Source organism: Pseudarthrobacter sp. CC12 (genome assembly GCF_039907755.1).
GTDB lineage: Bacteria > Actinomycetota > Actinomycetes > Actinomycetales > Micrococcaceae > Arthrobacter > Arthrobacter niigatensis.
The window spans coordinates 1-57,671 of record NZ_JARDJH010000005.1 but is presented as its reverse complement, the minus strand read 5'-3'; the positions used below and the strand labels follow the sequence as shown (position 1 = coordinate 57,671).

General features: G+C 63.9%; 52 protein-coding genes and 3 tRNA genes (1 of these 55 running past the window's edge). 28 read left to right on the top strand and 27 right to left on the bottom strand.

From position 1 onward, the window contains the following. On the bottom strand, positions 1–1,005 hold the 5' portion of the coding sequence (locus tag PV772_RS05855) for a CCA tRNA nucleotidyltransferase (RefSeq protein WP_347885609.1). 504 nt of this gene lie to the left of the window's left edge; the window shows 1,005 of its 1,509 coding nt (coding positions 1–1,005); it begins with the start codon at positions 1,003–1,005; its stop codon lies off the left edge, out of view. A gap of 208 nt (positions 1,006–1,213) precedes the next feature. Here PV772_RS05855 and PV772_RS05850 point away from each other — a divergent pair, with 208 nt between their 5' ends. The 5 genes from PV772_RS05850 to trxA all read left to right on the top strand — a co-directional run bounded on the left by PV772_RS05850 (position 1,214) and on the right by trxA (position 7,213). Beyond that, positions 1,214–1,714 (top strand): NUDIX hydrolase, encoded by a 501-nt coding sequence (locus tag PV772_RS05850; protein WP_141158815.1) that lies wholly within the window; start codon positions 1,214–1,216, stop codon positions 1,712–1,714. Between the two features lie 60 nt (positions 1,715–1,774). Then, on the top strand, positions 1,775–3,913 hold the full coding sequence (gene murJ, locus PV772_RS05845; RefSeq protein ID WP_347885608.1) for a murein biosynthesis integral membrane protein MurJ: 2,139 nt from the start codon (positions 1,775–1,777) through the stop codon (positions 3,911–3,913). 166 nt (positions 3,914–4,079) lie between these two features. Next, complete coding sequence (locus tag PV772_RS05840) at positions 4,080–5,735, top strand: discoidin domain-containing protein (RefSeq protein WP_141182852.1); 1,656 nt, start codon at positions 4,080–4,082, stop codon at positions 5,733–5,735. A 158-nt stretch (positions 5,736–5,893) separates the two neighbouring features. Continuing rightward, a complete protein-coding gene (trxB, locus tag PV772_RS05835; protein ID WP_347885607.1) occupies positions 5,894–6,850 on the top strand; it encodes a thioredoxin-disulfide reductase in 957 nt (318 codons plus the stop codon). Positions 6,851–6,886: 36 nt separating this feature from the next. Continuing rightward, positions 6,887–7,213: a thioredoxin gene (gene trxA / locus PV772_RS05830; protein ID WP_141158811.1), complete on the top strand. Its 327-nt coding sequence runs from the start codon at positions 6,887–6,889 to the stop codon at positions 7,211–7,213. Between the two features lie 4,144 nt (positions 7,214–11,357). Here the strand turns inward: trxA and PV772_RS05825 are convergent. The 8 genes from PV772_RS05825 to rpmH form a co-directional block, all read right to left on the bottom strand. Then, a complete protein-coding gene (locus tag PV772_RS05825) occupies positions 11,358–12,671 on the bottom strand; it encodes a ParB/RepB/Spo0J family partition protein (protein WP_347885606.1) in 1,314 nt (437 codons plus the stop codon). 65 nt (positions 12,672–12,736) lie between these two features. Then, positions 12,737–13,819 carry a ParA family protein gene (locus tag PV772_RS05820; RefSeq protein WP_347885605.1) on the bottom strand — a complete coding sequence of 361 codons (1,083 nt, stop codon included), beginning with the start codon at positions 13,817–13,819 and terminating at the stop codon, positions 12,737–12,739. Positions 13,820–13,908: 89 nt separating this feature from the next. Then, on the bottom strand, positions 13,909–14,559 hold the full coding sequence (gene rsmG, locus PV772_RS05815) for a 16S rRNA (guanine(527)-N(7))-methyltransferase RsmG (protein WP_347885604.1): 651 nt from the start codon (positions 14,557–14,559) through the stop codon (positions 13,909–13,911). Positions 14,560–14,579: 20 nt separating this feature from the next. Then, positions 14,580–15,143 (bottom strand): R3H domain-containing nucleic acid-binding protein, encoded by a 564-nt coding sequence (locus tag PV772_RS05810; RefSeq protein ID WP_141158807.1) that lies wholly within the window; start codon positions 15,141–15,143, stop codon positions 14,580–14,582. After that, positions 15,143–16,114, bottom strand: coding sequence for a membrane protein insertase YidC (yidC, locus tag PV772_RS05805; protein WP_307362225.1), 972 nt, complete (start codon positions 16,112–16,114; stop codon positions 15,143–15,145). The genes PV772_RS05810 and yidC overlap by 1 nt, the downstream gene beginning before the upstream one ends. 15 nt (positions 16,115–16,129) lie before the next feature. Then, positions 16,130–16,522, bottom strand: a complete 393-nt coding sequence (gene yidD, locus PV772_RS05800; RefSeq protein WP_347885603.1) for a membrane protein insertion efficiency factor YidD — start codon at positions 16,520–16,522, stop codon at positions 16,130–16,132. Beyond that, entirely contained in the window at positions 16,515–16,925 is a 411-nt protein-coding gene (gene rnpA / locus PV772_RS05795) for a ribonuclease P protein component (protein WP_347885602.1), read from the bottom strand. Before rnpA ends, yidD begins: the two co-directional genes overlap by 8 nt. A gap of 40 nt (positions 16,926–16,965) precedes the next feature. After that, positions 16,966–17,103, bottom strand: coding sequence for a 50S ribosomal protein L34 (gene rpmH, locus PV772_RS05790; protein WP_003800212.1), 138 nt, complete (start codon positions 17,101–17,103; stop codon positions 16,966–16,968). Between the two features lie 469 nt (positions 17,104–17,572). Between rpmH and dnaA the strand changes: the two genes are divergently transcribed. From dnaA to PV772_RS05730, 12 genes are all read left to right on the top strand, one after another. Then, entirely contained in the window at positions 17,573–18,994 is a 1,422-nt protein-coding gene (dnaA, locus tag PV772_RS05785) for a chromosomal replication initiator protein DnaA (RefSeq protein WP_141158803.1), read from the top strand. A 535-nt stretch (positions 18,995–19,529) separates the two neighbouring features. Next, positions 19,530–20,654, top strand: coding sequence for a DNA polymerase III subunit beta (gene dnaN / locus PV772_RS05780; RefSeq protein ID WP_141158802.1), 1,125 nt, complete (start codon positions 19,530–19,532; stop codon positions 20,652–20,654). 83 nt (positions 20,655–20,737) lie between these two features. Continuing rightward, on the top strand, positions 20,738–21,622 hold the full coding sequence (gnd, locus tag PV772_RS05775) for a phosphogluconate dehydrogenase (NAD(+)-dependent, decarboxylating) (RefSeq protein ID WP_141182857.1): 885 nt from the start codon (positions 20,738–20,740) through the stop codon (positions 21,620–21,622). 45 nt (positions 21,623–21,667) lie between these two features. After that, positions 21,668–22,873, top strand: coding sequence for a DNA replication/repair protein RecF (gene recF / locus PV772_RS05770; protein ID WP_347885601.1), 1,206 nt, complete (start codon positions 21,668–21,670; stop codon positions 22,871–22,873). Then, positions 22,863–23,417: a DciA family protein gene (locus PV772_RS05765; protein ID WP_141158799.1), complete on the top strand. Its 555-nt coding sequence runs from the start codon at positions 22,863–22,865 to the stop codon at positions 23,415–23,417. Before recF ends, PV772_RS05765 begins: the two co-directional genes overlap by 11 nt. Positions 23,418–23,792: 375 nt before the next feature. Then, positions 23,793–25,880 carry a DNA topoisomerase (ATP-hydrolyzing) subunit B gene (gene gyrB / locus PV772_RS05760; protein ID WP_141158798.1) on the top strand — a complete coding sequence of 696 codons (2,088 nt, stop codon included), beginning with the start codon at positions 23,793–23,795 and terminating at the stop codon, positions 25,878–25,880. Positions 25,881–25,935: 55 nt separating this feature from the next. Further along, positions 25,936–28,614 (top strand): DNA gyrase subunit A, encoded by a 2,679-nt coding sequence (gyrA, locus tag PV772_RS05755; protein ID WP_347885600.1) that lies wholly within the window; start codon positions 25,936–25,938, stop codon positions 28,612–28,614. After that, positions 28,607–29,278, top strand: coding sequence for a DUF3566 domain-containing protein (locus PV772_RS05750; RefSeq protein ID WP_307362207.1), 672 nt, complete (start codon positions 28,607–28,609; stop codon positions 29,276–29,278). The genes gyrA and PV772_RS05750 overlap by 8 nt, the downstream gene beginning before the upstream one ends. Before the next feature lie 97 nt (positions 29,279–29,375). Beyond that, a tRNA-Ile gene (locus tag PV772_RS05745) sits at positions 29,376–29,449 on the top strand. A 71-nt stretch (positions 29,450–29,520) separates the two neighbouring features. Next, a complete protein-coding gene (locus PV772_RS05740; protein WP_210411329.1) occupies positions 29,521–29,637 on the top strand; it encodes a DLW-39 family protein in 117 nt (38 codons plus the stop codon). 72 nt (positions 29,638–29,709) lie between these two features. Then, a tRNA-Ala gene (locus PV772_RS05735) sits at positions 29,710–29,785 on the top strand. 83 nt (positions 29,786–29,868) lie between these two features. After that, positions 29,869–30,825: a DMT family transporter gene (locus PV772_RS05730; RefSeq protein WP_141158795.1), complete on the top strand. Its 957-nt coding sequence runs from the start codon at positions 29,869–29,871 to the stop codon at positions 30,823–30,825. Between the two features lie 3 nt (positions 30,826–30,828). Here PV772_RS05730 and PV772_RS05725 read toward each other — a convergent pair whose 3' ends face one another. Both PV772_RS05725 and PV772_RS05720 read right to left on the bottom strand, forming a co-directional pair. Next, positions 30,829–31,704, bottom strand: a complete 876-nt coding sequence (locus PV772_RS05725) for a glycosyltransferase family 2 protein (protein ID WP_141158794.1) — start codon at positions 31,702–31,704, stop codon at positions 30,829–30,831. 102 nt (positions 31,705–31,806) lie between these two features. Beyond that, positions 31,807–32,742: a hypothetical protein gene (locus PV772_RS05720; RefSeq protein WP_347885599.1), complete on the bottom strand. Its 936-nt coding sequence runs from the start codon at positions 32,740–32,742 to the stop codon at positions 31,807–31,809. A 154-nt stretch (positions 32,743–32,896) separates the two neighbouring features. Between PV772_RS05720 and PV772_RS05715 the strand changes: the two genes are divergently transcribed. The 3 genes from PV772_RS05715 to PV772_RS05705 all read left to right on the top strand — a co-directional run bounded on the left by PV772_RS05715 (position 32,897) and on the right by PV772_RS05705 (position 35,341). Beyond that, a complete protein-coding gene (locus tag PV772_RS05715; protein WP_141158792.1) occupies positions 32,897–33,442 on the top strand; it encodes a peptidylprolyl isomerase in 546 nt (181 codons plus the stop codon). 9 nt (positions 33,443–33,451) lie between these two features. Next, complete coding sequence (locus tag PV772_RS05710) at positions 33,452–34,330, top strand: rhomboid family intramembrane serine protease (RefSeq protein ID WP_141158791.1); 879 nt, start codon at positions 33,452–33,454, stop codon at positions 34,328–34,330. Positions 34,331–34,873: 543 nt separating this feature from the next. Further along, positions 34,874–35,341 (top strand): carboxymuconolactone decarboxylase family protein, encoded by a 468-nt coding sequence (locus PV772_RS05705; protein ID WP_141158790.1) that lies wholly within the window; start codon positions 34,874–34,876, stop codon positions 35,339–35,341. A 205-nt stretch (positions 35,342–35,546) separates the two neighbouring features. Here the strand turns inward: PV772_RS05705 and PV772_RS05700 are convergent, their stop codons facing one another. Both PV772_RS05700 and PV772_RS05695 read right to left on the bottom strand, forming a co-directional pair. Continuing rightward, a complete protein-coding gene (locus PV772_RS05700) occupies positions 35,547–36,158 on the bottom strand; it encodes a DNA-3-methyladenine glycosylase I (RefSeq protein ID WP_347885703.1) in 612 nt (203 codons plus the stop codon). A gap of 34 nt (positions 36,159–36,192) precedes the next feature. After that, positions 36,193–36,444 carry a cell division protein CrgA gene (locus tag PV772_RS05695; RefSeq protein ID WP_141158788.1) on the bottom strand — a complete coding sequence of 84 codons (252 nt, stop codon included), beginning with the start codon at positions 36,442–36,444 and terminating at the stop codon, positions 36,193–36,195. Positions 36,445–36,617: 173 nt separating this feature from the next. Here PV772_RS05695 and PV772_RS05690 point away from each other — a divergent pair, with 173 nt between their 5' ends. Genes PV772_RS05690 through PV772_RS05680 form a run of 3 tightly spaced genes read left to right on the top strand, consistent with a single transcriptional unit; the run spans position 36,618 to position 38,223 of the window. Further along, positions 36,618–37,412 (top strand): class E sortase, encoded by a 795-nt coding sequence (locus tag PV772_RS05690; RefSeq protein WP_141182862.1) that lies wholly within the window; start codon positions 36,618–36,620, stop codon positions 37,410–37,412. A 2-nt stretch (positions 37,413–37,414) separates the two neighbouring features. After that, a complete protein-coding gene (locus PV772_RS05685) occupies positions 37,415–37,585 on the top strand; it encodes a hypothetical protein (RefSeq protein ID WP_347885598.1) in 171 nt (56 codons plus the stop codon). Continuing rightward, complete coding sequence (locus PV772_RS05680; RefSeq protein WP_141158786.1) at positions 37,582–38,223, top strand: aminodeoxychorismate/anthranilate synthase component II; 642 nt, start codon at positions 37,582–37,584, stop codon at positions 38,221–38,223. Before PV772_RS05685 ends, PV772_RS05680 begins: the two co-directional genes overlap by 4 nt. Before the next feature lie 28 nt (positions 38,224–38,251). Here the strand turns inward: PV772_RS05680 and pknB are convergent, their stop codons facing one another. The 7 genes from pknB to PV772_RS05645 all read right to left on the bottom strand — a co-directional run bounded on the left by pknB (position 38,252) and on the right by PV772_RS05645 (position 47,723). After that, positions 38,252–40,177 (bottom strand): Stk1 family PASTA domain-containing Ser/Thr kinase, encoded by a 1,926-nt coding sequence (pknB, locus tag PV772_RS05675; protein ID WP_347885597.1) that lies wholly within the window; start codon positions 40,175–40,177, stop codon positions 38,252–38,254. 63 nt (positions 40,178–40,240) lie between these two features. Further along, the gene (locus tag PV772_RS05670; protein WP_347885596.1) at positions 40,241–41,971 is read right to left on the bottom strand and encodes a protein kinase; all 1,731 of its coding nucleotides are present in this window, start codon (positions 41,969–41,971) and stop codon (positions 40,241–40,243) included. After that, complete coding sequence (locus tag PV772_RS05665) at positions 41,968–43,428, bottom strand: penicillin-binding protein 2 (RefSeq protein ID WP_141158783.1); 1,461 nt, start codon at positions 43,426–43,428, stop codon at positions 41,968–41,970. The genes PV772_RS05670 and PV772_RS05665 overlap by 4 nt, the downstream gene beginning before the upstream one ends. Then, positions 43,425–44,813 carry an FtsW/RodA/SpoVE family cell cycle protein gene (locus tag PV772_RS05660; protein ID WP_141158782.1) on the bottom strand — a complete coding sequence of 463 codons (1,389 nt, stop codon included), beginning with the start codon at positions 44,811–44,813 and terminating at the stop codon, positions 43,425–43,427. The genes PV772_RS05665 and PV772_RS05660 overlap by 4 nt, the downstream gene beginning before the upstream one ends. Then, positions 44,810–46,501 carry a PP2C family serine/threonine-protein phosphatase gene (locus PV772_RS05655; RefSeq protein ID WP_347885595.1) on the bottom strand — a complete coding sequence of 564 codons (1,692 nt, stop codon included), beginning with the start codon at positions 46,499–46,501 and terminating at the stop codon, positions 44,810–44,812. The genes PV772_RS05660 and PV772_RS05655 overlap by 4 nt, the downstream gene beginning before the upstream one ends. A gap of 2 nt (positions 46,502–46,503) precedes the next feature. Further along, positions 46,504–46,986: an FHA domain-containing protein gene (locus PV772_RS05650; RefSeq protein ID WP_141158780.1), complete on the bottom strand. Its 483-nt coding sequence runs from the start codon at positions 46,984–46,986 to the stop codon at positions 46,504–46,506. Then, positions 46,983–47,723, bottom strand: a complete 741-nt coding sequence (locus PV772_RS05645) for a DUF3662 and FHA domain-containing protein (protein ID WP_347885594.1) — start codon at positions 47,721–47,723, stop codon at positions 46,983–46,985. The genes PV772_RS05650 and PV772_RS05645 overlap by 4 nt, the downstream gene beginning before the upstream one ends. 395 nt (positions 47,724–48,118) lie before the next feature. On the opposite strand from PV772_RS05645, the gene PV772_RS05640 reads away from it, so the two are divergent. Beyond that, a tRNA-Leu gene (locus PV772_RS05640) sits at positions 48,119–48,201 on the top strand. A 108-nt stretch (positions 48,202–48,309) separates the two neighbouring features. On the opposite strand, the gene PV772_RS05635 is transcribed toward PV772_RS05640, so the two are convergent. The 4 genes from PV772_RS05635 to PV772_RS05620 form a co-directional block, all read right to left on the bottom strand. Further along, positions 48,310–49,041 carry a FadR/GntR family transcriptional regulator gene (locus PV772_RS05635; protein ID WP_347885593.1) on the bottom strand — a complete coding sequence of 244 codons (732 nt, stop codon included), beginning with the start codon at positions 49,039–49,041 and terminating at the stop codon, positions 48,310–48,312. A 23-nt stretch (positions 49,042–49,064) separates the two neighbouring features. Then, positions 49,065–50,192: a mandelate racemase/muconate lactonizing enzyme family protein gene (locus PV772_RS05630; RefSeq protein ID WP_347885592.1), complete on the bottom strand. Its 1,128-nt coding sequence runs from the start codon at positions 50,190–50,192 to the stop codon at positions 49,065–49,067. Positions 50,193–50,285: 93 nt separating this feature from the next. After that, positions 50,286–51,509: an MFS transporter gene (locus PV772_RS05625; RefSeq protein ID WP_347885591.1), complete on the bottom strand. Its 1,224-nt coding sequence runs from the start codon at positions 51,507–51,509 to the stop codon at positions 50,286–50,288. 111 nt (positions 51,510–51,620) lie between these two features. After that, positions 51,621–52,349, bottom strand: a complete 729-nt coding sequence (locus PV772_RS05620; RefSeq protein WP_347885590.1) for a TetR/AcrR family transcriptional regulator C-terminal domain-containing protein — start codon at positions 52,347–52,349, stop codon at positions 51,621–51,623. Between the two features lie 137 nt (positions 52,350–52,486). Here PV772_RS05620 and PV772_RS05615 point away from each other — a divergent pair, with 137 nt between their 5' ends. Together PV772_RS05615 and PV772_RS05610 are read left to right on the top strand one after the other, a co-directional pair. Then, positions 52,487–53,878 carry an NAD(P)/FAD-dependent oxidoreductase gene (locus PV772_RS05615; RefSeq protein ID WP_347885702.1) on the top strand — a complete coding sequence of 464 codons (1,392 nt, stop codon included), beginning with the start codon at positions 52,487–52,489 and terminating at the stop codon, positions 53,876–53,878. Between the two features lie 66 nt (positions 53,879–53,944). Next, a complete protein-coding gene (locus PV772_RS05610) occupies positions 53,945–54,427 on the top strand; it encodes a pyridoxamine 5'-phosphate oxidase family protein (protein WP_141158775.1) in 483 nt (160 codons plus the stop codon). Positions 54,428–54,453: 26 nt separating this feature from the next. On the opposite strand, the gene PV772_RS05605 is transcribed toward PV772_RS05610, so the two are convergent. Both PV772_RS05605 and PV772_RS05600 read right to left on the bottom strand, forming a co-directional pair. After that, entirely contained in the window at positions 54,454–55,062 is a 609-nt protein-coding gene (locus PV772_RS05605) for a hypothetical protein (protein WP_347885589.1), read from the bottom strand. Between the two features lie 60 nt (positions 55,063–55,122). Beyond that, the gene (locus PV772_RS05600) at positions 55,123–55,749 is read right to left on the bottom strand and encodes a hypothetical protein (RefSeq protein ID WP_347885588.1); all 627 of its coding nucleotides are present in this window, start codon (positions 55,747–55,749) and stop codon (positions 55,123–55,125) included. Positions 55,750–55,910: 161 nt separating this feature from the next. Here PV772_RS05600 and PV772_RS05595 point away from each other — a divergent pair, with 161 nt between their 5' ends. Beyond that, positions 55,911–56,291 carry a VOC family protein gene (locus PV772_RS05595; protein ID WP_141158772.1) on the top strand — a complete coding sequence of 127 codons (381 nt, stop codon included), beginning with the start codon at positions 55,911–55,913 and terminating at the stop codon, positions 56,289–56,291. 11 nt (positions 56,292–56,302) lie between these two features. On the opposite strand, the gene PV772_RS05590 is transcribed toward PV772_RS05595, so the two are convergent. After that, the gene (locus tag PV772_RS05590; RefSeq protein ID WP_141158771.1) at positions 56,303–56,704 is read right to left on the bottom strand and encodes a DUF5997 family protein; all 402 of its coding nucleotides are present in this window, start codon (positions 56,702–56,704) and stop codon (positions 56,303–56,305) included. Between PV772_RS05590 and PV772_RS05585 the strand changes: the two genes are divergently transcribed. Beyond that, a complete protein-coding gene (locus PV772_RS05585) occupies positions 56,667–57,488 on the top strand; it encodes a LysR family substrate-binding domain-containing protein (RefSeq protein WP_347885587.1) in 822 nt (273 codons plus the stop codon). The two genes, PV772_RS05590 and PV772_RS05585, sit on opposite strands and share 38 nt — an antisense overlap. The last annotated feature ends 183 nt before the right edge of the window (positions 57,489–57,671 follow it).

Here is a 57,671-nt window from a genome sequence, read left to right as displayed (position 1 = left end):
GAACCGCAACGCCTTCATCCGCTTGCTGGTGAGTTTGGCACCCACCATGTCGTGGTGGCGGAAGCTCACCGCGCCGCCCGGTTCGAAGCGGCGCGTAACCGGCTTCCCGACGTCGTGCATCAAGGCTGCGAACCGCAGTACGAAGTCCGGCGCGGGCACAGGCCCGTCCGCGTTCGTTTCAAGTTCGGCTGCCTGTTCCAGGACCTGCAGGGAATGCTGGTAGACGTCCTTGTGCCGGTGGTGCTCGTCGGATTCCAGGCGAAGGGCGGAAACCTCGGGCAGCACATGTTCGGCCAGTCCCGTATCCACAAGGATGTCGATCCCGGTCCGCGGCCGGGCCCCGCAAACGAGCTTGACCAGTTCGTCCCGCACGCGTTCCGCGGAAATGATCTTGATCCGGTCGGCCATGCGCGTCATGGCGTCCCGGACGTCGTCGTGGACTGTGACGCCCAGTTGCGCGGCGAACCTGGCCGCCCGCATCATCCGGAGCGGATCATCGGAGAAGGACGCCTCCGGTGCACCGGGGGTTGCCAGGATGGAAGCGTGAAGGTCGCGGACCCCGCCGAAGGGGTCCACCAGTTCCATGGACGGCAGTTTCAACGCCATGGCGTTGATGGTGAAGTCCCGGCGCAGCAGGTCATCGGTGAGGGAGGAACCGAAAGCCACCACGGGCTTGCGGGAGTCGGGATCATAGGCCTCGGCCCGGTAGGTGGTGATTTCGATCTGGAAGCCGGCCTTGCGCATGCCGATGGTGCCGAATGCCCGGCCGATCTCCCAGAAGTTGTCCGCCCACTTCTTGATCAGTGCCACCGTCTGGTCCGGCGTGGCCTCGGTGGTGAAGTCGAGGTCGGGGGAAACCCGGCCAAGGAAGAGGTCGCGCACCGGACCGCCCACCAGGGACAGCTCGTGGCCGGCGTCCACGAAGCGCTGCCCGAGCTCCAGGACCACCGGCGGTACCTTGAAGTCGACAGTGTGGGAATCAATCTTGTGATGTGCGTGCGCCATAGTTCCTTAAGCTTGGCAGAAACCAGCGCCTTGGCAGTCCAAAAAAGCGTCACGATCCGCGCTGATTCGGGTTCCCGTGCGGAAAGTGCGTCATATCCCGTCCATGTTGTTGTCATGTTCCGGTCATCACGGGAGGGCAACAGTCGTTAGAGTGGACTCCATGGCCCATCCAGTACCGAGCGCTCCAGGCAGGAGGACAAACGCACCGTTGCCGTCAGCAATAGGTGCGCACGTTGCCCCTGCCCAGCAGTCGGCACCGGCATCGCTGCCAACGGTTGAGGAAGTGTCGGCCGGCGGCGTGGTGGTGGACACGTCCGACGCCGAACTGAGGGTTGCCATCATCGCCCGCCTTAACAGGGGTGGACGCCTTGAATGGTGCCTGCCCAAGGGGCATCCGGAAGGTAAGGAAAACAACGAAGAGGCCGCGGTCCGGGAAATTGCCGAGGAAACCGGCATCGAGGGAGACATCCTGGCACCTCTGGGCAGCATCGATTACTGGTTCACCGTCAGCGGCCACCGGGTCCATAAGACCGTGCACCATTACCTCCTGCGTGCCACGGGCGGTGAGCTCACCATCGAAAACGATCCCGACCAGGAAGCCGTGGACGTGGCCTGGGTGCCCATCCAGGAGCTGGCACGGAAGCTGTCCTTCCCCAATGAACGCCGCATCGCCGACCTCGCCCGCGAGGTCCTTCCCGGGCACCTTTAAGCCCGGACGCCGCCGTCGTCGTGGCGGTGTTATGCGCCCGCGGGTGAGACGATGAAGTCGATGTCAGCTACCAACTTTCCTTCCGACCGGTCAGGCCGGCCCGATGATGCCGCGCCCGACGGCGTCCCCCCTGAGCCCGCCGCTCCGGACCTTGCGGAGCCTGCTGCGGCAGGCGTCAGCGAGACCCGTTCCAGCGCCATCATGGCTGCCGGGACGCTGGTGTCGCGTTTCCTCGGCTTCGGCAAGACCTGGATGCTGGGTACCGCCCTGGGCCTCGGTTCAACGGTCAATGACACGTTCATCAATGCCAACAACCTGCCCAACCTGATCTTCCTCCTGGTGGCCGGCGGCGTGTTCAACGCCGTGCTGGTCCCGCAGATCATCAAGGCCAGCAAGGCTCCGGACAGGGGAGCGGACTACATCAGCCGGCTGCTGACGCTGGCTGTCCTGCTTCTCTTCGGCCTGACTGCGCTGGTTACCCTGGCGGCCCCGGGGGTCATCGAGCTGACCACGCAGGGGTACTCCCCGCAGCAGAAGGCCCTCGCCGTCACCTTTGCGTTCTGGTGCCTGCCGCAGATCTTCTTCTATGGGCTCTACGCCCTGCTCACCCAGGTCCTGAACGCCAACGGCGCGTTCGGCCCTGCCATGTGGGCACCTATCCTGAACAACGTGGTGGCCATCGCCGGCCTGGGAATGTTCATCTGGATCTTTGGCACGAACGAGTTCAGCCCCCACACACTGGACAACTGGGGTGCCACCCAGACACTGTTGGTGGCCGGGTTCTCCACTATTGGCGTGCTGTCGCAGACGGCGATCCTGCTGGTACCCGTCTTCCGGCTGAAGCTGGGACTTCGGCCCAGGTTCGGCTGGCGCGGCGTAGGACTTGGGCACGCCGCAAAGCTGAGCGTGTGGACGCTGCTGACGGCCGCCGTCGGGCAGCTGGCCTTCCTGTATGTCATGCGCATCGCCACCATCCCCGGCGCGGAGCGCATCCGGCTGCAGGAGGCGGGGGACCCGGCCGCGTCCACCCTGCCCGGCAACGCCGTCCTCGAAGTGGCCAGCCAGCTGTACCTGCTGCCGCACTCGATCATCGCGCTATCCCTGGCCACCGTGCTGTTCAACCGCATGACCCGCGCCTCCCAGGAGGGCAACCGGGCCGAACTGCGGGATGCGCTCTCGCACGGCCTGCGGACCATGGCCGTCGCCACCGTCTTTGGTGCGCTGGCGCTGTTCGCCCTGGCCGGTCCGCTGGGCATGTTCTTCTCGGGCGGCCTGCGCCAGGACGGCGTCATGCTGGCCCAGACACTGACCATACTGGCCCTCAGCACCCCGTTCATGAGCGCCAACTTCATGATGTCCCGCGTGTTCTACGCCAACGAGGACGCCCGCACCCCGTTCTACGTTCAGCTGCTGCTCGCCGTGGTGTACGTCGCGGGTGCGTTCGCCATCCAGTTCCTGCCGGTGGGCCAGATCATCTATGCCATCGCCATCCTGTACATGGTGGGCAACATCCTTTCGGTGGTCATCAGCGCGGTGTTCCTGCGCCGCATGCTGGGGCACCTGGACGGCGCCCGGATCGCCAATTCATACATCAGGATGGGATACGCGGCCCTGGGCTCGGCAATCGCCGGTGCCGGCGCCCTGTGGCTCATGGGCAGCTACAACCCCGACGGTTTCGCCTGGAGCGGCCGCCTCCAGGCACTCGTGACGCTCATTATCGTGGGGCCGGTCATGCTGGCCGTCTACTTCCTGCTCCTCCGTGTGTTCCGTGTGTCCGAGCTCAGCGACATGCTCCGGCCCCTGCTGGGAAGGTTTGGCCGCGGTAACCAAGCCCAAGGGCCGGAAGCGGGGGACTCGCCGTCGTCCTCTCCCTCCGCTGGATCCCCTGCCCGCGGGAACCAGCCTGAGCGCGCCACCACCTCGGTGGACACCGGCCTGATCCCAAGGATTTCCGGCGAGTTCGACGCCGTCTCGTTCCGCGCCGGCCCGGACCCCCAGCGCGCGGGCGGACGCCCGGACACGCACGACGGCGGGGCACGGCAGGCTGCCGACAGCTCCTACCTGCCGGGCGAGGACCAGCCGAGCACCGCCCGCGGCGGCCTGCTCAGCGAGCAGATTCCGCTTCCGGGCCGCAGGACCTACCAGGGCAAGGCCGGTGAGAACCCATTTTTCAGTACCCGCCGCAAGCGCAAAAAGTAAGTTCCGCAGCCTGTGGCGGCCGTCTTCTCCGCGGCCGTCCGGTGCGGATCGGCTAGGATCGAACAGATACAGGGGTAGTTGCATTCAGGCCGGGCCGTGCGCGCGGGCACCTGGAAAGCGGTTGCGTCATTGAGGCCGGCAATCCCGGACAGTCTAGGAGGAACACGTGTCCAACCCGATCGATGTCGGATCAGTACTGGGCGGCCGCTACAAGGTCACCGCCACAGTGTTGGCCTCGCACGACCACGATCTGGTGCTGGATGGTGTGGACCAGGTCCTGAACCGCCCGGTCAGCATCCTGGTTGCCGGACCGGAGAACACTGAGCAGGTTGCCCAGAGCGCCCGCGAGGTGGCTACGGGCGAACGGCCCGGAACGGTGCAGGTGCTGGACCTTGGCGTGACCGAGGACGCAACCTACCTCATCACCAACCACACTTCGGCGGCCGATCTCCTGGACCTGGTGGTGGCGCCCAATCCGCCCTACGTCGAGCCGTTCTTCACAGACACCCTGGGCAGTGAAATCTTCGGACAGGCCCGCTCGCACGAGCCTGAACCTTACGACGAGGAAGACCACGTCGAGGCCGGCTACATCAGCTACGCCGATTCACACCCCAACCCGGTTGATAACTACCGTTCAGCTCCTGAGAGGTCAGCCCCGGAACGTTCAGCTCCCGCCGTTCCGCCCAGGCCGCCGGTGAGGCCCGCTGCCCAGCAGCCCACTTCCCAGGGCCGTTCCGGGGCTGCTGCCGCAGGTGCCGCCGCTGCCGGTGCTGCCGCCGCCGGTGCGGGTGCCGCCAAGTCGGGTGCCTCGCGGATTGATCCGGATGCCACTGCCGCCCAGCCTGTGGCGCACACTGCCGCAACCGAATCGGGGCGTGCCGTCTCAGCTGAGGCGGACACGGGCCCGAACGATACTGCTGCCCCGGCCGGCAGCCCTGCTGGGGAACAGTCTTCGGCTGCTGACCAGAAGCCGAAGGTCTCCTTGTGGTCCAATGATGACTACGCTCAGTCCGGAGGCCACGACGCTTACGAGGACTCCGATGGCGCGGTGGAGGAGCAGCGTCCGGTCAAGGGCAAGGCGGCCCTCTTTGCCCGTGCGGCCGCGCCCGCTGCGGCTGGTGTGTCGTTTGCCGACCGGGATGACGATGACGATGACCGGGACGAATCCGACAATCAGCCCCGCTCAATGCGCTGGTTGGTTGGCGGGCTGTTGGCTGTTGTCCTGATTGCGGGCCTGATCTTCGCGGTTACCAATCTTGGCAGCCTCTTCACATCAGAACCACAGGCCAAACCCACGGCTGCCCCTGTTACCAGCAGTGCTCCACAAAACTCGGCAACGGCAACCCAGGCAGCCCCGTCGGCTCCGCCGGCCGTCCCGCCGGTTATCGAGAGCGTCAGCCGGCAGGGGAATTTCGATTTCGCTGCCACATTCGATGGTGACCTGGTCAAGGCCTATGACGGAAATGCCGCCAGCTACTGGTCCGACATGGAATTTGCGACCGAAAACTGGGGTGGTCTGGCTCCCCAGGGCGTCCCCCTCGTGGTGAAGCTGAAAGGCACTGCAACCATCTCCTCAATCACGCTCTCCCAGCTGGGGGGATCGGGCGGCAACATCACCGTTTACACCAACGACCGGCCCTCCACGGACGGAGCCAAGGCGGTGGGGACGAACAGCTTCACGTCCACTGACTTGAACATGCCCCTTTCGGAACCCGTCCAGGCGCAGTACGTGATCATCTCCATCAATTCCCTCCCCAAGCTTGCAGCGCCGAAGACCCGGTACGGTTACGGTCTGCGGCTCGCCGAGATCAAGGTCCAGTAGCACTCCACCACCACCATCAAGCGGGCTGGTGCTGCCTCTGTGCTGCGGGATGGCCCACGTCGCTCGGGCGCTGGAATATTCAGCAAGCGGACACAGTTGTGCCATGTGGCCGGCCTCCGAGTGGAGGCGAGTCGAAAAAGGAAGAGGTTCACGGTCCAGTGACCATCGAAGAGAAGTCGGCGTCGGACGTTCGCGACGTCATCATTGTGGGCTCGGGCCCAGCGGGCTACACAGCAGCCGTCTACACCGCCAGGGCAAACCTCAAGCCTCTGCTACTGGCTGGATCGGTAACCGCCGGCGGCGAACTGATGAATACCACGGACGTGGAAAACTACCCGGGGTTCCCGGAGGGCATCATGGGACCGGACCTGATGGAGAACTTCGAGAAGCAGGCCGCCCGGTTCGGGACGGAGATCCAGTTCGAGGACGTTACTGACCTTGAACTCGACGGCCCCGTCAAGACGGTCACCATCGCAACGGGGGAGACCTTCAAAGCAAAGGCAGTCATTCTCTCCACCGGCTCCGCCTACCGGGAACTGGGCTTGCCCAACGAAAAGCGGCTCTCAGGACACGGTGTTAGCTGGTGTGCAACCTGTGACGGTTTCTTCTTCAAGGACCAGGACATTGCCGTCATCGGTGGCGGCGACTCGGCCATGGAAGAAGCGCTATTCCTCACCAAGTTTGCGAAATCAGTTACGGTTGTTCACCGCCGTGACTCGCTGAAAGCGTCGAAGATCATGGCAGACCGTGCCCTGGCCCACGAAAAGATCAATTTCGTCTGGAACAGCACCGTTGATGACGTCCTCGGCACGGATAAGGTAACCGGCCTCCGGTTGAAGAACCTTTTGGACGGTTCGCAGTCCGAGCTCGCTGTTACCGGAGTCTTCGTAGCCATTGGTAACGATCCCCGGACGGATCTCGTCAAGGATGTCCTGGACCTGGCTCCGGAAGGGACCATCGCAGTACAGGGGAGGAGTTCCCGGACCAGTCTTCCGGGCGTATTCGCTGCTGGCGATGTTGTCGACCCCACCTACCGGCAGGCCATTACCGCCTCAGGATCGGGCTGTGTTGCGGCTATCGACGTCGAGCACTATCTTGCCGACCTGTCCGCCTAATTTGCGCCACCGTAGTTTGAAAAGAAAGAGAAGGTTATGAGCAACGCAAAAGATGTAACTGACGCAAGTTTCGACACCGATGTCCTCTCTGCCGACAAGCCGGTCATCGTTGATTTCTGGGCCGAATGGTGTGGTCCGTGCCGCAAGCTCGGCCCTATCCTGGACGAGATCGCGGGGGAGTACAGCGAAAAGGTTGACGTTGTCAAAGTAAACGTCGACGACAACCCTGCCATCGCCGCGCAGTACGGGATTACCTCTATTCCGGCTGTCTACCTCTTCCAGGGCGGTGAGGTGAAGAGTACCGTCATCGGTGCCAAGCCGAAGCAGTTCTTTGAGAAGGAATTCGCCGACGTCCTCTCCTGATACGTGAGGTACCTGCAGTAGATGTTGCAGGAAAGACTTAGAAAGGTGGTCACTGCCAGCTGGCGGTGGCCACCTTTCTGCATCCGGCCCTTTAGAAGTGGACCACAGGCACCGGCATCGGGGACAGTGTTTCACGTGAAACACTGTCACGGTGTCCAAGGGGCGGGCCCACCCCGTGCTCTTCTCGCTACTCGACTCGGGCTCTGGTGTTGCAATTGCCAGGCTCCGCAGATCGAGCACCGCCCATCGAGTCGCGGCACACAGCGCAAAATATGGGCTCGTGAAGCGGATCTGCCCGGTCACAGGGTTCTGGCGCGGAACCGCGGGCAGGAAATCGAAGGATGCATGCTGTTTACGGTTACCGGGGGACCATCAGCAGCATGTCCGCTTGCGCCTGGAAACGAGACGACGATGTTGCGCCTAAGCCAACCCATTGAGACGTGGTGGCGTTTCACGTGAAACATCAGGTCAAGCAAAATGGCTCTCGGACTCGGACAATTAGCAGCAACCGACTTATGAATCCGAACTGCCAGGCTTCACAGTTTGTGAATCATCACGGATGACAGAATGACCGGTAGGTCTGCAATTCCCTATGAGTACGACAAAACTGTCTGCTGTTTCCTGCCATCGCTGTGCCGGCACTCCCCGCCCACTGCTCAAGCTGCGCCGAGCGGTAAGTGCTGCCGCTGATCCTGCTGGACTACGCCTGTAGAGTCCGTCAGCAGACGTGTGCACTAATGGAGCCGCGCTCCACGCATACCCAGGGCCCCGTTTCGATTTGCACCAAGCAAAGCAGCCGCCCAACCACGGCACGAAACATCTGACCGCCTAAATGCGATCCCGGCACATCAGCAGGGTCAACCGACGACAGTGGCACCCGCCAGGGCGCCCCAAGTGGCCTTCATCTGCCGTCAAAACGACTAAGGTCCCGGCTCCGCGCCGACGCCGGAGAAGGTATCTGTACATCTCAGTGAACCCAAAGACACTCTATTCGAAGCGATGTGAAGGAGGATCTTGAGCCTCCCGGCTCTGGGCACTGACTTTGGCGATAGATTCTACCGGTGATACCCGCTTTTCGCTGCGGATTGAGCCTGAGGACTTTCCGCTATGCCGACGTACAGGACTTCAGTCGCATCGCAGTCCGTTCTCAACTGTTGCCCCAGAGAGGATTATCGACAATATCGAAGTGCACCTTCCGAAGACCTGCAACTGTTTCGCGTGAAACATTGGCCACGCTTGCATTCGTTTCACGTGAAACATCGGCCGGGCTGCCATTTGTTTCACGTGAAACGGATGCTGCAGCTGCCCAGACTCATTCGGGGATAGCCTGACTGCCGGGGTATTGATTGATGCCTATGCTCCGGATCGTGGCTTCCACTCCAGTGGTGTCTCAGGACGGAGTACGATAGCCGCCATCGTATCGCCCCTGAGTTCCCGCTTAGGAGGAGCCAAGAAGTGTAGATCTGCCCTGGCTTCTTGTTCAAGCTGTGTCGCCAGTAGACGGGGTAGCAGGGTCGATCTTCGCGCCTGGGCATCACCTTCACCACGCGGGCTTAGGACTACTGTCTTAATGGGACAAGACAAGGTACGCGTCCTGGATGGCACCGCGGCAGAGGCGAGCCTCTAAGCAGCCCTTTCGCGGCTGCCCATAAGCGAGTCCGTGCGGCTCCTGAGACGGGCGAGACTTGAAACCTGCGCCATGAAGGAAGCACGGGCCTCCTGAGCGGGGTGGAGTTATCCACAACGTTATCCCCAGTCGCCTCGATGGGAATCAACAGACTTATCCACAGGTAATTGCACAACTGGCTTCGTTCGGAGGCCGGGAGCAACCCCTGACCATATGAACCGTCCACGCAGCGTGCGGGCCCCGCGCGGGCCAGGACAGGGTCCTCATTTGTAGCTTTGCGACGCCTGACTGACGGCCCGAGGAGATTAATTAACCTTCACTGGGTGACGCGACTGGTGATTTCGTCGTGCATGCATCGCTGCGCCCGGTTCCACGTGAAACATCGGCAGCAGCTCGCAGATTCCCAATCAGCAATTCCGGTGACCCCGGGGCAGGAAAGGCGGGAAAGGGGGACAGGAGGCGCGTGGCGACGCATCTGGCTGAACGTCTATATCCACAAAGTTATCCACAGCGATATCCACCGGTTAGGATGTGCCGACTACTTAGGGAAAACCCGGGTCCGGGGAGGAGGCAGCAGCGCCGGTCGAACTGCCGAGGCATGTTAGCCACAACAGACAAGATGGCTCCGGACTGGATACCGTCAGCCCCAGCCATCCTTGGCCACACTGCATCCCATTAGCAGCATCTGTCTCGAGCCCTTGGGCTAGCGTGCCTCGCCCGACGCACAGTGTCAGGAGGCTCAGTTGTTTCCGCCACTTTGGGACACTGGACAGTACGCCCATCCCGATTGAATGCGCCGTCACCAGCGATCCTGTCAACATCGCAGAATCCGCCCACTTGAGCACTCCTAACTACGTCGACCTTTTCTCTGCGGGACTACCAGATCACACCCTCCCACTGACCTTGTCCGGGGCCAGGGGCATTGCAGCGCACAGTTGAACTACGATGAGGCCCATGTTGAGACCTGGGTATTGGCTCATTGGGCGGCCCTTGTTAGCTGACCGCCGCCCGGTCGACTTCGGTTCCTCACGCAGGCCGCCCCGTCTAAGACGATCATCCGTTTGGCTCGACGGTGATTTTGATCCGTCGGGCCCTCTCCTCCGCCGAGGCCTTGAACGCGCACAGCAGACCGAAACGACACGTCTTGCTGGCCCAGTTTGCGTTAGCCCGATACACGGCGCAGCTGCGGTCGTTTCACGTGAAACAGTACAACCGCACTGCGCTAATACTCATAGCCGCTCTCGCCACAGCTATGGCCTTTGAGCTTGCATCGATGCGGTGGACACGTCCGGCCAATCGAAGGACCAGAATGCCACGCAGGGAGCACTTGGCACATGTCCTAGAGGGAGATAAATTCGCTCGCCATGACGCAGATCCACGTCAGCATCGGTCGGGCTCAGCTGTTTCACGTGAAACACTTGTCCTGGCAGTACGGAGCCCTACTTGAACACGCGTTTCACGTGAAACATCCAAGCAGCCGGCTTTCACCGGGCGTAGGTAGAACCAGTGCAGCCAGCCAACTCGACATGGAGTCGATAAGATCCAATGTCGGCGCACCAAATGACTATCCGCTGAGCCGCCTTGAGCCGCCTGTGATGTGATTTCTGCGGGGGATGACTCTTGTCGTGGTGCAACAGCCCAAACGTGACCCTTCGGGAAATTGGAGCTGACGCGCGCGACGATGTCGGGACAACGCAGTGAAGAGGAGACCTCTACGTATCACTCAGCAGTTTGCCAGTCAGGTCCCTTGTTCTCATCAGTGAACTGGAGACACCTCGGCTGACCACTACCGCAGAGTCTCTACCAGTCATCGCTTCATGGAGATTAGCGAATTCGAACCCATCTACTGCGTCTGCGTTCCTTGGTCGCCCGTTATGCCGGCCGCCCCGCCAGTGCCCTAACGTCAGTGGCACGGGTTTCTTCAGTACGGTAGAGAGATTGAAGTAGTGATACGCGTACGACGGTCCACCGGACCCCACGTCCCTCACTGACAAATCTGCTGAGGTGTTTGAGCGAAAAGTCGGTCGTCTTCGCACGGCGCTGAAGGGTCATCCAACAACCTGTGCGTCGTACCTACAGATAATGATAGAAAATGCCATGACAATCCCTGGCCGAACGACTTGTGAGGAGTCCCAGGCGCCTGTTTCACGTGAAACTATCGGACGCTCCATGAAGGTTCTGACCTAAGAGACTACGCAGTTGGCCGGACCTGCTGAACTCGCATGAGCATCTCAAATCGGAAAATACTTACTCAAAGCTGCTAATCTGCCATCGCATCGTAATTGGGAAGTGCCGGAATGACACGGAAACGTTGTCCGCTATTAGTTGGCGCGTTCTTCCGCTTCACTACCCGGACGGTGTCAGGCTATGGGCCCAGTGTTTTCTTTTTTTACGCCAACGGACATACGAAAATTAAGTTGCTTCAGGACACCCGGGCGGTAGAAGCGCCCAGTGGACAAGAAAAGGCCCGATTCTCAAGGAACCGGGCCCTTTCATGTAGGCAGTTATTTGAGCCAGTTAGTTATTTGAGCCAGGAGCTAAAACGTCCATAATGCGGTTCAAATCTTCAACGCTTGCAAACTCAATGCTGACCTTGCCCTTGCGGACTCCCAATGAGATCTTGACGTTGGTGTCCAGACGGTCGGAGAGCGAGGAAGCGAGATAGTCGAGGCGCTCGTGCCTGGCGCCGGGGCGGGGGATGTTGTTCTTGGCCGGCTTTGCAGGATCCTGGTACAGGGTGACTGCTTCTTCCGTCGCCCGGACAGACATGCCTTCGGCAACGATCTTTTGGGCAAGCCGTTCCATTGCCGCCGCGTCAGGCAGGGAAAGCAGCGCCCTGGCATGGCCCGCTGACAGTACACCGGCAGCGACGCGGCGCTGCACCAGCGGCGGAAGCTTCAGGAGCCGCAGGGTGTTGGACACCTGCGGCCGGGAACGCCCAATGCGGTCTGCAAGCTGCTCGTGGGTGGTACCAAAGTCCTCCAGGAGCTGCTGGTACGCCGCCGCCTCTTCCAGGGGGTTCAGCTGGCTGCGGTGGAGGTTCTCCAGCAGTGCGTCACGCAGGAGGTCGTCATCTGTCGTGTCCCGGATGATCGCTGGGATGGTATCGAGGCCTGCCGCCTGCACTGCGCGCCAGCGGCGTTCACCCATGACCAGTTCGTAAGGTTCGCTACCATCTTCGGTTGATGTGCGAACCACGATAGGCTGGAGGACGCCAATCTCGCGTACTGAGTGCACAAGCTCGGCCATGTCATCTTCATCGAAGACGCTGCGTGGCTGCTTCCGGTTGGGGTGAATGTCAGCAACGGAAATTTCCGCGAAGCGGGCGCCGGGAACCTCAACGAGTTCAACCCCCGAGTCCGCTCCGGTGTCCACGGCATTGGGTTTAGCGGCAGAAACCGTTACAGCAGCATCTTCATCCTCCGGGGCGGGCCCGGCAGGCGTTCCAGCCGAAGGGAGGGCAGCGTCTGCAGCCGACTTGGACCCCCCACGGGGAGCCTTCCTGGCCGGCTGCTCTTTCGCGGCCGACGTATCGGTACTGGCATCAGCATTGGTTTCCCCAGCACCACCCTTACCGGCAGGGGACTTCGCGTCCGCTGGTTTAGCCGGCGACCGGCGAGCAGGGGCTGTCGATGCCGTGTCCTTGTCCGCCTTGGCTTCAGCACGTGCTGCGGGCTGGTCCAGGGGTTCGGTCTTTTTCCGACCCTCGGGGAAGAAGAGATCCACCGGCCGGGATACCGCCCCGCCGTTACCGGAAGACCCATTGGCTGCGGCGGAACTAGGAATCAGCGCGCCAAGACCGCGGCCTAGGCCCCGTCGCTTCTCGCTCATGGGTAAATCCCTCCAGTGATAGAGCCGGGACGAGCCTGGCTCCGTGCGTTGCGGTATTGAAGATTCTAGCGTTCGGCGATTTCCGCGGCGGCTTCCAGGTAGGACAGCGCACCACTTGAGGAAGGGTCGTACGTCATGACCGTCTGCTGATAGCTGGGCGCCTCAGAAATCCGCACGGAGCGGGGAACGACGGCCGAGAGGACCTGGTCGGGGAAGTGCTGGCGCACCTCCGCGGCTACCTGGGCGGCCAGATTGGTGCGGCCGTCATACATGGTGAGCAGGATGGTCGAGACAACAAGATCGGCATTGAGGTGCTTCTGGATCATCTCAATGTTCTTGAGGAGTTGGCTGAGGCCTTCCAGGGCGTAGTACTCGCACTGAATAGGAATCAGGACCTCATTGGCTGCACAGAAGGCATTGACCGTCAGCAGGCCCAGGCTCGGCGGGCAGTCAATGAAAACGTAGTCAAGCCGTTCTTCGCCGTTCTTCTCGCGTGCCTTGGCGTAGACGTCGATGGCGCGGCGCAGGCGCTGTTCACGCGCTACAAGGGATACAAGTTCAATTTCGGCGCCGGCAAGGTGGATCGTGGCGGGTGCGCAGATGAGCTTTCCGATGTCCGGGCAGGGGGCCACCACATCAGCCAGCGGGACGTCGTTGATCAGCACGTCGTAGATGCTGTCCACATCCGCGTGGTGCTCGATGCCCAACGCGGTGGAAGCATTGCCCTGCGGATCAATATCGATCACCAGGACATTCAGCCCGGCAGCAGCAAGGGCAGCGGCGATGTTCACCGTCGTGGTGGTCTTGCCTACTCCGCCCTTCTGGTTGGAGACGGTAAAGATCCGCGTCTTTTCCGGGCGGGGGAGCTTCCGGCCCACCAAACGCTCACGCCGTTTGGTTTCATGGGCAAGATCGCGTGCGATGGGACTCGAGTCATCAATGGCATCAATAACGTTGGAACGACCGGCAGAGGTTGTTTCACGTGAAACTGCACTGCTGGAAGCGGACGAAACAACCGGCTTTGGATGATTACCACCACGGCCGGGAGCCATTGCGATGCCCGCAAGCCCTGACCCAGCGACAGAACGTGCCGACCCCAAGGACACAAACGGTGGGATCCGTTGTGCGGAGGCTTCACTACTGGTCACTGGGGCACACTCACTCTCGTTCAGCCAATTTTGCTGCCGTTGTCTAGCCTAACTGCTCCGGCCTGCTGACAGCCGTCAGCGGGCCCGCATTAGGACTTCTTTTGGGACTTGTTCACCACGATGCGCACAACCGTCGTCGGCTCCTCCAGGAGGTTGTCACCTACGGTCAGCACTGACGTCTCAACGCCACCCAGCTTACGGATGGTCTTGGCCGCCTTCTCGATTTCCTCGCCCGCGCTGCGGCCCTTGATGGCCACCACTTCGCCGTGCCCTCCCAGCAGTGGGATTGTCAGACCGGCGAGGTTGGTCAACGCAGATACGGCGCGCGCAGTCACAACGTCAGCCTCCAGATGCCCAACAGCGAGTTCGGCACGGGTGCGCATCACCGTGACATTGCCCAGGCCGAGGTCATCGACAACTTCCTGAAGCCAGATAACCCTGCGCTCCAGCGGTTCGATAAGGGTGAGCTCAAGATCGGGACGCGCAATGGCAAGGCAAAGGCCCGGCAGGCCGGCACCGCTCCCGACGTCGGCCACATGGCTTCCGTGCGCAATCTCGCTTTCGATGACTGCGCAGTTGAGCACGTGGCGGCTCCACAGCCTGGGCACCTCGCGTGGTCCGATTAGGCCCCGCTCGGTACCGGACGTGGCCAGGTGCTCCACGTACCGCTTTGCCAGCTCCAGGCGATCGCCGAAGATCTTCTCAGCAGCGCGCAGCTCTGCCGCCGTGATGTCAACCATAACTATTGGTCCGGCATTCACTAGTCTGCGGAAACGACGATGTGGCGTCCGGCGCCCTCGCCCTCGGACTCGCTGACCAGGCCGAGGTCAGCCACGGCGTCGTGCACGATCTTCCGTTCGTAGGCGCTCATTGGCTCCAGGGCCACCGACTTGCCGGATTCCTTTACGGAAGCTGCTGCGTCCTCGGCGATCTTCTGCAGGTGCCCGGTGCGTTCCTGCCGGTAGCCGTTGATGTCCAGCACAAGCCGTGAACGGTTCTCTGTTGCAGACAGCACTGCCAGGCGGGTGAGTTCCTGCAGGGCTTCCAGGACTTCACCGTCTTCGCCGACCAGGCTTTCGAGCCCTTCGGTCTCCTCTTCGGCAACGATGGAGATGTAGGTCCGTCCATTGCGGACCTCGATGTCGATGTCGCCGTCGATGTCGGCGATATCCAGCAGTTCCTCCAGGTAGTCGGCGGCGACGTCCCCCTCTTCCTCGAGGCGGCTGGCGGCGGAACCCTTGGCGGTGGAATCATCCTGGCCCACGGACTCGTCCTGATCTTCGATCTCTTCAGAAAGGGCGTGCTCGGTGCTCTCGGCTGACATTACTTCTTCTTCCTGTTCTTGCGCTGGGGCTGGACACGCTGTCCCTTGATCTCAACTGCGGCGGCTGCGGCATCGTCGGCTGCCTCATCCCGCTTCCCGCTCAGGACGGACAGAGCCGGCAGGCCCTTGGCGGCACGGCGCTCGGCGAGGGCCTTCGCGGCGGGGGAACCCGGCGTCGGCATCCGGCGGATAACAAAGAACTGCTGGCCCATGGTCCAGAGGTTGGTGGTGGTCCAGTAGATCAGGACGCCGATGGGGAAGTTGATGCCACCCACGCCGAAGACGATAGGCAGGATGTAGAGCATCATCTTCTGCTGCCGCATGAACGGGCTGGCCATGGCTTCTTCGGACATGTTCTTGGCCATGATCTGCTTCTGCGTGATGAACTGCGAAGCCGTCATGGCCAGGATCATCACGATGGAAAGGATCCACACAGAGGCCTGGTTGCCGCTTCCTCCGCCATGCAGCAGGGAGGCAGACAGGGGGGCCCCGAAAATGCTTGAGGCGTCGAATTCCACAACCTGCTCATGGCTCATCGCGCCGATGCCGGCGCCCTGGTCCTTGGCCTGCGAAATGCCGGAGAGCACCTGGAAGAGGGCGAAGAAGAACGGCATCTGGATCAGCATGGGAAGACACGCCGAGAACGGGTTGGTCCCATGCTTCTTGTACATGGCCATCTGTTCCTGGGCCATGGCCTGGCGGGACAGCTGGTCCGTCTTGCCCTTGTACTTGTCCTGCAGCTTCTTCAAGTCCGGCTGCAGCAGCTGCATGCCGCGCTGGGCCTTGATCTGCTTGACGAATACCGGGATCAGGGCTGCACGGATCACCAGCACCAGTCCGATGATGGACAGAGTCCAGGTCCAGCCGTTGGCGGCGGGCATCCCGATGGCGCTCAAGCCGTCGTGGAACCCGATCATGATGATGGAAACCAGCCACTTGAACGGGGCCATGATTGTTCCAAAGAAGTCCATACTTATCCCTATTCGTCAGGCCGCACTGCGGCCTTCTTCATCAGTCCGAGCAACCAGGTACCTGTCCGGATTGTTCAGCACAACAATTGTGGGGGTCTGGCCCGCGGGCCATTCCCGGCCGCCGGCGGGGACATGGTCCACTCCGCCGGCATTCCATGGGTGGCAGTGGCCAAGGCGCCGCGCTGCGAGCCAGCTTCCCTTGACGGCACCGTGGACGGTGACCGCTTCCAGGGCATAGGCGGAACATGACGGGAAGAACCGGCAGACCGGGCCGTACAAGGGAGAAACCACCTTGCGGTAGGCCATCAGCAAAAGAATGAGGATGTTCCGGGGCAGGTTCCAGAGGAACCTGCCGGCAACGGCGACCACGGTGCGGAGACGGGCGACGACGGCGGTGGCGTTAGGCACGCGGTGTCCCCTCCTGTGTTGTACCGGCTGAACCCCTGACGGCAGCCCGCGAAGGACGGCCGGCCAGCCGGTTCAGCGTAGATTCCAGTGCAGCGTTGTAGTCCGACAGCAGCTGGTCCCAGCTGGCCGAGGCGGACGCAGGAAGCGCCCGCACGACGATGGCGAGTCCTGTACCGTGCTCGCGCAACGACGCAGCACCCGCTTCTCTCAGTCTCCTCTTAACGAGGTTCCTGACCACAGCGTTCCCTACACTCTTGGAAACAATGAACCCGATCCGGCTGGGTTCGTCAGCAGCAATGGCTGCCGCATATAACACTACGTTCCGGCGTCCATTGCGGACACCGGAACGTACAGTTGTTGAAAAATCGGTTGGGGTCCTCAAGCGGTTGCGGGCGGCCAGCACCTTAAACTCGCAAGGGAATGTCTACCGACAAGCCAGTTATTTAGGCCGACAGTTCGGTGCGGCCCTTGCCACGACGGGCTGCCAGGATGGCACGGCCGGCACGGGTACGCATACGAAGGCGGAAGCCGTGCTTCTTGGCTCGACGGCGGTTATTCGGCTGAAAAGTCCGCTTGCTCACGTTAGTTACTCCAGTGGATCAAAGGTGCGCCCACCCGATCAGTAAGGGGAAGAACTGGCCGACGCTAAGTTTTGTATATGCACGCTTCCCCCGACTGCCCAGACGCACTGCGCCTGGATGTTCAGATGGGGCCCAAAAAGCGGACACAAAGGACTTCACAACGTTAGGGCAATTTGCAGGCCCGAGTCAAACCGGAGCGGTCCCGTACGGCCGTCCCCAGCTGTTGCTAAGTATCCCCAACAGCCTGTGGATGAAGTGGCTCACAGAGGCACTTCCGGAACCACAACCGTGTAATTATCCACAGCCAGATAGCCAGCTATCTTCTAGGCTTTTCATCACCTAGAGTGTCCCAGTAGCCGATTATCCACGGACTGTGCATAACCCTGTGGATGAAGCTGGGCCAGCACCCTGGTTCCGGACTTGGGGCTGCAGGCAATGCAGGCATAGCAAGTTTTGAGGGAACCGATTGATGACAGTAGACGAAGCCAACCACGCCAATACTGTCGGAAGTTCCTGGCGAAGGGTTGTCAGCCTGCTGGAACAGGACCACCGGGTATCACCGCGCCAGCGTGGCTTTGTCATCCTTGCCCAGGCGCAGGGCCTGATCGGTTCCACGCTCCTGGTGGCCGTCCCCAACGAACTAACCCGCGAAGTGCTTCAGACCCAGGTCAAGGAAGCCCTTGACGATGCGCTCCATAACGTTTTTTCCGAAGACATCCGCTGCGCCATCGACGTGGACACCGATCTGGTGCCCATCCACGAGGAGCCCGAGCCCGCCGTCGAACCTGCTTTCGCGCCGGACCAGGTCATCGAGCAGAAGCCGCAGCCTATGCTCCCCAGCACGTCGCACGAGTTCGGCCGGCTGAACCCCAAGTACGTCTTTGACACCTTCGTGATTGGTTCCTCGAACCGGTTCGCCCACGCCGCCGCCGTCGCTGTTGCCGAAGCGCCCGCCAAGGCCTACAACCCGCTCTTCATCTACGGTGATTCGGGCCTGGGCAAGACCCACCTCCTGCATGCGATCGGCCATTATGCCCGGCGCCTCTACAGCGGGATCCGGGTCCGCTACGTAAATTCGGAAGAATTCACCAACGACTTCATCAACTCGATCCGCGATGACGAGGGCACCAGCTTCAAGACGACGTACCGCAACGTCGACGTCCTGCTGATCGATGACATCCAGTTCCTGGCCGGCAAGGACCGGACGCTGGAGGAGTTCTTCCACACCTTCAACGCCCTGCACAACAACAACAAGCAGGTGGTCATCACCTCTGACCAGCCGCCCAAGCTGTTGGCCGGGTTCGAGGACCGGATGAAGTCCCGCTTCGAGTGGGGCCTGCTGACGGACATCCAGCCGCCGGAACTGGAGACCCGTATCGCCATCCTCCGTAAGAAGGCGCTGAGCGAGGGACTGTCCGCCCCTGACGATGCCTTGGAGTACATCGCCTCGAAGATCTCCAGCAACATCCGAGAACTTGAGGGTGCCCTGATCCGGGTGACCGCGTTCGCCAGCCTGAACCGGCAGCCCGTGGACGTGGCCCTTGCCGAGATGGTCCTGAAGGACCTGATCACGGACGACGGCGCACAGGAGATCACGTCCGCCCAGATCCTCCAGCAGACGGCTGACTACTTCAAGCTCAGTATGGAAGAGCTCTGCAGTAAGTCCCGCACCCGGACCCTGGTGACTGCACGCCAGATCGCCATGTACCTGTGCCGGGAGCTGACGGACATGTCACTGCCCAAGATCGGACAGGAACTTGGCGGCCGCGACCACACAACCGTCATCCACGCAGACCGGAAGATCCGCGAACTCATGGCGGAGCGCCGTGTGATCTACAACCAGGTGACCGAGCTGACTAACCGGATCAAGCAGCAGCAACGCGACTCCTGAATCCACACTGCGTCCGGCACTTTATACCTTATTAACAGCGCCATGTGGATAAGCCTGTGGATACTTAAGGGGACAAGCGCGGTTAATGGGCTTAAAACCCTTAAGCCGTCTGTGGATCGTCAAAAATGGCCGTTTGCGTTGTCCCCATCCACACCCTGTTTAAAACCCACTTAACGCACAGCCGGTGAACAGGGCTTAAGCGCGGAACCATGCGGCAGGACCGGGTTATCCACAGTTTCCACAGCAGTTATTAACACTACTAATCCCAAAAAATTGAAATCCCTCAAACAACAAGAACCTTCCGCTGGCCCTTCAGGGGCCTGCCGGCCCCTGAAGGGCCGGTCCGGTCTTGCGGGGGATGGGTTAATCCCCGATCTTCCGGCTAAGCTGTCAGCAGCGCTCCCATCCCTGGGTTTTCGTGTGGTTTCTGTCTCCGCGGACCATGCACCAGCCGGGTGGCGCCCAACTACTTCCGGAGTTTCCTGCGAAATTCCCGGGTTTACATGGCAGCAGCAATGAAAGGCGGCACCCTTCCGTGAAGTTCAGAGTCGATCGGGACGTCCTGGCAGAAGCCGTCACCTGGACAGCCCGGTCGTTGTCTCCGCGACCTCCAGTGCCTGTCCTGTCCGGCCTCCTGCTGAAGGCTGAAGCCGGAACCGTCAGCCTTTCCAGCTTTGACTACGAAACCTCGGCGCGCCTTGAGATCACAGCCGACATCAGGGATGAAGGCACCATCCTGGTATCCGGACGCCTCTTGGCTGATATCTGCCGCAGCCTGCCGTCGGCCCCGGTGGACGTGGAGACTGACGGCAACAAAGTCACCCTCACCTGCCGCCGGAGCAGCTTCCACCTGGCCACCATGCCGGAAGCTGAATACCCGCCACTTCCGTCCCTGCCGGCCATCAGCGGAACCGTCCCGGGTGATGCCTTTGCCCAGGCTGTCTCCCAGGTGATCATCGCGGCGAGCAAGGACGACACCCTCCCCATCCTCACCGGCGTACGGATGGAGATCGAAGACGACCTGATCACGCTCCTGGCCACCGACCGCTACCGGCTCGCAATGCGCGAAGTACCGTGGAAGCCCGTTACTCCCGGGATCTCCACCAGCGCCCTGGTCAAGGCCAAAACCCTCAACGAAGTAGCCAAAACGCTTGGTAACAGCGGCGACATCAACCTCGCCCTGTCCGACGACGACAGCCGCCTGATCGGTTTCGAGAGCGGCGGCCGAACCACCACTTCATTGCTGGTGGATGGCGACTACCCCAAGATCCGGTCGCTGTTCCCTGAGTCCACCCCGATCCACGCCACGGTGCAGACCCAGGAACTCGTTGAGGCCGTCCGCCGTGTATCCCTGGTGGCCGAGCGCAACACCCCGGTCCGCCTTGCCTTCACCGACGGCCTGCTGAACCTTGATGCCGGGACGGGAGAAGACGCCCAGGCATCGGAAGAGCTGGAGGCGCAGTTGTCCGGCGAGGACATCACGGTTGCCTTCAACCCGCATTACCTGATCGAGGGGCTCAGCGTGATCGAAACCAAGTTCGTCCGGTTCTCCTTCACCACGGCGCCCAAACCTGCCATGATCACGGCACAGGCAGACGCTGACGGCGAAGACCAGGACGACTACCGCTACCTGGTCATGCCGGTGCGGCTTCCCAACTAGTCCCCACCCATCGGCTCCCAGCCTTCCCCAGCTCAGGCCCGCCCCCACCGCCGCCACACACCAGCGCAGAAATGAGATCCACCATGCATATTGGACTGATCGGCCTCGGCAAAATGGGATTCAACATGCGTGAGCGCCTGCGCAAGGGCGGCGTGGAAGTCACCGGTTACGACCGCAACCCGGACGTAACCGATGCCGCCAGCGTCGAGGAGCTGATCGCCACCGTTCCGGCGCCAAGGATCATCTGGGTGATGGTGCCCTCGGGGCCCATCACGGACGCCGTTATCACCGAGCTCAGTGAAAAGCTGGAACCGGGCGACCTGGTTATCGACGGAGGTAACTCCAGGTTTACCGAGGACCAGAAGCATGGCGAGCTCCTTGCCGCCAAAGACATTCGTTTCGCTGACTGCGGTGTCTCGGGCGGAGTCTGGGGCTTGCAGAACGGGTACGGACTGATGGCCGGCGGGGACGCCGCAGACATCGAACGTGCCCTGCCGGTCTTCGACGCATTGCGCCCCGAAGGTGAGCGGGCGGACAGCTTTGTCCACGTCGGCGGCATTGGTGCCGGCCATTACGCCAAGATGGTCCACAACGGGATCGAGTACGGCCTGATGCAGGCGTACGCCGAAGGCTACGAACTGCTTGCAGCCAAGGACATCGTCACCGACCTTCCCGGCACGTTCCGGGCATGGCAAAAAGGCACCGTTGTCCGGTCATGGCTCCTGGACCTCATGGTCAAGGCACTTGACGAGGACCCCGGCCTGGCCTCGATTGACGACTACGTGGAAGACTCCGGTGAAGGTCGTTGGACCGTTGAGGAAGCCATCGCCAACGCAGTTCCCGCTCCGGCTATTACAGCCGCATTGTTCGCCCGGTTTGCCTCCCGGGAGGACACCTCGCCAGCCATGAAGATGGTTTCCGCGCTGCGCCACCAGTTCGGTGGCCACGCTACCCGTCCCGCCAAGTAGCACCCACCGGGAACCAGCAGAGTTCCCAGAATTGCCGAAAACCGCGTGTATCTGGAATACCTTTCACTGACCGACTTCCGCAGTTACGCCCAGGTGGATCTCGCCCTGGAACCCGGCGTCACCGTCCTGGTGGGATACAACGGCATCGGCAAGACCAACCTGATGGAGGCCATCGGTTACCTGGCCACGCTCAGTTCGCACCGGGTCAGCTCCGATGCGCCCCTGCTGAGGTTCGGCACGGAACGCGCATTGGTCCGCGCGCGGCTGGTCCGCGGCACGCAGACGACGGTCCTTGAGCTGGAAATCAACGCCAGCCGGGCAAACCGCGGGCGTATCAACCGCAGTAATCCGGTGCGTGCCCGTGACCTGGTGGGCATCTGCCAGACAGTACTCTTCGCTCCGGAAGATTTGGCGTTGGTGAAGGGAGATCCGTCCAACCGCCGCCGGTTCCTGGACGAGCTGCTGGCGAGCCTCATCCCGCACCACGCGGCCACCCGCAGTGACTACGACCGGGTGCTGAAGCAGCGCAACGCCCTGCTCAAGTCCGCGCGGGCCGGAAGGTTCACCTCCGCGCATGAATCCACGCTCGAGGTGTGGGACCAGCACATGGCCAGGGCCGGAGCGGAATTGCTGCACGCCCGGCTGGAGCTGGTGGAAAGGCTGCGCCCACACCTCGCCCGTGCCTACGCCGAACTTACGGATGCGTCCAAGCCGGCGGACGCCACCTACCGGTCAACGCTGCAGAACCAGATGGACGACGACGGCGTTCCGGCCGGAAGTTCCCAGCGCGCCACGCCGGGAGGTTCTTCAGACGGCCCCGACGATCTCCGCCTTCTCTCCGTGGACCAACTCACGGAACGCTACATCCAGGCATTCGCGGAATCCCGCAAGAAGGAACTGGAACGCGGCATCTCCCTGGTCGGCCCGCACCGTGACGATTTGGAACTGATGCTCGGGCAAGCCCCCGCCAAGGGGTATGCCTCGCATGGTGAAACCTGGTCCATGTGCCTGTCCCTGCGCCTGGCCTCGTACTACGTCATGCTGGACGATGCCCGCACGGGCGGTTCCGCTCCCATCCTCATCCTTGACGACGTCTTTGCCGAACTCGACGTCCAGCGCAGGCGTAAACTGGCCGCAATAGTCTCCGGCGCGGAACAGGTCCTGGTGACCGCCGCCGTCGACGCCGATATTCCGGAAGAGCTGTCCGGACGGCGGGTGAAGGTAGTCCCGGGAGGTATCGATGAACAGTGAGCAGGGCGGCGGGCTGCAGCCCGGCCGGGAGCCTGACGACATCGATGCCCCGCAGGCTGCACTGAACCGGATGCGTGAAGCCGCGGCCGCACGCGGTGAAGTCCGCCGGAAAGTGGCGCGGCCTGGCGCACCGAAAACCAAGGGCAGTATCCGGGACACCCGCGGCTTCAGCCAGTTCCACGCCACCGGGCGGGATCCCCTGGGCCTGGGAAAGGTGGTTGGCCGGCTGGTGGCGGAGCGCGGCTGGACGTCACCTGTGGCCGTTGGTTCGGTCATGGCAGAGTGGGCAACCCTGGTGGGACCGGAAATCTCCTCCCACTGCACTCCGGAGAGTTTTACCGACACCACCCTCCACGTGCGGTGTGATTCCACGGCGTGGGCCACCCAGCTTCGGCTCCTCAGCACCAGCCTGCTTGATAAGTTCCGCCGGGAACTGGGCGAAGGGGTGGTTACCAAAATCCAGGTCCTCGGACCGTCGGCACCAAGCTGGCGCAAGGGTGGACGCAGTGTCCAGGGCCGTGGTCCGCGGGACACTTACGGATAGCCGGGGCGGCAACTCTTGAAACTGCGCGCAAGGGTGTGTAGGGCGCTGTAAGGACCATTGCGTGTATAGGCACCCGGAGGGCGTACCGCTGGGCCGCCCTAGGCGCGGCCAAGAGCCTCGCACAGCCATGTTCACCTGCCCTGAAGGCCCTGGAATGCGGGGATATGAGCCGGTTCACGGTAGAATCGGTGCAGATAACTGGGCGCGGATGAAACGTTGACTTCAGTCCGTTCTCCGCGCGCTCTCCGCGTCCGGGGAACGGAGCACCACTGTCAGCAGGTCACCGGCGCCATAGGTTTGTGCCTGTTGGCGGGTGGCTTTCCCTGGGAGAGGCACCGGCCGGCCATCATCGAGAACAGAGGAGTCGCAGCGCCTGTGGCTAACGACAATACAGATATTCTGGCAGCAGATACAGCAGTCGAGGATGGCCGCACCCCTGACACCCCGGCTGCGGCCACCACGCCGAGGGAATACGGCGCCAGCGACATCACTGTCCTCGAGGGCCTCGAAGCTGTCCGCAAACGTCCGGGCATGTACATCGGATCCACCGGACCCCGTGGCCTCCATCACCTGGTATACGAGGTGGTGGACAACTCCGTGGACGAGGCACTGGCCGGATACTGCAGCCACATCGAGATCGTCCTGCAGGCCGACGGCGGCGTCAAGGTAGTCGATGACGGCCGCGGTATCCCGGTGGATATGCACCCCACGGAACACAAGCCCACCGTCGAGGTGGTCATGACCATCCTGCACGCCGGCGGAAAATTTGGTGGGGGTGGATACGCCGTCTCCGGCGGCCTGCACGGCGTGGGCATCTCTGTGGTCAACGCCCTGTCCAGCCGCGTGGACACCGAAGTGCGCCGCCAAGGACACGTATGGCGGATGTCCTTTGCCGACGGTGGCAAGCCGCAGGGCAGCCTGGTCATGGGCGAAGAGACGGACGCTACCGGAACCACCCAGACGTTCTACCCGGATCCGGAGATCTTCGAGACCACCGAGTTCGATTTCGAGACCTTGCGCGCCCGCTTCCAGCAGATGGCCTTCCTGAACAAGGGCCTGCGTATCACCCTCACGGATGAGCGCGCGCCGGCCGGGGACGATGCCGACGGCGACCTGGACCTTGACGACCTCAGCACCGAGGGCGAAGTCAGCGCAGAACACCGCACCGTGGTGTACCAGTACGACGAAGGCCTCCTGGACTACGTCCGGCATCTGAATTCGGGCAAGAAGGTGGAAGTGGTCCATGAGGACGTCATCGCCTTCGAAACCGAGGACAAGGACCGCAAGATCGCCCTGGAAATGGCCATGCAGTGGACCAGCGCCTATTCCGAAAGCGTCCACACTTACGCCAACACCATCAACACCCATGAGGGTGGCACGCACGAAGAAGGGTTCCGCGCTGCCATGACCTCCCTGGTCAACCGCTATGCCCGGGAAAAAGGCATTATCAAGGAAAAGGACGACAACCTCACGGGCGACGACATCCGTGAAGGCCTCACTGCCGTCATTTCAGTCAAGTTGGCTGAACCGCAGTTCGAGGGCCAGACCAAGACCAAGCTCGGCAACTCCGAGGTCAAAGGCTTCGTCCAGCGCGTGGTCACCGACGGCCTGGGCGACTGGCTCGAGCGCAACCCCGGCCCCGCCCGCGACGTGATCCGCAAGGCGATCTCCGCCGCGCAGGCCAGGATGGCGGCGCGCAAGGCCCGCGACAACGCACGGCGCAAGAGCCCGCTGGAGTCTTTTGGCATGCCCGGCAAGCTGTCGGACTGCTCCTCAAAAGACCCGGAAAAGTGCGAGGTCTACATTGTGGAGGGTGACTCGGCCGGTGGTTCCGCCAAGCGCGGCCGCAATCCTGAGACCCAGGCCATCCTTCCGCTGCGCGGCAAGATCCTGAACGTGGAGCGTGCCCGCCTGGACAAGGCCCTGGGCAACGCCGAAGTCCAGTCCATGATTACCGCATTCGGCACCGGCATTGGTGAGGACTTCGACCTCGCCAAGCTGCGCTACCACAAGATTGTGCTCATGGCAGATGCCGACGTGGACGGCCAGCACATCACCACGCTGCTGATGACCCTGCTTTTCCGGTACATGCGGCCCCTCATCGAGAACGGCTACGTGTACCTGGCCCAGCCGCCGCTGTACCGGATCAAGTGGTCCAATGCCCCGCACGACTACGTGTACAGCGACCGGGAACGCGACGCCAAACTCGTGGCAGGACAGGCAGCCGGACGCCGTATTCCCAAGGACAACGGCATCCAGCGTTACAAGGGCCTCGGCGAGATGGACTACACCGAACTGTGGGACACCACCATGGACCCCGACCACCGCACCCTGCTGCAGGTGACCATGGACGACGCCCTGGCCGCCGACCAAATCTTCTCCGTCCTCATGGGTGAAGACGTGGAATCCCGACGAAACTTCATCCAGCAGAACGCCAAGGACGTCAGGTTCCTGGACATCTAAGGACCCGCTCCAAAGTATTCGGAACCAGACATATACCTGAAACGGAAAATAACTAATGAGCGACGAAATCCCCGAGAACTCCGCCCCTGAGGGCGGAACTCCGGACACCGTTCTTGAAGGCGACGTGCTGATCGACCGGGTGGAACAAGTGGACCTGCAGACGGAAATGCAGCGTTCCTACCTCGACTACGCCATGGCCGTCATTGTGGGCCGCGCCCTCCCCGACGTCCGTGACGGCCTCAAGCCTGTGCACCGGCGTGTGCTGTACGCGATGTTCGACGGCGGCTACCGTCCCGACCGGTCCTTCAACAAGTGTGCCCGCGTGGTGGGCGAGGTCATGGGCCAGTACCACCCCCACGGTGACACCGCGATCTACGATGCCCTGGTACGCCTCATCCAGGACTGGACCATGCGCTACCCGCTGGCGCTGGGGCAGGGTAACTTCGGCTCGCCCGGCAACGACGGTGCCGCCGCACCGCGATACACCGAAACCAAAATGGCACCGCTTGCCATGGAAATGGTCCGGGACATCGACGAGGAGACCGTCGATTTCCAGGACAACTACGACGGCAAGAACCAGGAACCCACCATCCTGCCGGCCAGGTTCCCCAACCTGCTGGTGAACGGTTCCTCCGGTATCGCCGTGGGCATGGCCACCAACATCCCGCCGCATAACCTCCGGGAAGTAGCCGACGGCGTGCAGTGGTACCTCTCCAACCCCGGTGCCACGCGCGAGGAACTCCTCGAGGAATTGCTCGTACGGGTCAAGGGCCCGGACTTCCCCACGGGAGCCACCATCCTTGGCCACAAGGGCATCGAAGACGCCTACCGCACCGGCCGTGGATCGGTCACCATGCGCGCGGTGGTTGCCGTGGAGGAACTGCAGGGGCGGACCTGCCTGGTGGTCACCGAGCTTCCCTACCAGGCCAACCCTGACAACCTGGCCATCAAGATCGCCGAACTGGTCAAGGACGGCAAGATCCAGGGCATCGCCGACCTCCGAGATGAAACATCCGGACGCACGGGCCAGCGCCTGGTGATCGTGCTGAAGCGCGACGCCGTGCCCAAGGTGGTGCTGAACAACCTCTACAAGCACACCGAACTGCAGAGCAACTTCTCCGCCAACATGCTGGCCATCGTGGACGGGGTGCCGCGGACCCTGAGCCTGGATGCGTTCATCCGCCACTGGGTAACGCACCAGATGGACGTCATCGCCCGCCGCACCCGGTACCGGCTGCGCAAGGCGGAGGAAGAAGCCCACATCCTGCGCGCCCTCCTCAAGGCACTGGACATGCTCGATGAGGTCATCGCCCTCATCCGCGCCTCCAGCACCACCGAGGCCGCCCGGGACGGGCTGATGGAGCTGCTGGATATCGATGAGCTGCAGGCGCGGGCCATCCTGGACATGCAGCTGCGCCGCCTCGCCGCCCTGGAACGCCAGCGCATCCAGGAAAAGCACGCAGAACTCGAAGCCCTGATCACCGAATACAAGGAAATCCTGGGTTCGGAGCAGCGCCAGCGCGAGATCATCAGCACCGAGCTCGGCGAGATCGTGGACAAGCATGGCGATGACCGCCGTACCAGGATCCTCATGGGCTACGACGGCGACATGTCCATGGAGGACCTGATCCCCGAAGAGGAGATGGTGGTCACCATCACCCGCGGCGGCTACGTCAAGCGCACCCGCAGCGACAATTACCGGTCGCAGCAGCGCGGCGGCAAGGGCATCAAGGGCGCCCAGCTGCGTGGAGACGACGTGGTGGAGCACTTCTTCGTCACCACCACCCACCACTGGCTGCTGTTCTTCACCAACCTGGGCAGGGTCTACCGCGCCAAGGCCTACGAGCTGATGGAAGCGGGCAGGGACGCCAAGGGACAGCACGTGGCCAACCTGATGGCCTTCCAGCCTGATGAACACATCGCCCAGGTGCTGGATCTCAAGGACTACCAGCAGGCCCCGTACCTGGTCCTCGCCACCAAGAGGGGCCTGGTGAAAAAGACCAGGCTGGAAGACTACGACACCAACCGTTCGGCCGGCGTGATCGCCATCAACCTGCGGGACGGTGACGAACTGGTCTCCGCGCAGCTGGTGTCCGAGACCGATGACCTCTTCCTGGTCTCCCGCAAGGGCCAGTCAATCCGCTTCACCGCCACCGATGACGCCCTGCGCCCCATGGGCCGCGCCACATCCGGCGTTACCGGCATGAAATTCCGCGAGGATGACGAACTGCTTGCTGCAGACGTGGTCACCGACGGTTCATTCGTGTTCATCGTGACCGAAGGCGGCTACGCCAAGCGGACGGGCGTCGAGGAGTACCGGCTGCAGGGCCGCGGCGGCCTGGGCATTAAGGTAGGAAAGTACCAGGAAGAGCGCGGCCACCTGGTGGGCGCACTCATCGTGCAGGAAGAAGACGAAGTCCTGGTGGTCATGGAGGGCGGCAAGGTTGTCCGTTCCTCGGTTGCCGGTGTTCCCGCAAAGGGCCGCGACACCATGGGCGTCATCTTCGCCAAACCGGACAAGAACGACCGGATCATCGAGGTGGCACGCAACAGCGAACGCGGTCTTGAGGACGAGGAATCCGCCGGCGATGACGTAACGTTGGCTGAAGATGGCGGAACCGCTGGGGAATCCGCCGCGCCAGCAATGGCAGGAGAATCACCGGCCGTTGAGTCAGAGGACGCCTCGGGCGACGCTGAGCCGAACGAAGACAACACGGAGGTAACGAGTGAGTAATTCCGACTCATTTCCCAAGCCGAACAGTACTGTTCCCGACGGGAACCGGCCTTCCGCGGCACCCCGCGTGAACGCCCCCGTTCGTCCGCAACAGCGCCCCTCGGCGCCCACCGGCGCGCCAGGCCAGCGGCCTGCCGTCCCGGGCCAGCGTCCCCAGCAGGGAGACCGCCCCGCACAGCCGGGCCAACGCCCCTTCCAGGGCCAGCCCGGCCAGCGCCCGGCACAAACAGGCCAGCGCCCTGCACAGGGAGCCTCCGGCCAGGGAACACCTGGCCTGGTGAAGCCCGCTCCGAAGGCAAAGGTCCGCCGGGCCAGGCTGCTGATCAGCAAAGTGGACCCGTGGTCCGTGCTGAAAATGGCATTCCTGCTGTCCGTGGCACTGGGCATCGTCACCGTGGTGGCCGCCATCGTCCTGTGGACCGTCCTGGACCTGACCGGGATCTTTGACCAGGTGGACAGTCTCCTCGGCACCCTGGCGGGCGCTGAAAGCGGCGGCTTCGAACTGAAGAAGGTTGCTTCGCTGGGCCAGGTGGCATCATTCGCCACCATCATTGCCGTGGTCAACGTCGTCCTGCTGACGGCGCTCTCCATGCTTTCCGCTGTCCTGTACAACATTTCCGCCACCCTGGTGGGCGGCATCGGCGTGACCCTCACCGACGATTAGGACACCATCCCACCGGCTCCGCGCCGGTGGAATGGCCCGATTTGAGATCGGGCCGGGGTGTGCTGTAAAGTCATGTCTCGGCCCGATGAGGGATTGAGGGCGTATAGCTCAGGCGGTTAGAGCGCTTCGCTGATAACGAAGAGGTCCCAGGTTCAAGTCCTGGTACGCCCACGGAACCTGTGCAGGTTTCAAACGGAGGTATGGTGCGGATCCGTCCGGTACCTTGCCGGATTGGGGAGCATGTGAAGAAGTTGCTTGTACTGGCAGCCGCAATCGCAGGCTTCCTGGTTTACCGGAAAGCACAGGAATCCGAAGCCCGGAAAACGGTCTGGAGCAAGTCAACCGACACGGTGGACTAGCCCGGCCGCCCACCCCGGGAGCCGGCCAGAGGCTCCCAGGTTCTAGGGTATGATTGACGGGTTGCTTCTTATGGGGGCATGGCGCAATTGGTAGCGCACCTGCTTTGCAAGCAGGGGGTTCGGGGTTCGAGTCCCCGTGCCTCCACCATAGGAAAGTCCCGGTCAGCGGAAACGCCGGCCGGGACTTTTTGCTTTCCATCTGCGCAAAGGAACCAGCACCAGGGGGCTGCATTGAACTTCTTATTCGCGGCCCTGGGGGTCCTGGGCGTTGCATCCTCCGGACCGCTGATAGCCGCCACGCTTGGTGCCACCAGCGTCAGCGCGCTTGCCATCGCCTTCTGGCGCAATGCCATTGGTGCCGTTGTCATGGCAACTCCCACCCTTGTCCGGGAACCCGGCCAGTTCCGCAGGATCAGCGGCCGGGAGTTCCGCTGGTCCATGCTGGCCGCCATTGCGCTTGCCTTGCACTTCGCCTGCTTCATCACCTCCCTTCAGCTCACGTCCGTAGCAGCTGCCACCGCCCTCGTGTGCCTGCAGTCAGCCTGGATTGCCGTCTTCCAGCTCTTCCGGGGCATCCGCCACCGGTGGCAGGTCCTGGCAGGGCTGGGGATTGCCTTTGGCGGAGTCCTTGCCATCACCGGGTTTGATATGGGCTCCTCTCCGCAGGCCGTTACGGGGGACCTGTTGGCCATGGCCGGTGGAGCGCTGGCCGGCCTATATACGCTCGCCGGCGGTAAGGCCCGGCAAAGTATGACCACCGGGACCTATACAACGCTCTGCTACGGGATGTGCGCCGTCCTCGTGGCAGTAATGGCGCTGCTCTGGGGGCAACCCCTGGCCGGGTTCGAGCCGGCCGGGTGGCTCGGCATCGCGGCCATCACCGTCTGTGCCCAGTTGGTGGGCCATACGGCCTTCAACCACCTGCTGGCCACCATGAGTCCCCTCATTGTCTCCATGATCATCCTGCTGGAAATCCCCGGCGCAGCGCTGCTGGCCGCCGTCTTCCTGCACGAGACCCTGCCGGCGGGCACCTACGCCGGGCTGGGCCTCATCCTGGCGGGACTCGCCGTCGTGGTGCTGGGCCAAAGGAGTGGCCGGGGCCGAGGGAACGCCACGCGCAGGGGCCGCAGAACCGATCCCCAGGAGGAACCGCCGTCGGAATACCTCGCCGGGCTGGGGACCGACTAGGCGCTACTGGCCGCCGCGCCGGACCGGCTGGGCCGTATTGACGGTGTGGATGGCCCTGAGGAGCTTGGCCGGGAAATACACCGAGAAGAACACCACCATGGGGGCCTTCAGCGCCATCTTCCTGACGTTGTGCGCCTTGTAGGTCCGGTCGAACCGGGTGACGTAGTAGCGGTAATCCCGGGGTGAATCCTCAAGCCTCCGGGCAGACATTCCGGACACCATCTGCGGCCAATAACGGACAGGCAGCTCGTGGTCGGCCAGGTGCAGGGACAAATCGATGTCCTCGTGCATCTCATCCTTCTCGTCCCGGCAGGTTTCGGAACGGATGATCTCCCAGGCGCCGGCCCGCAGGGCCATGTTGGAGCCGAACAGGAAATGGTACTGGTGCTTGGCCAGCTTAAGCATGAGCTGGCGCATTTTGTCATCCGCCTTGAGTCCAAAGCGGCGCATTGGCATGTCGTAGTAGACCACGGGGCCGGTTGCGGCCTGGACCGACTGGTCCGCGAAGGCCTTCTGCACCTGCTCAACCCAGTCGGGTTCCACAATGGAGTCGGCGTCGATCCGGCCCAGGATGTCACCGGTGGCACTGTCCAGCCCGAAGTTCCTGGTGGGGATGAGTCCCTGCTCGCGGTCCTGGCTCAGGAGGATGATGGGGCTTTCCGGATACTCGAGCTGCATCTGGCGGACAATGTCAGCGGTCCGGTCCTTCGAAAGGTTGTCCACCACGATGATCTCGTGGGCGGGAACAGACTGGTAGATGGCAGCTATCAGGCACTGCCTGATCACGTTCTCCTCGTTGTACGCCGGGATGACGATTGACACGCGGAGCTGTACGGCTGCGTCGTTCACGGCATCCCCAGAGGATCGATTGGCTGACATCACTTCAAATCTAGCATCCGGGATAGATGCCCCCGCGGACGGGAAAGGACACACAAGGGGGCCCCGCCGTGGAACGGAGCCCCCTTGTGTGTATGGCGGAAATCAGGCCTGGCTGTTGCCCTTGCCTTCATCGGCGACCGTCTCGGCGCCGCCTTCGGTGTCATCGGCAACATGCTTGGCCTTGTCGGCGGCATCCTCTGACTTATCAGCCACAGTCTCAGCTGCGTCACCGGCCTTGTCCGCTGCAGCACCGGCTGCGGCTTCGGACGTGCCCTTGTCGGCGGTGCCGGCAGTGGTTGCCTTGACGTCGCTGACGGTGGTGGCCGGGACGGGTGCCGGGGTCGGGGTGACCGGCGACGGAGTCTTCCAGGGGTCCTCGACCGGCTTGGATGCCTTCCACGCGGCGACGCCGGCTGCGACGGCAGCAGCCACCACGCCGAAGACGAGCCAGCCGCGCTTCTTCGGCTTCTCCGGCTGGGCAAGCTTCACGTCCACTGCGCGGCTGGCTCCTGCTGCGGCCGCCTTCAGCTGCGTGCCGGTGGCCTGTGCCTGCTCCTGGAGGGCGTGGATGATTCCCACGTCCCCGAGCTTCTGCGCAACGGCGTCAACACGGGCCGGGGTGTTTTCCAGGGTGCGGTGGACAGCTCCGGAGGCCACGCCAATCTGGTCGGAGAGCTTGGGCAGGTAATCCACCACCACCCGGTCGCGGGCATTCAGGACAACTGGCGTGGCCTTGTCCAGGGCCTCATGCAGCTTGGGCGATGCGCCTTCCACTACGTCGTTGATCTTGGGAGCCAGGTGGGCCAGTCCGTCCTGGATCCGGGGAGTCACGGTGGCCACGCCGTCGGCCAGGCTGTGGGCCGCCGTCTTCAGGCCTTCCTGGATCTTGGGAGATGCGGTATCCAGGCTCTGCTGGAGGCGGGGAACAGCCCAGTCCACGGCAGCTTCCACCCGGGGGGCCGCCCAATCCTTGGCGTTTTCCACCGCACTGGTGACCGACTGCTCAAGGTCACGGGCAATACGATCCGATTTCTTCACAACTACCTCCCGATTAATGTGACGGTTCTGTCGCTAGCCTACGTGCCCAGATCACCACGGGCTATTCACTCTGCGGATTTTAGGGCGATTTCACCCAGCGCGGAACTGCCCCCGCGGCCATGGCTGCCCGGAACCGGCATGGGAGAATCGACCTATGACTGCAATCGCAACCGCAAAAGCAACCATCCACACCAGCCTCGGCGACATCGTGGTTAACCTCTTCGGCAACCACGCGCCCAAGACGGTCAAGAACTTCGTGGGCCTTTCCACCGGCGAGCAGGCCTGGACCCACCCGGAAACCGGCGAGGACAAGACCGGCACGCCGCTTTACAACGGAACCATCTTCCACCGCATCATCAAGGACTTCATGATCCAGGCCGGCGATCCCCTGGGCCGTGGAACCGGTGGCCCGGGCTACCGTTTTGACGACGAGATCCACCCCGAGCTGAGCTTCAACCAGCCCTACAAGCTGGCCATGGCCAACGCCGGCATCCAGATGGGCAAGGGCACCAACGGTTCACAGTTCTTCATCACCACCATTCCCACGGACTGGCTCCAGGGCAAGCACACCATCTTTGGTGAAGTTGCCGACGAGGAATCCAAGAAGGTTGTCGACGCCATCGAGGGTGTCCGCACCGGCATGGGCGACCGCCCGGTTGAGGATGTCACCATCAACAGCATCGACATCGAACAGCTGTAACGCGGCACCATGAGCTACGGAATTCCGTCGGCCGAGCCGTCCGCCCAGGTCCCGGTCTGCCCACGGCACCCGGACCGGCCGTCCTACGTACGGTGCCAGCGCTGCGGGCGCCCGGCATGCCCGGACTGCCAGCGGGCGGCCGCCGTCGGATTCCAATGCGTTGACTGCGTCAACGAAACAAAACGTACGACGCCGGAGGTGCGGTCGGTCTACGGCGGCGCCGCAGCCACCGGGAAGCCTTTGGTGACGTTCGGCATCATCGCAGCGTGCGTAGCCGTCTACGCCCTGCAAATGCTCATTCCTGGCGACTGGGTCTACAAGCAGTTTGCCTACAACAACATTTTTGTCGCCCCGCAGTACGGCGCCTTCGAGCCATGGCGGATGGTGACGTCAGCCTTCCTCCACTCCCCGGACTCCTTTTTGCACATCCTCCTGAACATGTACACGCTGTGGATCTTTGGGCAGGCACTGGAACCGGTCCTGGGCCGGGCCCGCTTCCTTGCGGTGTACTTGATCTCCGCCCTTGGCGGCTCGGTGGGGTACCTGCTGCTAAACCCTGTGCTGGTTCCCGGCCAGGGCCTGGTGGGGCTGGTCGGCGCTTCAGGTGCCATCTTTGGCCTCTTCGGTGCCATGTTGCTGGTTCAACGCCAGCGGGGCGGCGATACACGGCAGCTCTGGGTCCTGATTGCCATCAACGGCGTCATTGGCTTCCTGATCCCCCACATCGCCTGGCAGGCCCACCTGGGCGGCCTCATTACCGGTGGTCTCTGTGCCGCTGTCCTTGCCTACACGCCGCGGGGACGCCGCCAGGGCCTCCTCCAGGCACTCGGCTTGGCCGCAGTGGTGGTGCTGCTCGTCGCAGTGAGCTGGGCACGGGTGACGCTCTAACCCTTTTCGGCCTGCGGACAAACACTATGCCCCCGTCACCCTCCGGTGACGGGGGCATTCGTGTTTTCCACAGCATTTATCCACAGTGTTGGTAACTTACATAGCTGTAGTTCATTTGCTGATTCGGCTACTCCCGGCGATCCTCGTCCATTACGAGGCGTACCGGGCACCCTTTCTCCACATCTGTGGATAACCTGTGGGGATATTGCTGTGTGTAAGTGGATAAGCCGCCACTTTCGGGCACTCCTGTGGATAAACCGGCGGGAAGGTGGCCGGCAGGAGGCGGTGCACATCCTGTGCGGGACGTTATCGACAGCTGTATCCACACTGTTAATAAGTGACAGCACTGTTGTTTGGGCCGGGATCGAGCCCGCCGGAGTAAGGCTGGAGTCCCCAGGAGAGCCTAGTGTCCACGAAGTTTCCCACATCTGTGGATAACTTGTGGGTATCGCGTTGTTGGTAAGTGGACAACCGTCCCCAGTGCCGGACGGCCGCCAGCCTATGATGGTGGCCTGCCAAGCCGTTCAACCGACAAGGACTCCCGTGAGCGCCACCGAACACCTGTACCTGGACAAACAGCACCCGGCCCTCTGGAGAGCCATCAGCGGGTTGGGACTGAAGGTCCAGGAAGCAGCAGAAGAGGCCGGACTGGGCCGGGGCCTGGTGGAACTCCTGAATGTGCGCATTTCCCAGCTCAACGGCTGCGCGTATTGCCTGGACCTCCATGTTCGGAAGGCCGCCGAGGCCGGTGAAACCCCGCAGCGTCTCGCGGTCCTCCCCGCATGGCGTGAAACGGCACTCTTCACCGACCAGGAGCGCGCCGCCCTGGCCCTGGTGGAAAGCATTACAGAACTCCCGGACGAACGGTCACGGGAGCACGCGGAGGCTTATGCGCGGGAGCGGCTCAGCGCCGCGGAGTTTTCGGCCGTGAGTTGGCTTGCCGTGACCATGAATGCCTTCAACCGGGTGTCCATCACCAGCCACCACCCGGTGCGGCGGGACCGCCCATAGTTCCGGCCAGCGGGCGTCCCTCCACTCGGGCCCTGCACTTTTCCACAGGTATTCCACACTGTTAATAACCACATCTGGCCGGCAGGTTTCCCGGAAAAGGACCTGCAGGGCGGTGCAGCGGAATCAGTTTCGATCGAAGGGGGAGGTTTTCCCCATTGTGGATAACCTTCCCAACAGCTGGGGAAAACAGCCTGTGCCAGTGCCTTTAGGCCTCAATGGGCCACACGCCGGAAGATCCCCGGCGGTGGCTTTGCAGGAGGTGCGTGTCCACCATGCCGACGGCTTCCATCAGGGCGAACATGGTGGTGGGGCCTACGAAGGAGAATCCGCGCTTTCGAAGCGCCTTGGACAGGGCCACCGACTCTTCTGATTGGGTGGGAATATCGGTTATTGCCTGTGGCTTGGGCGTGCTGGCCGGACGGAAGCTCCACACGAAGTCCACCAGTCCGCCGTCGTTCCTGAGCTCCTGGGTTGCTTGGGCGTTCTTCACCGCCGCCAGGATCTTCAGCCTGTTCCGGATGATGCCGGGGTCCTGCATCAGCCGCTCCACCTCCGGGGCGCCAAAAAGCGCCACGGCATCCGGATCAAAGCCGGCGAAGGCCGCGCGGAAGGCCGGCCGCTTTCGCAGGATGGTGGCCCAGGAAAGACCCGCCTGGAAACCCTCAAGGCAAATCCGCTCGTAGAGGCCCTGCTCGTCAGTAACGGGCAGCCCCCATTCCTGGTCGTAATAGTCGCGCATCAGCGGATCCGTGGCAGCCCAGGCAGGCCGCGCCAGGCCATCCTCGCCAACGATCACGCCGGTGGAATCCGGAGCCAGTGGAGTCCTCCTTGGAACAGTTCCGCAGCAGCGGCTAGGAACGCCAGCGGGTGGTCATCAGGAACCCGACGATGGCGATGCCGAAGCCGGCAACGATGTTCCAGGACTGCCAGGCCTGGACCGGGAACCGTCCCTCGCTGATGTAGAACGTGATGATCCAGAAGAGACCGATGATCATGAGGCCGAACATGACCGGCTTGAACCATACGGGGTTGGGCTTGTAGGCCTGCGGTGATGCCGGCTGGGCGGTGCTGGCGGTCTTCCTGCGAGGCTTTGACTCGGGCACTGGCTCTCCTTGGCGGACTGGGCAAGCTCGGCGGCCCGGGCTTGGTATCCTGCAAGAAGGAAATTGCCAGCGGTCTGCGCGATCTTGGTCAAATCTGGATTCTTACTAGCAGCCAATTCTAGCCGCAGTTGATGGGCAGCCGGTGCCCAGGGTAAACGCCCGGAGGAGAACGCGTGGTATTGCAGGAGAAGGCGGGGACCGCCACCGCGCCCGCATCCCGTCGAGCCCTCCTGCCCGGCATTATCTCGGTGCTCGGTGAACTGTTGATCACCGTTGGCGTCATCCTCCTGCTCTTTGTGGCGTGGCAGTTGTGGTGGACCAATGTTGAGTCCGATGCCAAACAGAGCCAGGTCATCAAGGAATTCGCCCAGGACCTGGGCACCGCAGCCCCCGCTCCCTCGGCCTCAGCACCGGCGTCGCCTCCTGCCGCCGGGGAGGACTTTGGAAAGCCCGTGGTGGGCACGGCTCCCGGCCACGCCGGCACCATCGGCATTATGTACATCCCCAGGTTCGGTCCCACCTACACCCGTCCGATCGTCCAGGGGACAAGCCAGGACGTCCTGGACACCCTGGGCCTGGGCCACTACAGCAACACCGCCATGCCTGGCGCCGTCGGCAACTTCGCGGTGGCCGGCCACCGCCAAACACATGGAGCCGTGCTGGACAACATCCACACACTGGTCCCGGGTGACAAGATCTACGTCCAGACCAAAGACGGTTTCTACGTCTACGTCTTCCGGAACAACCAGATCGTGATGCCGTCCCGCACCGATGTCCTGGAACCGGTTCCCACCCAGCCGGGTGCCGCGCCGACTGAAAGCTACCTCACCATGACCAGCTGCAACCCCCGCTTCGGAGCGGAAGAACGCATCATCGCCTACGCCCTGCTGGACAGCTGGCGCCCCCTGGCGGCAGGACCACCGGCCGAGATCGCGGCCCAGGTGGCAGCAGCCACCGGAAGGAGCTGACCGTGTACGCCTGGATCTTCCGCCACCTCCCCGGGCCGCTGTGGCTCAGGATCTTCATCTCGCTGGCACTGATATTCCTTGCCCTGGTCCTGATGGTCCAGTTCCTGTTCCCCTGGATGTCCCATTTCACCCCGTTCACCGACTCAACGATTGGTTCCGCAGACCAGCCATGACCACAACCAAGATCCTTGTAGTGGATAACTACGACAGCTTCGTCTACACCCTGGTGGGCTACCTCCAGGAACTCGGCGCCGAGACCACGGTGGTCCGCAACGACGACGTCACGCTCGCCGAGGCCATCGAACTGGCCAGCACCCGTGACGGCGTCCTCATTTCCCCCGGGCCCGGAAATCCCGCCGAGGCGGGAGTCTGCATCGAGCTGATCAAGTGGTGCGGTGAAAACAGCGTTCCCATGTTCGGCGTGTGCCTGGGCCACCAGGCGCTGGCGGAGGCTTTCGGCGGCAAGGTGACCCATGCCCCTGAACTCATGCACGGCAAAACGTCCAAGGTGGAGCACATCGGCACCAGCGTCTTTGCCGGGCTCCCCTCCCCCGTCACGGCCACCCGCTACCACTCGCTGGCCGCGGTCCGGGAATCCATCCCCGACGTCCTGGAAATCACGGCGCAGACCGCGTCCGGGGTGGTCATGGGGCTGCAGCACCGGACAGCGCCACTGTGCGGGGTACAGTTCCATCCGGAATCGGTCCTCACCGAGGGCGGGTACCAGATGCTCGGCAACTGGCTCGAATCGCTGGGCATGAAGGGCGCCGCTGCCCGGGCAGCGAAACTGAGCCCGCTGATCCAGCAGTAGCCGGAGCTGCCGGACCGGCCAGGACGAGTCAGCCCTTCTTGGTGGGTTTGGGCGTCGGTGTTGGCGTGGGGGTGGCGGTTTCCGTTGGCGCGGGCGGTGGCGGCGGTGGCGGCGGTGCCTTGGCCACCACGACAGTGATGGTCTTCCCCTGCGGTACGGCAGCGTTGGCGGGGTCGCTTTGGTCCGTGACCTTGCCGGGCTCCACCTGGGAGTTTTCCACCTCAACCACCGACGGCACCAGGCCGAGCTCCTTCAGTGCTGCCTCGGCTTCGTCACGCATCAGGCCCCGGAGTTCCGGGACCACTACCTTTCCGGTGGACACGATCAGCTCCACGCTGGTGCCGACACCGACGCTTTGCCCGGGGGCCGGGTTGGAGGTGATGACGATTCCTGCCGGAACCGTGGCGCTGTTGGCGGTGGTGGTCGAGGGGGCGCCCACCAGCCCCACCTGGCGGAGGATGTCCCGCGCCGCTGCCTCGGTCTTGCCGGGGAGGCTGTCAGGGATCTTCACCGAACTGGGGCCGTCCGAAACGTTGAGGATGACCTCAGCTCCAGGATCCAGCGAACCGCCCGCCGCGGGGTCCGTCCCGATCGCGGTTCCCTTGGGCACTGTGTCGTTTGCGGACCGTGCGATCCGCGGCCGCAGGCCGGCGTTGTACAGCTCCTGCAGTGCGGCGGTTTCCGTCATGGACGCCACCGCCGGGATGGACACCTTGGGCGGCGCAGGAGCGGGCCGGTTGACCGTTTGGTACAGCCATAGTCCGCCGCCGGCGAGGATCAGGAGGGTGAAGATCACCAGGGTGGCGATCCAGGCACGACGCCGGGACTTCTGCCGTGTGCTTTGCTCATGTTCCGTAGCGAGGCCCAGCGGGAGCGCGCCAGCCCCATACGCGTCCGCCCCGTGCTCGTCGGCCAGTTCCAGCGGAGCCGCCGCTCCGCCGTCGTCATGGTACAGGTTGGTGGCAGCCAGCCGCCCGGTGGGGGCATCGTCCAGGAAGCTTGCCCCTGTGGCGGCGAACGCCTCGGTGGGTGGCGGCGCCTGCGGAACGTGGTCATTGGGATCGGTGGGCGCCTCTGACGCCGCCACGGCCGGCAGGGGAACACCGGCTTTGGCCGCGCGCAAGGCACGCCGGAAGGCCGCCGCGTCCTGGAACCTGTCGGCCCGGTTCTTTTGCAGGGCCTTGGCGAGGACGGTATCCAGCGCCGGGGACACATCCGGATTGAGGCTGCTGGCCGGTTCCGGGATTTCGCGGACATGCTGGTAAGCCACGGAAACCGGGCTGTCCCCGATGAACGGCGGCCGCGAGGTGAGCATTTCGTAGAGCAGGCACGCAGCGGAATAGAGGTCGCTGCGGGCATCCACCGTCTCGCCCCGGGCCTGTTCCGGCGAGAGGTACTGGGCGGTTCCCACCACAGCCTGGGTCTGGGTCATGGTGGCGGAGGAATCGGCGATGGCGCGGGCAATGCCGAAGTCCATCACCTTAACTGAGTCGCTGCCCGGGCAGTACATCACGTTGGCGGGTTTGATGTCCCGGTGCACGATGCCGGCCTTGTGGCTGTACTCAAGGGCTGCCAGGACGCCCAGGCAGTAGTCGATGGCCTGGCTGATGCTGACCTCGTTGGCGCGGATCAATTCACGCAGGGTCCTGCCATCAACGTATTCCATGACGATGTACGGCACCCGTACGTCCTCGGCGGAACCGTCATTGACCACATGCTCGCCGGTATCAAAGATGGCGACGATGGACGGGTGGTTCAGGGCGGCCACCGCTTGCGCTTCACGCTTGAAGCGTGCCTGGAACTGCGGATCCCGGGCCATGTCCGGCCGCAGCAGCTTGACGGCAACAGTCCTGCCCAGGCGGGTGTCCGTGCCCTTGTAGACATCCGCCATGCCGCCCCGGCCAATGAGGTTACCCAGTTCGTAGCGACCGTTCAGGACACGCCGGTTGTCCACCGGAAGGCTGTCCTCCCGGTGCAACGGTGTACGTGGCGACTCATTCACTGGCTGGTCCCGAGATCAGGGTGCGCAGGTAGGGGGCGTCCCGGGCGTTTGGCCGGCCGCGCAGGTTGCCAGGGGCGAGATGGGCGTCGGTCCAGCCACGGGCGCGGACGACGTGGGGGCAGGGGTCGGTGCTGCGGTGGTGGGCGCAGGGCTGGGAGCGGTCGCGTAGACGACGGTGATCAGCGAACCCTTGGGCACCGTTCCGGTGGGGTTGAGTTCCAGCACCGTTCCGGGGGTCTCCGTGCTGCTCTCCTGCGGAACGACGGTCACCTGCAGCCCCATGCCTGCAAGCGCAGCCTGGACCTGCCGGTAGTCCTTGCCGAGGTACGCCGCCGGAATGACGTTGACGGTGGCCTGGGTGGGCTGCGTGGTGGGGGTTGGTGTTGGAGTGTTGCGCGTCGGCGTCGGTGTAGCCGACTGGGTGGTCCGCGTGGGGGTCGCGGACGACGGCGGTGCGCTGCTGGCAGTGGTGCTGGAGCTGGGGTTCCCGGCCGGCGAGAAGAGTCCTGCCTGGTTCAGGAGGAAGCCCACCAGGGCGAAGAGCAGCAACAGGATCAAGGCGACCAGAGGCCAGGTCCAGGGGCTGCGGCCCTTGCGCCGGGGCTCGTCGGAGGGCCCGTCGTCGTACGTTTCCTCCTCCTGGTCCCAGTTCCGCTCGGCAGCCAAGGCATTGGCGCGGGCCAGCGGGCCCTGCGCCCGCTCCCCGCCATCCGCGGATGCACCGTGGGCGCCGGCAGCCATGGCTGCGGCCGCACCTGCTGCGCCCGCACCCATCACCGGCAGTGCCGACGTGGCGGTGGGCGCAGAATCCCGCTGCGTGCCAATCACGCCGGTGGGGGCGGTGGCGGTGTCAACAGGAGCCGTGATGGGTCCCGTCGCAGCGTCGAAAAGCAGCATGCCGGGCACCGCGGCGCGGGCGGCACCGACGTCGCCGTTGCGGATGGCCTCCGCTGCTTCGGCGAGCTTGATGGCGTTCGCCGGCCGGTCCTTGGGGTCCTTGGCCAGCATGGACATCAGGAGCGCCCGGACCGGCGCGGGCAGGCTTTCAGGAAGCGGCGGCGGGGCGTCGTTCACCTGGGCCAGGGCAATGGCGATCTGGGATTCACCCGAGAACGGGCGGTGGCCGCTGAGGCACTCGTAGCCTATGACGCCGAGGGAGTAGATGTCCGAGGAACCGGTGGCGGTCTGTCCCGTTGCCTGCTCGGGCGCCAGGTACTGGGCGGTTCCCATGACCTGCCCGGTCTGGGTGAGCGGCACCTGGTCGGCGAGGCGGGCGATGCCGAAGTCGGTGACCTTGACCCTCCCGTCGGGGGTGATCAGGAGGTTGCCGGGCTTGACGTCGCGGTGGACCAGGCCCTGGGCGTGCGCGACGGCCAGGGCGCGGGCGGTCTGCGCGATGATCGACAACGTACGGTCCGGCGAAAGCACCTGTTCGTGTTCAATGATGCTGCTCAGCGGCTGGCCCGGGACCAGCTCCATGACCAGGTAGGCCGAGCCCTCCTCTTCGCCGTAGTCGAAGACGTTGGCAATGCCGACGTGGTTCAGCAGCGCGGTGTGGCGTGCCTCAGCGCGGAACCGCTGGAGGAAGCCGGGGTCACCGGTGTACTCCTCCTTCAGCACCTTAATGGCGACGATGCGGCCCAGGACGAGGTCTTTGGCCTTCCACACTTCCCCCATGCCACCGATCGCAATCCGCGTGGTCAGCTGGAATCTGCCGCCGAGGGTGATTCCCGTTGTAGGCCTCACTTATTCAACACCGCCTCAAAAATCTTCTTCGCGTTGGGACTGGTCAGCTTTGCTCCCGCGTAGATGTCTACGCCTTCCATGACGATCGTGACGCTGACCTTCGGGTTGTCAGCAGGGGCGAACCCGGTAAACCACGAATTGTTGGTTCCGTTTCCGAGTTCGGCGGTGCCGGTCTTGCCTGCGACCTGGACGCCCGGGACGGCGGCGCCCTTGGCAATCCCGTCAGTCACCACGCTGGTCATCCATTCGGTGATCTGCTTGGCGATTTCCGGGGTGGTGGACGTCCTGAGCTGCGAGGGCTGCGGCTCGTCAATGACGCGCAGGTCCGGGGACCGGAGGGTCTTGACGAGGCTTGGCGCCATCTGGGCGCCGCCGTTGGCGATGGCGTTCGTCATCATATTGACCTGCAGCGGCGTGACCCGGACATCCTTCTGGCCGATGGCGGACTGGGCGAGCCCGGGCTTGTCCAGGTTGTCAGGGAACCCGTTTCCCGCTGCATGCCCCAGCTTCAGCAGGCCTCCCACGTCTTCGCCGAACCCGAACTTCTTTGCCTGGGCGGCGATGGCGTCGCGGCCAAGGTCCAGGGCGATGCTGGCGAACGGCGTGTTGCAGGACTGCTGCAGGGCGAAGGCGAAGCTGGCGGTGTCCCTGGTGTAGCAGTTGCCCCCGGCGTAGTTGGGCAGCTTGTACTGGATGCCGTCAAAGGGCATCTCGGCAGGGTTCGGCAGGACGCTGTCCTTGTTGTACTTCCCCGACGCCAAGGCCGCGGCCGTATCCACGAGCTTGAAAACCGAACCCGGGGCGAGGAGTTCGCCGGTGGGACCACTGACGTTCTGGTTCAGGTTGATGCCAGGGACCTTGACCAACTCGTTGATGTTGGCCCGTTCCGCGGCTGCATCCTGCGTGGCCACCAGGTTCGGGTTGTAGGAAGGCTTGGACGCCATCGCCAGGATGGCACCGGTCTTGGGGTTGGTGACCACGATCGAACCGCGCTGGCCGTCAGGGATCAGGCTGTAGGCAAGCTGCTGGATCTGCGGATCGATGGTGAGTTCCACCGACGCGCCCTTGGGCTGGTTTCCCAGGAAGAGCTGGCCCACCCGGTCAAGGAAGAGCTGGTCGGAGTTCCCTGCCAGCTCGGCGCCCATGGTCTGCTCGAGGCCCGTGGCTCCGTAATTCTTCGAGAAGTAGCCGGTGATGCCGGCGTAGAGTTCCGGCTGCGGATAGGTCCGCTGGAATTTGCACGTCTCCGAACCGGTTTCCGCCGACTCAGCCACGGGAGTGCCGCCCACGATGATGGCACCGCGGTCGTTGCAGTAGTTCTGAAGGATGGCGCGCTGGTTCAGCGGATTGGTCTTGAGGTCGTCGGCGCCCACCACCTGCACATAACTGATGGCGCCGAAGAGCAGCGCAAACATGGCAACTGCCGCTACCCATGAGTGTCGAATTGCCTGGTTCATGCCTGCTTCACCGCCTCGGTTGGAGTGTCAATGCCGTTTGCCGCCGCCGCCCCGGCGGGTGGGAGCGGAGTTGTATCCACCGGCCCGCGGGCAGCGTGGGAAATCAACAGGAGCAGCCCCACGATGATCCAGTTGGCCAGGAGGGACGACCCGCCGGCCGCCAGGAACGGGGTGGTAAGCCCGGTCAGGGGAATGAGGCGCGTGACGCCGCCGATCACCACGAAGCACTGGAGGGCCACGGCGAGGGACAGGCCGCAGGCGAGCAGCTTTCCGAACGCGTCGCGGGTGCCCAGGGCTGCCCGGAAACCGCGCGTGACGAACAGCAGGTAGAGCAGCACGATGGCGAACAGCCCGATCAGTCCCAGCTCCTCGCCCAGCGAGGCGATGATCATGTCGCTGTTGGCGAACGGGACCAGGTCCGGACGGCCCTGGCCCAGGCCGGTACCCACCAGCCCGCCGTTGGCCATGCCGAACAGGCCCTCGATGACTTGCCGGCTGCCGTTCTCATAGACATCGGGGGAGAAGGCGTTGAGCCAGCCGTAGACGCGCTGCTGCACATGGGAAAAGACCTGTGCCGCCACGAAGCCGCCGCCCAGGATCAGCGCCAGTCCGATCACCACCCAGCTGATCCGGCTGGTGGCCACGTAGATCATCACGATGAACAGGCCGAAGAACAGCAAGGACGAGCCCAGGTCGCGCTGGAACACCAGCACACCGATACTGACCAGCCAGGCCGTGACCATGGGCCCCATGTCCTTGAACCGCGGGAACTGCATGGGGCCGATCTTGCGGCCCGCCAGCAGGATCAGGTCACGGTTGGACGAAAGATACCCGGCAAAGAATATAGCCAACGTAATCTTGGCGACCTCGCCCGGCTGGAACGTCATCGAGCCGAACCGGATCCACACCCGGGCGCCTAGGATTTCCCCGGCGCTGATTCCCGGGACAAGCGGCAGGATCAGCAAAAGAGCCGAAGCCGCCAGCGAAATGAAGGTGAACCGCCGGAGGATGCGGTGGTCCTTGAGGAAGAACACCACGGCGATGGCCACGGCCATGGCAATGAGGGTCCACCGGAGCTGGTTGTTCCCCGTGTCCTCGCCGGGAGCGTCCAGGCGGTGGATCATCGCCAGGCCCAAGCCGTTCAGTGCGATCACAATCGGGAGTATTACTGGATCGGCATATTTCGCCCGGAAACGCAGGACGCCGTGGAAAACGAGCGCGGCCACTGCCAGGAGGCTCGACTGGAACCAGAAGTCGGAGTCGAAGGCCTTTTCCTGGTCCACGCCTACCATCATGTTGGCGCCGATGCCGACGGCGAGGGCCACCAGCAGCAACGCCAGTTCGACGTTGCGGCGAGGCTTGGGCATGGTGCTTACCTGGCTCATTTGGCCGCCTCGCAGGTGATGGTCGGAGTGGGTGAGGGGGACGGGGCCGGCGGTGCAGGGGCAGGCGCGGACGCATCGGTTGCCGGCGGCGGGGCTGCCGCGGTGGCCGGAGGAGCGCTGCCCGGGGCCGGTGTCGGGGAAGCGGACACCTTGGGGCATTCCTCCTCGGGGGACGTGGTCCCGGTCAGCTCCAGGTTCTTGACGATGCGCTGTGCGTCGTACAGGTCATTGGCAGGGACCGTCTGGCGGACCCGCTGCTGCGAGAAGGGTGGAAGGGAATCCATCCGGATGTCCGTCACCGCTTCAAGGGAGGACAGCTGGATGGGACCCAGCCGCTGGGACACGCCGTTGTAGATGGCCACGCGGGAATCGAACTCGCCCACGTAGTACCGGGTCTGGGTCCAGGCGTAGCCGAGCCAGAGGCCGACTGCCACCACAACCAGTACGGCGGCCGCGATGGACCAGGTCAGCCAGCGGCGTGGACGCAGCGCCGGCAGCGCGTCCTCTCCGTCCGCCGGTTCCGCCTTGTGGGTGAGGAGCGTGGCGGCCCGGCGGGCCACGGTCCGGCCTGCCACCGTGGGGATGGAGCCGGACTCCGCGGCAGCAGCGGCGGCTCCCACCAGCTCGTGGGGGCGGGAGGCGAGTTCCTCCCGCAGGACCTCGGCAGAGAGGTGTTCACCAAGATGGGGGTCGGTGCTGCCGGACTCGGCCTGAGGGGCGTTGGCGGCGTTGCCATCTTGCGGTTCCTTGGCTGGCCCGGAGCCGGGAGTGGCATCCCCGGGTTTGGAGGCGTGGGTTTCCTTGGGCTCGTCCGCGGCGGCTGCCGTTGCAGCGGCGGGAACGCCCTCTGCCGCGGCAGCGGGCTTGCTGCCCTGGACCGGCGGGATGATTTCGACGGCGGCCGTGCTGACGTCGTCGGGCGTTTCCTCCACGATGTCCACCATGACCACGGTGACGTTGTCAGGGGAACCGGCCTCAAGGGTCAACTCAACAAGGGTTTCGGCGCATTCATGCAGGTTGTGGGTTTCGCGGACCGTCCGCTCCACGGCATGCGCGGCAACGTAGTTCAGGCCGTCGGAGCACAACAGCCAGCGGTCCCCGGGCCGGGCATCGAGGGTGTCCAGGTCCAGTTCGGGGCTGGCGTCGACATCGCCAAGGACGCGCATGAGGACGTTCTTGTGGGGGTGCGTTTCGGCTTCTTCAGGCCGCAGCCGGCCTTCGTCGATAAGCCGCTGGACGAAGGTGTGGTCCACGCTGACCTGCTTGAATTCACCGTCGCGGAGCCGGTAAGCGCGTGAATCGCCGATGTGGGCGAAGTGCAGCTTGCCGTTGGCCAGCAGGAGGGCGGTGACGGTGGTACCCATGCCCGCAAGCTTCGGGTTGATGTGCACCAGCTCGGAGAGGAGGGAATTGGCGGTCTGGATCTCGTCCGCCAGGACCGTTCCGGCATCGTCACCATGGTCCGGGCTGTCCAGGTGGATCATGTCCAGGACGGTTGCGGCCGAGGCGACGTCGCCGCCCGCATGTCCTCCCATGCCGTCCGCGACGACGGCAAGGTGCCGGCCGGCGTAGGCGGAGTCGTCATTCTTGGCACGTATCCGGCCAACATCCGACCGCGCGGCGAAGCGCATGATGAGAGGCCGCTGCGCCGGACTGGAGCCGGTTGCGGGGTTTTCGGGAACGGCCACGGTTACGGCCTCAATTCAATGACCGTCTTGCCGATCCTCACGGGTACCCCTGGCTCGACAGGCAGGGCACGGGTAAGTTGCTGGTCTCCCAGGTAGGTTCCGTTGGTGGAACCAAGATCCTCGATGAACCAGCGGCTTCCCTGTGGGAAGAGCCTGGCATGGCGGCCGGAGGCGTAATCGTCCTCGAGGACCAGGGTGGCTTCCTGCGCGCGTCCCAGCAGGATGGGGCTCGCTGCCAGTGGGAGGGTCCTGCCCTTGAGCGGTCCTTCCAGCACCACCAGCTGCCGGGCCTGCTGTTTCACGGGCTGGGGAGGCGTTTCGGCCAGTTCGGGGTTACGCCGGAGCTGGCGGGCTGTGGGTGCGCCAGCTGCAGCCTTGCGGCCCAGCATCAGGTCCCGGCGCATGGCGGAGACGATGCTGAAGATCAGGACCCAAAGGAGCAGCAGGAAACCGAACCGCAGCGCGGTGATGGTGAGGTCGCTCATGCGTGGCCACCCTGGTTGGCAGGAAGCAGGCGGAAGATGATCTTTGTCCGTCCCATCGTGATGGTGGAGCCGTCAGTGAGTTCGGTGCTTCCGGAGACCTTTTGGCCGTTGACATAGCTGCCGTTGGTGGACCCCAGGTCAACGGCGCTGGTGACTCCGTTCTCCGTGCGGATCTCCAGGTGGCGCCGCGAAACGCCCGTGTCTTCGATGAGGATGTCTGCCTCGGATGACCGGCCCAGGACGATGGACGGGGCGTTCAGCGAGTAGCGCTGCCCGTCAATATCCAGTACCGGCTGGAGCCTGACCGGCTGCCGGCTCGGAGCCGCCGGGACGTTGGGCCTGGACTGGGCGGCGCCGGAACCCTGGGACTTCTCTGTCGAGGAAGCGATTTCGAAGTCGCCGGCCCGGAGTTCCGCGTCGCGGCGGAACGAGATGCGGACGGGACCCTGGAGGGTGTAGCCCTGGCTGCGGACGTGGTTGATGACGACGTCGCAGAGTTCTTCGGCCAGGGGCGTGCCCCATTCCTGCGCCCTGCCGAAGTCCTCGTCACTGAGCTGGACGTCGAAGACATTGGGCACCAAAGTACGTCCGGCGGCCACGGTGAGGGCCTTGTGGTCCACCTCGCGGCGGAGCCGGCTGGCGATCTCCACCGGCTCGACCTGGGCTTTGGAACCGGTGGAGAAGACGCCGCGGACGGCCTTTTCAATGCCACGTTCAACCTTGTCCAGCAGGCCCATGGTGCTTCTCCTTTCCCCCCGGCTCCGGGGCAGTAGTTGTTGCCGGCCATACTCTGCGGGGCAGTCCACCGCTGCGCGGGGATGCCCGCCGGAAGTGGCCACTCCTACATCCGATACTAATGGCCAGCCCTGCGAATGACCTTAATCAACAACGGCCGGGCGCCGGCAAAAGTTCGGAAGGGTGGTTGTCCTTGGCGGCTGTGGGGCGGCCATCCCGGTGCGGTTGCCGTCCGGAAATTACCTGCTTCCACGCGTTTTAATTGCGGTCCAGGTGGCTTACGGGAGGGCGGCGTTCGGCCGATTGGTAATTTGCGGCATCTGTCCGTTATGCTTGATCTCGCTGCTTTTACGATGCACGGAACGGGAAACCGAAACGGCCGAGTGGAGGAATTTGCGCGCGAGTGGCGGAACGGCAGACGCGCTGGCTTCAGGTGCCAGTGTCCGAAAGGGCGTGGGGGTTCAAATCCCCCCTCGCGCACGCAATGGAAGAGCCCCGGTCTTAGGACCGGGGCTCTTCTGCGTTCCTGGCCAATCATGGGCTGGTTCGCGGATCCGTCCCTATAGAGACCGGATGCGCGAACCAGCCCTAGGAATCCGACGGCGAAGCGTCCTGCCGTCTGGACGGGCGTGCCGAAGCCTTGAACCGGCGTCGTGAGTTGGCCAGGTGGCTGCGCATCGCTGCCGCTGCGGCAGCTTCGTCGCCATCGGTGATCGCCTCAAGGATGGACCGGTGCTCCAGGACCACCTGGTCGAAATGGTCCCGGGCGTAATGCTCGACGCCGGTCATCAGGCGGGTCCGCGGCATGGCAATCATTGTTTGCCCCAGCGCAGCCAGGCAATCGGAGTAATACGGGTTGCCGGAGGCTGCCGCCACCGCCCGGTGGAATTCGAAATCCGATTTCATGGCATGGGCGGGGTGGCCTGCGCTTTCGGTGAAGGCCTCCAGCGCCGTGCCGACCGCCCGCAGCTGCCTGTCCGTACGGTTCCGGGCAGCCAGGGCGGCCGCTTCGGTCTCAACACCCATACGGAAAGCCAGCAGGTGCAGCCTGTCCTCCGTGGTGGCCACAGGCCGGACGCCTGGCACGGCCAACGGGCCGTCCGACGGCGGCGTGAGCGCGAAGCTGCCCCGTCCCCGTTCGGTTTCCACGAGACCTTCGGCCTGGAGGCGCGTCAGGGCTGCGCGGACTACCGTCCGGCTAACGCCGAACTCACTGATCAGGGTGTTTTCACTGGGCAGCTTCCCACCCGGCTGGATCACGCCGTCAACGATGCGGGTGCGAAGGTCAGCGGCGAGGTCCGCGGTGAGGTTCCGGCTCATGGCTCAAGGTTACGGCGTGGGGGCTAGGCGCCGAATTCCACGCTCTCAGTGGTCCAGGCACGGGCCTGCCCGCTGAGGGTGACGCCGAGGCCGGGGCGGTCCGGGACGATCATGCGCCCGTCCTTGGTTTCGAGGCGCTCGTTGAACAGCGGATCCAACCAGTCGAAGTGCTCCACCCACGGCTCGCGCGGATAGGCAGCAGCAAGGTGCAAATGGATTTCCATGGCGAAGTGCGGGGCCAGCCCCAGGCCGCGCTCATCCGCCAGGGCAGCAAGGCGGAGGAACTGGGTGATGCCGCCGACGCGGGGGGCATCCGGCTGGATGATGTCACAGCCGTTGGCGGCAATGAGGCCCTTGTGTTCGGCCACGGACGCGAGCATTTCGCCGGTGGCGATGGGAGTGTCCAGCACCTGTGCCAGGTGGGCATGGCCCTCAAAGTCGTAGGCGTCCAGGGGTTCCTCGATCCAGATGAGGTTGAACTCCTCGAGCCGGCGGCCCATGCGCAGGGCGGTGGCGCGGTCCCACTGCTGGTTGGCGTCCACCATCAGCGGGACATCCCAGCCGATGTGTTCCCGGATGCCGGCCACGCGGCGCAGGTCCTCGGCAGAATCGGGCAGGCCCACCTTGATTTTGATGCCGCCGATGCCTTGCTCGATGGACTGCGTGGCGCGTGCTTTGACCTCGTCCAGGGCGGCGTTCAGGAAACCGCCCGAGGTGTTGTAGGTCCGCACGGACTCCCGGTAGGAGCCGAGGAACTTTGCCAGCGGCAGGCCGGCGCGCCTCGCTTTGAGATCGTACAAAGCGATGTCGACGGCGGCGAGGGCCTGGGTGGCGACGCCTGAGCGTCCCACGGACGCGCCTGCCCAAAGCAGCTTGGTGTAGATCCTGGCGATGTCATTCGGGTCTTCCCCGATGAGGCCTTCGGCAACTTCCTTGGCATGCGCATACTGGGCCGGTCCGCCGGCCCGCTTGGAATAGCTGAAGCCAATCCCTGAATGGCCCAGTTCGCTGGTGATCTCGGCGAACAGGAAGACCACCTCAGTCATGGGCTTCTGCCGGCCGGTGAAGACCTTGGCGTCACTGATGGGAACGGCGAGGGGGAGTCGGGCGGTGGACAGCTTCACGTGCCGGATCAGGTCGACAGTGCTCATGGATTCTCCTAGTGGCGGCGCGGGGCTCCTTCGCCCACCAACAAAGGATACAAGTACATAACTTGTATTACAAGAAGTGCCGAATGGGCCAGGTCAGGCCTTCGGAGCCGTCCCACGCGACAGTCCAATGAGGATGAGCGCCGCGAAAGCCGCGACGGCGCAGATGCCGAACACGCCCTGGTATCCAAGGCCGAGGCCCGGGCCGGCCGCGATGATCACACCGGAGACAATCGCTCCGATGCGCCTGGTGTTGGTGAACAAACCGGACGCGAGCCCGGGCCCAGGGATAAGGTCCTGGAACAAGGTCAGTCCAATGCCTGCAACGGTTCCAAAGAACCAAGCGTTGAGCGGTTGGACGGCGATCAGCAGCACGGGTCCCGTCAATACGGTCATGGCAGCGTAATAGGCCACGCCGGCAACGCAGCCGGTCGCGAGGATTGCCTGGCTTGAGGACCGGCGGCTCAGCCTTCCGATAATCAGCAGTGCAGGAATCTCCAGCAGGGCGGAGATTCCCAGCGCGATGCCTGACCATATCAGCGGGAGCCCGAGGCGTTCGGTGACGAAGAGGCTCATGACCGATACCGCAGCACTGTTGGTCGCCTGCAGTGCCACGAAACCGCTGACAATGAGGACAACGGCCGTGCGGCTGACCGGTTGCCCGGTGGCGTGGAGCGTCGGATCCGGGTCCGGATCCATACTCTTTGCTGCGCGTCGCTTGGCGATCATGCCCGCGGTGGTGGCCATGTTGAGGAAGGCGATGACGGCCAGCACCGGAAGGATCGCACGGTTTCCCAGGGCGGCCATGATGAAGGTGGCCAGCGGCGGCCCCGCTACCCAGGCGAAGGACACGATGGCGCGCGTGTTGATCACCTCGGAAGGGGCAGCCTTGGCATGCTTCATATCGGCGAACAGGAGGGACACTCCGACGCCCGCGGGACCGCCGAGGACGACGAGGGCCACCACCGCAACCGGGAGGGCTGTGGTTATGGCGAGGGTTCCGGCGAGGGCCAGGGTAAGGGCTCCACACACCAGGAGGGGCCGGAGGTAGTCCTTCCTCCTGTCGGCCCACGACGGTATGCCCAGCGCCGCGACGAACCCACTGGCGTTGTACACGCCGAGGACCCATCCGACATCGGCCGGGCCGGCGTCGTACAAACCGACGAGCAACAGTGCGAGGACGGGGTTCAGCAGAGCGAATTGCAGGCCCCAGCACAGCGCGGCGGACGACGTCAGCAGCGGAGTGGCGGCGGCAGGCGCAGTGGATCCCACGCCCCGCTGCGCATGGGGCCCGGCCGGTTGGTCTTGTCCTGTCCGCACGTCTTCTCCTATTTTGGCGAAACGTTCCTTCGCCCCACGCCATAGTAGGAAGGTGCAGCCCCACGAGGGAGGGAATGCTGATACCTGCCTCGGCGCGCCAAATCGTGCATCTCAGCGGCGCAGCGCGGCCAGACCGGAGACCAGTGCGTCCAAGCCCAGTTGAAAGGCGGTATCCGCCTGCCGGCCATGGTCGCGGTGGCCGGCTTCGGGGTGGCTGGAGGACTCCCGGGGCGCCCCCGACGAGCTTTGGACGGCGGCAGTGAAGTACGGCGTGGAACCGGCCATAGACCCGGAATCGAAGATGTCCTCCGGGGCCGTAACGTCGTACGCAGAGCCGAAAATAAAGGACTCCAGCGCCACTATGGCAGGAATGATGCGCTCCTGCGGGAATCCGGCGTCCGAAAAACCCTTGCTGACGGTCTCGTACATGGCGAGGGTCTGCGGGGCGTCTGTTACCGGCAGCACTGCAATGACCGGAATGAGCGGAGTGTGTTCGGCGAAGACGTCCCGATAGCTCCATGCCCAGCTATGAACGGCATCTTCCCAGCTGCCGCCCTCAAAGCCTGAGACGTCCACCAGCGACATCAGGTGATCCTCCACCAACAGCAGCACGTCCTGTTTGGATGCCACGTGGTTGTAGAGGGCGGAGGGTGCCACATCCAGCACCCTGGCGAGGGCGGCCATGGTCAGTCCGTCGTATCCCTTGCGTCCGACCAGCTCCAGCGCGGCCGTTGTGATCCCCGCCTTGTCCAGCACTGCCGCCGAGGGCCGGCCTGCCCGCCTCCTCGGCGCTCCGCCATTGCTGGTGGAGCGCCCCTGTGCGGCTGATACTGCCGGCATTCCTGCCCTTTCCGTCGTCGTCCCCTGCATTATTCCATTCAGCACTTCCCCTGCCGGCAGGCACGGGCTATAGTTCCTACTAAATGAATGGCATTCATTTAGTGGTCCCCGTCACCTGGGGCCGCAGAGAGGACATCATGCTGAACCTGAACCGCGACGTTGTGGTCGTTGGAGCCGGGCCGTCCGGACTCACCGCCGCCCGCGAACTGAAGAAGGCCGGACTCACGGTCGCCGTGCTTGAGGCCCGCGACAGGGTGGGCGGCCGCACCTGGACCGACACCGTGAACGGAGCCATGCTCGAGATCGGCGGCCAGTGGGTCTCCCCGGACCAGACCGCCCTCCTGGAACTGCTCCAGGAACTGGGCCTGGAGACCTACCCGCGCTACCGCGAAGGCGAATCCATCTACATCGGCGCGGACGGCACACCCGTGCGCTACACGGGTGACACCTTTCCCGTGGACCCGGACACCGCCGTCGAAATGGACCGGCTGGTGGCACTGCTGGATGGCCTCGCCGCGGAGGTTGGACCCACGCAACCCTGGGCCCACCCCAAGGCGCGTGAACTGGACACGATCTCCTTCCATCACTGGCTCCGCCAGAACTCGGCCAACGAGGAAGCCTGCAGGAACATTGGCCTGTTCATCGCCGGCGGAATGCTCACCAAGCCGGCACACTCCTTCTCTGCCCTGCAGGCGGTCCTGATGGCCGCTTCGGCTGGCTCCTTCACCCACCTGACTGACGAGGATTTCATCCTGGACCGCCGCGTCGTTGGTGGGATGCAGCAGGTGTCCCTGTTGCAGGCGCAGGAACTGGGTGACGACGTCGTCCTCAGTTCGCCGGTCCGCACCATCAACTGGGAGCCGGATGCGGACGGCGGCCACCGCGCCACCGTCGAATCGGACCGTGCCACGGTCAACGCCCGCTTCGTCATCATGGCCGTGCCGCCCAACCTTTACTCCCGCGTCTCCTTCAATCCGCCGCTGCCGCGCCGGCAGCACCAAATGCACCAGCACCAGTCCCTGGGCCTGGTCATCAAGGTGCACGCCGTCTACGGCACTCCGTTCTGGCGGGAAAAGGGACTCTCCGGCACCGGCTTCGGCGCGGATGCCCTGGTCCAGGAGGTGTACGACAATACGAACTTCGATGACCCGCGGGGCACCCTGGTGGGCTTCGTGTCCGATGAAAAGGCCGATGCCGTTTTCGAGTTGAGCGCAGAGGACCGCAGGAAGGCCATCCTGGAATCCATTGCGGGCTACCTGGGCGAGGAGGCCCTCACTCCTGACGTCTATTACGAGTCCGACTGGGGCTCCGAGGAATGGACCCGTGGCGCCTACGCCGCCAGCTATGACCTTGGAGGCCTCCACCGCTACGGCAGGGACCAGCATGCCCCGGTCGGCCCGATCTACTGGTCCTCGTCGGACCTTGCGGCGGAAGGCTACCAGCACGTGGACGGCGCCATCCGCATGGGCCGCATCACGGCCGCGCGCATCGCCGAGGTGGCCAAAGTTCCGGTGGCAGCCGGCTGGTAAATAAGCATGCTTACTAATAGGCTGGCGGCGGGGACTTTCCCCTACTTTCGACGAACGAGGTGAGGCATGACTGACGCGCAGAGCATCAGCAAGGTTACTGAGATCATCAACGATTCCAAGATCGGTATGGTCACCACCATCAACGAAGAAGGCGCCCTCGTCAGCCGCCCGCTGGCCGTCCAGGAGGTTAAGGACGACGGCGACATGTGGTTCTTCACCGGGCTCGGCACCTCGCAGGTTGCCCATGTCCGGGCTGATCCCCGCGTCAACGTCGCCTTCGGCAAGAACACCGAATGGGTTTCCGTTGCAGGGACCGCCGAGGTGGTCACCGACCGCGCCAAGATCCACGAGATGTGGAACCAGGTTGTCGAAGCATGGTTCCCGGACGGTCCGGACACCCCCGAGGTCTGCCTCCTCCGGGTGGACTCGGATTCGGCGGAGTACTGGACCAGTCCGGGCGGCACTGCCGCAACGGTCCTGCAGTGGGTCAAGTCCAAGGTGACGAACAGCCGCATGAGCGTTGGCGAAAGCGGCACCGTGGAGCTGTAACGCCGGCTTTGGGCGGGGCGGGGCGGCTACTGCTGCTCCGCCCTTTTCAATGCCTTTAGGACGGCCGGCAGCAGCACGTCATTGCGTCCCCACACGGGATCCAGGATCTCCACGTACCAGGAATCAGCGAGCAGGAGGGCCAGCGAATCGTTGGTCTCCCCGGCCCAATCCTGGATCTGCCCGTCCGTCACGGGATTCTCGCTGGAGCCCAGCACCGTGGCGATCTCCGTTCCCGCAACGGTCACCGCAATGGCGGCGCTGCTTGCTTCGCCAGGGGCGTGGGCAACGGTGACCAGTTCAGTCCGGGTGGACAGCGCCAGCAAGCCGCGCGCGGTTTGGGCGCCGCAGAATCCGGTCACGTACTGGCGCTGCGCGGCACCATCGCCAAGGATGCCCGGCTGGGACTCCTTGGTGAACAGCCCGTTGCGGTTCAGCTCCGCCAGCGCAGCGGCGATGGGTTTGGTCTCTGCGTCAAAGACTGCGGCGAAATGTCCAGGCTGGTATGAACTTCCACCTTCCAGCCACCGGGCCGTCAGCTCACCGGCAGCCTCCAGCGTGGTGGCTTGGCGCCAGACTCCCCGGTCTTCCAGGAGCCGGCCGTACTGGTCATGGGCAGGCAGTTCCTCAGGCTTCATCCTGGGATGCTATCGCCGGGCCTCGGAAGCAATCCAACCCCTTCGACACAGCAGTTAACGTCAGCCGGCCCGCTCGGCCGGCAGGGCTGCAGGAATTCCGGCCGCCCGCTCGGCCGCTGCCAGCGAGGCGGCCAGGCTTCCGACGGCGGCCGGGTAGCCCGTGTGCGAGGCTGTCCGCAGCTGGTCCGCGGTCCGCATGGCCTTGATCAGTGCGGACGTTTCCGGCAGCCGCACGTCGGTCAGGGCCGGATAGTCGATGCTAAAGCCGGGATCCAGTTCGTAACGCTGCCACCGGTGCATCAGCTCCTCATGCTGGATCCGGGCCGCTTGATGGGCGGAGAGCCGCTCCCTGTGTTCCCGTCGGCCGGCGCGCCACGCCAGGATCCGGGGGCTGCCCCGGTATGCGGCGATGCCGGAGGCGGCCGCTGCCGCGGCCAGAACCAATCCCGCCCATGGCGACACCAGGGCCGGGATCACGAGCGCAGGAAGGGCAACGGAGGACCCGAGGAAAAGGTCCCAAAACAGCTGGTCGGGCGCCTGCGCTGCGTCGCTTGCAGGCGCCAGGGACCGGCGTCGTACAACGAACACGGTGGCTGCGACGGTGGCAACCAGCACCGGACCGCACAGCAGGACCGCCCATGCACCGTGAAGCAGTCCCTGGTTCAGGGACTCCGCCAAGATCGACATCCTGTACCTCCCGCGCCCGCCATTCCCCACTAAGCCATGGCCCCGGCCGGAAAGCCCGGGCTGGTCTTTCCATTGGACCGTCTTCCGGGCACAGCGTCAATGGCTGCGAAAGGGGGGGCGCACAGCCTGGGAGTCACGGCGATGGGCGGTACCGTGGGACCATGCGACTCAAAATGTGCAGCATCCACGTCCAGGACCCCGCGGCCGCCCATGCCTTTTACACCGGCACACTCGGCTTCGACACCCTGATGGCCATGCCGGAGTACAACCTGTACATCATCAAGGATCCGGGGGCGGGGGACAGCTCGGTGGGACTGCTCCTGGAACCCAGCGACAACCCCATTGGCGCCAGTTACATGAACGCCGTCCGCGAGGCCGGCCTTCCTGCCATCGTGTTCGGCGTCCCCGATGTCCAGGCGGAGTATGACCGGCTGATGGCCGCCGGGGTGAGTTTCAAGACGCCGCCCACCACTGATTCATTCGGGACCAGCGCCGTGTTCGACGACGGCTGCGGCAACTACGTCCAAATCCACCAGGACTAAGGCGCTGGCAATCAGGCCTGGGCGCGGTCCTTCTTGGCCTGCTTCTTCGCGGCCTCGTCCTTGACCCGCTGGGCCTCGGCGCGGACGGCCGCGTGCGTGGCGCGTTCGGTGACGAGCCACTGCGGGGGCGCCTGCAGCAGCGCGGTGATCTCCGCCGTCGTGAGCGCTTCCTCCACGCCGCCGCGGGCCAGGCCGCTGATGGAAACGTTCAGCTTCTGCGCCACCACCGGGCGGGGGTGCGGCCCGTTGCGGCGGAGTTCGGCAAGCCATTCCGGCGGGTTGGCCTGGAGTTCGGCAAATTCCTCGCGGGTAATCGATGAATCCTGGAACTCCTGCGGGGTGGCCGGCAGGTAGATGCCAAGTTTCTTGGCAACGGTGGCCGGCTTCATGGACTGGGAGTTTGCAGAGGTCATGCTTCAAGGGTATCCGGGCGGCGGGTACTGTGAAGACGTGCCCGCCGACAATACCCCCACGCCCGATGGCCAGCCCACCCCTGAGGATGCGGCCCAGCGCGTGTTGCGCATCGCGTACGTGGCAGGGGTGACGCCGGGCAAGTGGATCCGCCGCTGGGAAGAGCGGATGCCGGATATTCCCCTTGAAGCATTCATGGTTGACCACCGCGTGCAGCGTGACGTGCTGGACGACGGCAGGGCGCACATGGCCTTCGTCCGTCTTCCCATTGAGCGCGAAGGCCTCAGCGTTATCCCGCTGTACGAGGAGCAGCCCGTGGTGGTTGCCCCGAAAGGCCATGAGATCTCGGTGTTCGAGGAAGTGGCGCTTGCCGACCTCGCACAGGAATCCTTCCTTGATCCTGCAACCCTGGGCGGACCGGATCCGGCCCTCCAGGTGGTGGCCTCCGGAGCCGGCCTGGTGATCCTTCCGATGTCAGTGGCACGGCACTTCAACGTCAAAGACACGGTGGCGCGCAGGCTTACAGGGGCGGGGGGGACCGAAATCGCCCTGGCCTGGCCTGCGGAGGCCACGGACGACGTGCTGGAGGAGTTCATTGGCGTGGTCCGCGGCCGCACCGCGCAGAGCTCCCGCCAGCCCTCCGCGCAGCCGCAGAAGGTGAAGAAGGAACCCAAGCCGGACCGCCGTGGCACCGGCACCAAGAAAGCGCCCAAGGTGGCACAGCGCTATGCCCCCAACCCGGATAAGGGCCGCGGCAAGGGGTCCCGCAAGAAGGGCAAGCGCTAGCCTCCCCTAAGAGCCCCCGGGCCGTTGGTGATGGCCCGAACGACGGCAAAGCCGGCCCCGCATCATGCAGAACCGGCTTCGCTGTAGTCCGTTTTACGCTGGCGGACTAGGTGTTTTGGATGTTGTCTTTGGCGTCTGTGGCGCGGTCTTTGACGTCGGTGGCGGCGTTTTGGCCTTCGGTTT

Excerpts from the sequence above, each read along its gene's own strand:
- murJ (WP_347885608.1), top strand. The coding sequence starts at position 1,775 with ATGTCAGCTACCAACTTTCCTTCCGACCGGTCAGGCCGGCCCGATGAT.
- trxA (WP_141158811.1), top strand. The coding sequence starts at position 6,887 with ATGAGCAACGCAAAAGATGTAACTGACGCAAGTTTCGACACCGATGTC.
- PV772_RS05825 (WP_347885606.1), bottom strand. The coding sequence starts at position 12,671 with ATGAGCGAGAAGCGACGGGGCCTAGGCCGCGGTCTTGGCGCGCTGATT.
- rsmG (WP_347885604.1), bottom strand. The coding sequence starts at position 14,559 with ATGGTTGACATCACGGCGGCAGAGCTGCGCGCTGCTGAGAAGATCTTC.
- PV772_RS05810 (WP_141158807.1), bottom strand. The coding sequence starts at position 15,143 with ATGTCAGCCGAGAGCACCGAGCACGCCCTTTCTGAAGAGATCGAAGAT.
- yidC (WP_307362225.1), bottom strand. The coding sequence starts at position 16,114 with ATGGACTTCTTTGGAACAATCATGGCCCCGTTCAAGTGGCTGGTTTCC.
- dnaA (WP_141158803.1), top strand. The coding sequence starts at position 17,573 with ATGACAGTAGACGAAGCCAACCACGCCAATACTGTCGGAAGTTCCTGG.
- gnd (WP_141182857.1), top strand. The coding sequence starts at position 20,738 with ATGCATATTGGACTGATCGGCCTCGGCAAAATGGGATTCAACATGCGT.
- PV772_RS05765 (WP_141158799.1), top strand. The coding sequence starts at position 22,863 with ATGAACAGTGAGCAGGGCGGCGGGCTGCAGCCCGGCCGGGAGCCTGAC.
- gyrA (WP_347885600.1), top strand. The coding sequence starts at position 25,936 with ATGAGCGACGAAATCCCCGAGAACTCCGCCCCTGAGGGCGGAACTCCG.
- PV772_RS05725 (WP_141158794.1), bottom strand. The coding sequence starts at position 31,704 with ATGTCAGCCAATCGATCCTCTGGGGATGCCGTGAACGACGCAGCCGTA.
- PV772_RS05715 (WP_141158792.1), top strand. The coding sequence starts at position 32,897 with ATGACTGCAATCGCAACCGCAAAAGCAACCATCCACACCAGCCTCGGC.
- PV772_RS05710 (WP_141158791.1), top strand. The coding sequence starts at position 33,452 with ATGAGCTACGGAATTCCGTCGGCCGAGCCGTCCGCCCAGGTCCCGGTC.
- PV772_RS05680 (WP_141158786.1), top strand. The coding sequence starts at position 37,582 with ATGACCACAACCAAGATCCTTGTAGTGGATAACTACGACAGCTTCGTC.
- PV772_RS05665 (WP_141158783.1), bottom strand. The coding sequence starts at position 43,428 with ATGAACCAGGCAATTCGACACTCATGGGTAGCGGCAGTTGCCATGTTT.
- PV772_RS05660 (WP_141158782.1), bottom strand. The coding sequence starts at position 44,813 with ATGAGCCAGGTAAGCACCATGCCCAAGCCTCGCCGCAACGTCGAACTG.
- PV772_RS05650 (WP_141158780.1), bottom strand. The coding sequence starts at position 46,986 with ATGAGCGACCTCACCATCACCGCGCTGCGGTTCGGTTTCCTGCTGCTC.
- PV772_RS05645 (WP_347885594.1), bottom strand. The coding sequence starts at position 47,723 with ATGGGCCTGCTGGACAAGGTTGAACGTGGCATTGAAAAGGCCGTCCGC.
- PV772_RS05635 (WP_347885593.1), bottom strand. The coding sequence starts at position 49,041 with ATGAGCCGGAACCTCACCGCGGACCTCGCCGCTGACCTTCGCACCCGC.
- PV772_RS05630 (WP_347885592.1), bottom strand. The coding sequence starts at position 50,192 with ATGAGCACTGTCGACCTGATCCGGCACGTGAAGCTGTCCACCGCCCGA.
- PV772_RS05620 (WP_347885590.1), bottom strand. The coding sequence starts at position 52,349 with ATGCCGGCAGTATCAGCCGCACAGGGGCGCTCCACCAGCAATGGCGGA.
- PV772_RS05615 (WP_347885702.1), top strand. The coding sequence starts at position 52,487 with ATGCTGAACCTGAACCGCGACGTTGTGGTCGTTGGAGCCGGGCCGTCC.
- PV772_RS05610 (WP_141158775.1), top strand. The coding sequence starts at position 53,945 with ATGACTGACGCGCAGAGCATCAGCAAGGTTACTGAGATCATCAACGAT.
- PV772_RS05605 (WP_347885589.1), bottom strand. The coding sequence starts at position 55,062 with ATGAAGCCTGAGGAACTGCCTGCCCATGACCAGTACGGCCGGCTCCTG.
- PV772_RS05600 (WP_347885588.1), bottom strand. The coding sequence starts at position 55,749 with ATGTCGATCTTGGCGGAGTCCCTGAACCAGGGACTGCTTCACGGTGCA.
- PV772_RS05595 (WP_141158772.1), top strand. The coding sequence starts at position 55,911 with ATGCGACTCAAAATGTGCAGCATCCACGTCCAGGACCCCGCGGCCGCC.
- PV772_RS05590 (WP_141158771.1), bottom strand. The coding sequence starts at position 56,704 with ATGACCTCTGCAAACTCCCAGTCCATGAAGCCGGCCACCGTTGCCAAG.